The following is a 57,156-nucleotide window of genomic DNA, read 5'->3' on the forward strand; positions in this document are numbered from 1 at the left end:
GCGTGCGCCTGGCCGTCGGCACCGCCTGGCTGGTGATCGTTGCTGCCGAGATGCTGACCGGTGGCGTGGGCATTGGCTTTTGGGTCTGGGACGAGTGGAACAACCTCAATGTCAAGAACATCATCATTGCGATCTTTGTCATCGGCCTCGTGGGCCTACTGCTGGAATGGGCGCTGATCCGCCTGGCTTCGGCATTCACTTTTGAGGAGGTCAAGGCATGACGCCCAACACGCTCAACATCCCCGCCACGCCCCAGGGCAAGTACATCGAGATCCAGCAGGTGGCGCAAAGCTTCAAGACCGCCAAGGGCCTTTTTCAGGCGCTGCAGGGCATCAACCTGGAGATTGCCCAGGGCGAGTTTGTCAGCCTGATCGGCCACTCGGGCTGCGGCAAATCCACATTGCTGAACCTGATTGCCGGGCTCACCAGCCCCAGCGAAGGCACCTTGCTCTGCGCCAACCGCGAGATCAAGGGGCCGGGGCCGCAGCGCGCCGTCGTGTTCCAGAACCATTCGCTGCTGCCCTGGCTCACCTGCTGGGCCAATGTGCACCTGGCAGTCGAGCGGGTGTTTGGCGCGCGCGAGCACAAGGCCCAGCTCGCCGCCCGCACCGATGCCGCGCTGGCGCTGGTGGGCCTCACGCATGCTGCGCACAAGCGCCCCGGTGAGATCTCGGGCGGCATGAAGCAGCGCGTGGGCATTGCCCGGGCGCTGTCGATGGAGCCGCAGGTGCTGCTGATGGACGAGCCCTTTGGCGCCCTCGATGCCTTGACCCGTGCCAAGCTGCAGGACGAGCTGCTGGAGATCGTTGCGCGCACGCGCAGCACCGTGGTGATGGTGACCCATGATGTGGATGAAGCCGTGCTGCTGTCCGACAAGATTGTGATGATGACCAATGGGCCGGCTGCGACGATTGGCGAGGTGCTGACGGTACCGCTGGCCCGCCCGCGCAACCGGGTGGCGCTGGCCGAGGATGCGCAGTACCAGACCTGCCGCAAGGCGGTGATCGATTTTCTCTACACCCGCCAGGTGCATGTGGAGAAGGTGGCCTGATAAAGCCTACTTAGCTAGCAACAGGCGCTTCATAGGGAGCGCCTTTTTTGTGCACGCAAATGAGGCAGGGCGGCGCCAGTGTGGCACCGAGGCAGCACAAAAAATGTGCACAGGCGATGCGCGGCTGCGGGCGCGCTTCGACAGCCAACTTGGTATGGAACTTGCATAGCTCTTGGCGTGGCCATGGCGGCCACCGGGTGGTGGTGCACAGTGGCGCTACCGTCCAAAGACAAAGACGTCTAAGCGCGCATGCCTGGCATGCGGCGCCTAGACGTCTTTTTTTTGTGCTGCCCACGGGAAATGCTATGAAAAAAATCAAGTTGGTCATGGTTGGCAACGGTATGGCGGGTGTGCGTGCGCTCGAAGAGCTGCTTGCGCTGGCACCGGATCTGTACGAGATAACGGTATTTGGCGCAGAGCCCCACCCCAACTACAACCGCATCCTGCTGTCGCCGGTGCTGGCGGGCGAGCAGACCCTGGATGACATCGTGCTCAACGACTGGCGCTGGTACGAGACGCATGGCGTGCGCCTGCATGCCGGCTGCACGGTGCATGCGGTGGACCGCGCCCGCCGTGTGGTGCATGCCCGCAATGCCGATGGTGAGGCGGTGACGGCCGACTACGACCGGCTGATTCTGGCAACGGGCTCCAACCCCTTCATGCTGCCCATTGCGGGCAAGGAGCTGCAAGGCGTGCTGGCCTACCGCGATATTGCCGATACCCAGGCGATGATCGATGCGGCCCGGCACTGGCGCCATGCGGTGGTCATTGGCGGCGGCCTGCTGGGGCTGGAGGCGGCCAATGGCCTGATGAAGCGCGGCATGCAGGTGGCAGTGGTGCATGCCGGCGAGTGGCTGATGGAGCGGCAGTTGGATGACCAGGCCGGGCAGCTGCTGAAGAAATCGCTGATCGAGCGGGGTATGCAGTTTTTCATGCAGGCGCAGACGCAGGAGTTGCTGGGCAACGCCGAAGGCCGGGTGCGTGCGCTGCGCTTTGCCGATGGCCGCGAGATCGAGGCCGATCTGGTGGTGATGGCCGTCGGCATCCGCCCCAACACGGCGCTGGCCGAGGCCATGCACCTGCATGTGAACCGGGGCATTGTCGTCAGCGACACCATGCAGACCATCACCGACCCGCGCATCTATGCGGTGGGCGAGTGCGCCGCGCACCGGGGCATTGCCTATGGCCTGGTGGCGCCTTTGTTTGAGCAGGGCAAGGTGCTGGCCAACCACCTGGCCGAGATGGGCATTGGCCGCTACCAGGGCTCGCTCACCTCCACCAAGCTCAAGGTCACCGGCATTGATCTGTTCTCGGCCGGGGATTTCCAGGGTGGGGAGGGCACCGAGCAGATCGTGCTGAGCGACCCCTACTCGGGCGTCTACAAAAAGCTGGTGATCAAGGAAGACCGGCTGGTGGGCGCGTGCCTCTATGGCGACACGGTCGATGGCAGCTGGTACTTCAAGCTGCTGCGCGAAGGCCGCAGCGTGGCCGATATCCGCGACAAGCTGATGTTTGGCGAATCCAACCTGGGCGATGCCGGCCACCAGGGCCAGAACAAGGCTGCCGCACTGGCCGATGGCGACGAGGTCTGCGGCTGCAATGGCGTGAGCAAGGGCGCCATCTGCAAGGCCATCAAGGACAAGGGCCTGTTCACCCTGGATGACGTGCGCAAGCACACCAAGGCCAGTGCCAGCTGCGGCTCCTGCACCGGCCTGGTTGAGCAGATCATCATGTTTACCGTGGGTGGGGATTATTCGGCATCGCCCAAAACCAAACCCATGTGCGGCTGCAGCGACCACGGCCACCAGGCGGTGCGCGATGCGATCCGCGAGCAGCGGCTGCTGACGACCGACAGCGTCTTTCGCTTCATGGAATGGAAGACACCCAATGGCTGCGCCAGCTGCCGCCCGGCCATCAACTACTACCTGATCAGCACCTGGCCCAAGGAGGCGCGCGACGACCCGCAAAGCCGCTTCATCAACGAGCGCAGCCACGCCAATATCCAAAAGGATGGCACCTACAGCGTGATCCCGCGCATGTGGGGGGGCGAGACCACGGCCGCCGAGCTGCGCCGCATTGCCGATGTGGTGGACAAGTACCAGATCCCCACCGTGAAGGTGACCGGCGGCCAGCGCATCGACCTGCTGGGCGTGAAAAAGGAAGACCTGCAAGGCGTGTGGAACGACATAGGCATGCCCTGCGGCCATGCCTATGCCAAGGCGCTGCGCACCGTCAAGACCTGTGTGGGCAGCGAGTGGTGCCGCATGGGCACGCAGGACAGCACGCAGATGGGCAAGGACCTCGAACGTGCGATGTGGCGCATGTATGCGCCGCACAAGGTGAAGTTTGCCGTCAGCGGCTGCCCGCGCAACTGCGCCGAATCGGGCATCAAGGACGTGGGCATTATCGGCGTGGATTCGGGCTGGGAGATGTACATCGCCGGCAATGGCGGCATCAAGACCGAGGTGGCGCACTTTCTCACCAAGCTCAAGACTGCCGAGGAGGTGCTGGAGTACACCGGCGCCTTCATGCAGCTCTACCGGCTGGAGGGCTGGTACCTGGAGCGCACGGTGCACTACGTGAACCGCGTGGGGCTCGACCATGTCAAGCGCCGCATTCTGGACGATACAGCTGGCCGCCAGGCGCTCTGGGCCCAGCTGCAGCAGGCGCTCGACGGCGAGCCCGACCCCTGGTTCGAGACCGACAAGGCGAGCGTGGACCTGCGCCAGTTCCAGCCGCTGCCGGTGCTGCCCGCACTGCAGGCTGCGCCTGTGTTGGCGGCCCTTTCCGCACCCGCCACCACCACCGCCGGCGCATGATGCCGCGCTGCCAGGAGACCGACATGAATGAATGGATCACCATCTGCGCCATCGATGAGATTCCGGTGCTGGGCGCCCGCCGTGTGGCCCGCGCCCAGGGGCTGGATGTCGCCGTGTTCCGCACCGCCAGCGGCGAGGTGTTTGCGCTGCTCGACCGCTGCCCGCACAAGGGCGGGCCCTTGTCGCAAGGCCTGGTGTTTGGCAGCAGCGTGGCCTGCCCCTTGCACAACTGGACGATTGCGCTGGCCACCGGCGAGGCCGCAGCCCCCGATGAGGGCTGCACCCCGCGCTTTGCGGTGCGGCTGGAGGGCAGCGCGGTGCAGCTGCGCGCCGATGAGCTGGCCGGGCATGCGCTGGCGCAGACCCGTCCTGTAGCAGGGCCGGTGGGCCTGGGGCGCTGCGGTTCTTCTGCCTCCAGTTGCAGCCCGTCGCCATCCACCGTGGCCGCTTAAGGCCGCACACCGGAGCGAGCCGCCATGCCCGAGACCCGATCCACCTGCCCCTATTGCGGCGTGGGCTGCGGCGTGATCATCACGTCCGACGGCCAGCAGATCACCGCCGTGCGCGGCGACCCTGAACACCCCGCCAACCAGGGCAAGCTCTGCACCAAGGGCAGCAGCCTGCACCTGACGGCAGCGCCCGCGCTGGCGCGGCAAAGCCGCTTGCTGCAACCGATGCAGCGCCTGCAGCGCGGCGCCGCGCCCGAGGCCCGCAGCTGGGACACGGCGCTGGACAGCCTGGCCGCCCAGCTGCTGCAGATCCGCGCCGACCATGGCCCCGATGCGCTGGGTTTTTACCTGAGCGGCCAGCTGCTGACCGAGGACTACTACGTGTTCAACAAGCTGGTCAAGGGCTTGCTGGGCACGAACAACCTGGACACCAACTCGCGCCTGTGCATGAGCAGTGCGGTGGCCGGCTACAAGGCCACCCTGGGCGCGGATGCGCCACCGGCCTGCTACGAAGACATCGACCTGGCCGGCTGCCTGTTCATCAGCGGCAGCAATATGGCCTGGGCGCACCCGATCCTGTTCCGGCGCGTGGAAGAGGCCAAGGCGCGCCACCCCGAGCGCAAGATCATCGTCGTCGACCCGCGCCGCACCGAGACCGCCGAGCTGGCCGATCTGCATCTGGCTTTGCAGCCGGGCACCGATGTGATGCTCTGCCATGGCCTCTTGCACATCATGCTGGCCCAGGGTTGGGCCGATGCGGCCTTTATCGATGCGCATACCAGCGGCTTTGCGCAGCTGCAGGCCGTGGTGCGCGAAGCGACCCCGGAGCGGGTGGCCCAGGTCTGCGGCCTGGCGCTGGCCGACCTGTACCTGGCGGCCCAGTGGATCGCCTGGGGCGGGGCGGATGCGCCGGGCAGCCACAGCGAACGGCTGCCCACGCTCAGCCTGTACTGCCAGGGGCTCAACCAAAGCAGCAGCGGTACGGCCAACAATGCGGCGCTGATCAACCTGCACCTGGCCACCGGCCAGATTGGTAAGCCGGGCGCCGGCCCCTTGTCCTTGACCGGCCAGCCCAATGCGATGGGCGGGCGCGAGGTGGGCGGCCTGTCCAACCTGCTCAGCGCCCACCGCGACATGGCCAACCCGCAGCACCGGGCCGAGGTGGCCCAGCATTGGGGCATAGATGCCGTGCCGGCGCTGCCGGGCAAGTCAGCGCTGGAGATGTTCGAGGCGGCGGCCGATGGCCAGATCAAGGCCTTGTGGATTGCCTGCACCAACCCGGCGCAGAGCCTGCCCGAGCAGGCCATGGTGCGCCGCGCGCTGGAGCGGGCTGAGCTGGTGGTGGTGCAGGAGGCCTTTGCCCAGACCGAGACGACAGCCTATGCCGACTGGCTGCTGCCCGCCACCACCTGGGGCGAGAAGCTGGGCACGGTCACCAACAGCGAGCGCCGCATATCGCGGGTGCGCGCTGCCGTGGCCGCGCCCGGCCAGGCGCGCCATGACTGGCAGATCGGCGTGCAGCTGGCCCAGCGGCTCGAGCGCCATCTGCGGCCCGGCCGCCCCAGCCTGTTTGCCTATGACACGGTGCAGGCCGAGCGCGGCTGCGAAGCCATCTGGATGGAGCACCGCGACAGCACACGCGGGCGCGACCTGGACATCACGGGCCTGAGCTGGGCGCTGCTGGAGGCACAAGGCCCGCAGCAGTGGCCGCTGCCCAGCGGCGCCGCCCAAGGGCGGCAGCGCCTCTACAGCGATGGCCGGTTTGCGACCGACGATGGCCGCGCCCGCTTTGACGCCCAGGCCTGGAAGCCGGTGGCCGTGCCGCGCGATGCGCAGTTCCCCTTCAGCCTGAACACCAGCCGGCTGCGCGACCAGTGGCATGGCATGAGCCGCACCGGTCAGCTCGGCCGCCTGTTTGCCCAGGCGAGCGAACCCAGCGTGCAGGCCCACCCGCAGGACATGCGCCGGCTGCAGCTGCAGGACGGCGACCTGGTGCAGCTGCACAGCCGCTATGGCAGCCTGGTGCTGCCGGTGCAAGCCGATGCCGGTCTGCAGCCCGCGCAGCTGAACCTGCCAATGCACTGGGGCAGCATGCACCTGAGCGGCAGCACGGTCGACGGCCAGCGCCTGGCAGGCGTGAACGCGCTGACCACACCCGAGCGCTGCCCGCGCTCCAAGCAGCCCGAGCTCAAGCACGTGGCGGTGCAACTGGAAAAAGCCAGCCTGCCCTGGCAGTGCCTGGGCATGGCCTGGCTCGATGACCGCCAGGTGCTGGCCACGCGCCAGGCGCTGGCGGCCTTGCTGGGCGAGTTCGACTTTGCCAGCTGCGTGCTGTTTGGCCGGGCCGTGCCGCTCGATGGCGCTGCCGGCCAGGGGCGCAATGGCGTGCAGTTCCGCGCTGCCGCGCGCCAGGCGCCGCCGGCGGCCTTGCTGGTGCGTTTGCAGCAGCTGCTGCAGCTCGATGGGCCGCAGACCCTGCGCTATGCCGATGCCCAGCGCCAGTGCAGCCGCGCCATCGCCATGGGCGAGCAGGCGGGCGAGCCGGTGCTGCAGGCCTTCTTGCTCTGCGGCGATGCCAGTGCCGGCCAGTGGCTGGCGCCGGTGCTGCGCGACGAGCAACCCACGCGCAGCTTTGGCCGCCTGCTACTGTCCTCGGGCAGCCAGGCGCCTGCCGCGTTGCCCACCCGCGCACGCCAGGTCTGCGCCTGCATGAATGTGGACGAGGCTGCCATTGGCGAGGCCTTGGCCACGATGGATGGCGCGCCGGAGCAGCGCCTGCTGCAGCTCAAAAACACCTTGGGCTGCGGCACACGCTGCGGCTCCTGCATTCCCCAACTCAAGCAGCTGGTGCAGCGCGTGGCCCCGGCCGCGTTGGCCCCTTCTGCCTGATGCTTTTGAAAGGTCTTGCCATGCATGCCATTGCCACCACGCCCCTTGCCGCCGGCCGCTGCTACCTGGTGGGAGCCGGCCCCGGCGACCCGGAGCTGCTGACGCTGCGCGCCTGGCGCGCGATCCAGGCCGCCACCTTGCTGTTGGTCGACGACCTGGTCTCCGCCGACATCGTGGCGCTGGCCCCAGCCGCCACCCGCACCATCTATGTGGGCAAGCGCGGTGGCCGGGCCAGCACCTCGCAGGCCTTTATTGAAAAGCTGATGGTGATGGCCGCCCGCCAGGGTGAGACGGTGGTGCGCCTCAAAGGCGGCGACCCTTTCATCTTTGGCCGGGGCGGCGAGGAGGTCGCCCACCTGCAGGCCCAGGGCGTGCAGGTGGAAGTCATCAACGGCATCACCTCGGGCCTGGCCGCTGCCACCAGCCTGGGTGTGCCGCTGACCCACCGCGACTACGCCCATGGCGTGGTCTTTGTGACCGGCCATGCCAAGCCGGGTGGGGAGCCTCTGGATTGGCGCCAGTTGGGCGCTACGGCTGAGGCCTTGTCGCTCAGCCTGGTGGTGTACATGGGAGTGGCGGCGGCGCCTTTGATCGAAGCAGGCTTGCTGGCCGGTGGCCTGGCGCCGGATACGCCGGTGGCCTTGGTGCAGAACGCTAGTTTGCCGAGTCAGCGGTCGGTGTTGACGTCTTTGGCTTGCTTGGTGAGTTGTTTGCAGGGGAGTGGGTTGGGGAGTCCTTGCATGATGGTCATCGGGAAGGTGGCTGGGTTGGCGGATGCTAGTTTGTTGTGGCAAGGGCTGGTGGAGCCTTTGGAGCGACAGGCTTGATGGGTTTGCTTCTTTATTGGCGCTGTTTACTACTGGCGTAGGGCAGCTGGCCGGGTCTCGCCCCGGCGGGCGAGGTACTTTTCTTGCTCAGCCAAGAAAAGTACCCAAAAGAAGGCTGCCCCTGCTGACTGCGTCCCTTCGCTTCGCTGCGGGCAACCTGTGGTGCTCGGGTATGGGCTGCACCGCGAAACTCACTACGCGCCAGAGGCGCTCCGTTCAGACAGACGCGGTGAGTCAGTTCACGAAACAGTTGCACTCTGCGGTGCAACTGCCCAGCCCATACCCTGTGCTCCTCGGCGCATTCAGAAGGGGAGATTCGCAGACTCAGGCCATCGCTGCGCTCGGCCTGTTTGTGGGGCCGAGCGTAGCGATGGCCTACTGGTATTGGGCTGTTGGGGTGTTCGCATCCCCCTTTTGCATGCGCCTGGGGCGTGGTGTTTGTGGGGTGGCGCTGGCACCGAAGAGTGCCAGTGCATCGTGAACTAGCTTGCCGCGTCTGTCCGAACGGAGCGCTTTCAGCGCGTAGTGAGTTTCGCGGCACACCCCACAAACGCCACGACACAGGTTGCCCTTCGCAACGCGAAGGGTCGCAAGCAGCAGGGGCGACCTTCTTTTGGGTACTTTTCTTGGTCGCCAAGAAAAGTACCTCGCCCGCCGGGGCGAGACCCGGCCAGCTGCCCTACGCCAGTAGTAAAAACCGCAAATTAAGAAGCACTGCAGCGAACCTGCAGCCCTAAGTAATCAGCGCAGAGCAGCTACCGGTCACTTCACCGGAATAACCGTAGAAGCAGGCACCGCCACCGCCGTCACACTGTTCTGCGGTGAGCCCTCAATCACCTTATCGGAGTACGTCATGTACACCAAAGTATTGCGCGCCGCATCCACCATGCGCACCACCCGCAAACGCTTGAACAGCAGCGAGGTCCGCTCGCTGAACACCTCTTCCTGCTGCTTCAAAGGCTTGTCGATACTGATCGGCCCGGCCTGCACACAGGCAATCGAGGCTTCGGAGCGGTCTTCTGCCAGGCCCAGCGCGCCCTTGACACCGCCCGTGCGGGCGCGGGAGACATAGCAGGTGACGCCCTTGACCAAAGGGTCGTCATAGGCCTCGACAACGATCTTGTGGTCGGGGCCGATGAACTTGAACACCGTGTCCACCGAGCCGATGGTGTCCGGTTGGGCCCAGGCGGCGGTGGCGGCCAGGCAGCCTGCGGCGGCGAGGGTGCGGCGCCAGGAAGAGGTGGTCAGCATGGAGGGCGTCCGAAAAAGAGAGAGGGCTGCACCGGCGCGGTGGCCGGTGCATGCGGGGGCCGGATCAGGCCTGGGCGGCGGCTTGGGCCACGTGGCGCTGCAGGTGCTCCAGCGCTTCTTCGACCTGGTCGACCAGCACCAGGCAGAGGTCGCCCGGTTGCAGGCGTGCGAGCGCGTGGTCGATGGCGATGAACTCGCCGTGGATATCGGTCACGTAGCTGGTGCGGCTGGCGCCTTGCAGGCCTTGGCGCAGCAGCGCGATGACTTCGCCGTCGGCGCGGCCGCGTTGGGCGGCATCCTGGTAGAGGATGACGTCGTCGAAGGCTTCGCCCAGCATCTCGGTCTGCACGCGAATGTCTTCGTCCCGGCGGTCGCCAGCGCCGCTGATGACCACGCTGCGCTTGTTGCCAGGCATGGCTTCCACGGCCTGGATCAGCGCGCGGATGGCATCCGGGTTGTGGCCGTAGTCGGCAATGATCGTCGCACCGCGGTAGTCCATCACATTGAAGCGGCCAGGGGCGTTGTCGCTGTCGTTGACAAAGCCGGCCAGGCCACGGCGGATGGTCTGCCAGGGCAGGCCGGCGGCCCAGGCGGCGCCGATGGAGGCCATGACGTTCTCGACCTGGAAGGTGATCGCGCCATTGCGGGTGATCGGGATCTCGCGCAGCGGGATCGACTCGCGCCAGGAGCCTTCGGCGGCCACGATGCTGTCGCCATCGACATAGACCACGCGGCTGCCTTGGGCGCGGTGCGTGGCCATCACGGGGTGGTGGCGGTCAGCGGCGAAGAAGATCACCTTGCCGGGGCAGACATGGGCCATCGCGGCGACCAGCGGGTCGGCGGCGTTGAGCACCGCATAGCCGGTGGGGGCGACGTTCTGCACGATCACGCGCTTCAAGACACCCACATCTTCCTTGGTGGTGATGAAGTTCAGACCCAGGTGGTCGCCTTCACCCACGTTGGTGACCACGGCCACCTGGCAGCGGTCAAAACCCAGGCCCTCGCGCAGAATGCCGCCGCGTGCGCATTCGAGCACGGCGGCATCGGTCTCGGGGTGGGCCAGGGCGTTGCGCGCGCTGCGCGGGCCCGAGCAATCGCCGCTGTCGATCTGGCGGCCGTTGACGTAGACGCCATCGGTGTTGGTCATCGCGGTGCGCCAGCCGTGCGAGGTGAACAGATGGGCGATGACACGGGTGGTCGTGGTCTTGCCGTTGGTGCCGGTCACGGCAACGAGCGGAATGCGGCCGTCGTTGCCGGCGCTGAACATCTCGTCGACCATGGGCACGCCGACATGGCGGGGCTTGCCGAACGAGGGCGCCAGGTGCATGCGCAGGCCAGGGGCGGCGTTGACTTCGACAATGCCGCCACTTTGCTCTTCGAGCGGCTTGAGCATGGTCTCGCAGACCACGTCCACGCCGCAGATGTGCAGGCCAATGGTCTGCGCTGCTTCGATCGCGCGGGCGGCGATTTCGGGATGCACGTCATCGGTCACATCGGTGGCGCTGCCGCCGGTGGACAGGTTGGCATTGTTGCGCAGCACCACGCGCTGGCCCTGGCCGGGCACGCTGTCGGGGGTCATGCCTTCGCTGGCAATGCGGGCGATGGCGATGTCATCGAGGCGGATCTTGGTGAGCGCGGTGCCGTGGCCGGTGCCCCGGCGTGGGTCCTGGTTGACCAGGTTCACCAGCTCGCGGATGGTGTGCTGGCCGTCGCCCAGCACCTGGGGCGGCTCGCGGCGGGCAGCAGCGACCAGTTGGCCGCCCACCACGAGCAGGCGGAAGTCGTGGCCGGGCAAAAAGCGCTCGACCATGATCTCGTCGCCAAATTCGCTGGCGGTCTTGTAAGCGGCTTCCAGGCCTTCGCGGGTGGTGATGTTGACCACCACGCCCTTGCCCTGGTTGCCGTCCTGGGGCTTGACCACGACGGGCAGGCCCACTTCCAGCGCCACTTGCCAGGCCTCTTCCACATCGGCCACGGGGCGGCCCATGGGCACCGGCACGCCGGCGGCATGCAGCAGGCGCTTGGTCAGGTCCTTGTCCTGCGCAATGGATTCGGCCACGGCGCTGGTCGAGTCGATCTCGGCCGCCTGGAAGCGGCGGGCCTTGGAGCCCCAGCCCAGCTGCACCAGCGAGCCGCTGGTCAGACGGCGGAACGGGATGCCCCGGGCGACGGCGGCGTCCACAATCGCGCCGGTCGAGGGGCCGATGCGCTCGTCTTCATCCAACTCGCGCAGCGCCGCAATGGCGGCGTCGGCATCAAAGGGGCTGTCGTTCAAGGTGGCCTGGATCAGCGCTTCGGCCTTTTCCATCGCCAGCTTGCCCACCGCCTCTTCGGTGTATTCGACGACAACCTGGTAGGTGCCGGGCTCGGTGGTCACATGGGTGCGGCTGAAGGTGACTGGACAGCCGGCTTGTGCCTGCAGCGACAGCGCAGCGATTTCAAGCACATGGGCGAGCGACAGCGCCTGGTCGGCGCCATGGGGCTGCAGCGGGGCGATATTGGGGAAGCGCGCACGCAGTTTTTCTTCAAAACCGGGGATGGTGCTGTAGCGCTGTTCGCTGTCTTCACAGCGCACGATGGTCTCGATGGCGGTGCTGCGGGTCCAGAGGTTGGGGCCACGCAAGGCACGGGTGCGGGAGAGCTGCATAGTGTTTCTTTCAGATGGAGGGCCCGCTGAATCAGCGGGCCGTGCATGCTTGTCGTCGTGGAGAGCCGTGTCCGGCGTATCAGGCGTTGTACTCGAAGGTCTTGATACCGGCGCCGATCAGATCGGGGGTGATATCCAGCGCCCAGGCCGTGGCGATGGCGGCAAGCAGGGCCGAGGTGTCGGGCTTTTTGCCGCCCGGCAGGCTCAGCGCATCGAGGGTGCCCAGCACGCGCTCTTGCGCGCCGGTGGCCAGCACCACGTTGTTGCCCTTGATGAGAACGGCGCGGCCGCCTTCGTGCTGGGCTTCGGTGTTGGCGCGGTGGGCGGCCACAGCCTCGTTGTTCGCATCGGTGGTGTAGAGCACCACTTCGCCGTCGCAGAGCTCGGCCAGGTCGGCCACTTCGGGCAGGTCTGCGTTGAGCACGCCAGCGCCTTCGTCCAGCACCACATCGATCTGGGTGCGCATCACGCGGCGCATCTGGCCGGCTTCGAGCACATCGTGGTCGGGCAGGGCTTCGAAGCCCTGCATGTCGGTCACGACACCGACCAGGCAGCGGTCATAGGCCAGGCCTTCTTCCAGAATGGAGCGGGCTGTCGTCTGGATCACCGCCGCTTGCGCCAGGCGGTTGGTGAGCAGGCGGTGCGCACCGGCCCAGTTGGCGGTATTGGTCTTCTGGGTCTGGCGGTTGGACAGGAACATGCCCTCATCGCTGGCCACACCGGTGAGCTTGCCCGACAGCTGCAGCATCCAGCCTACGAGGCGCGCGATGAACGCATTGTTCTGCGTGCCGACAATGCCGACGATCGGGATGCGGCCTGCGCCGGCACCTTCTTCGCGCGGGAAGAGGTGGTCGGCAATGGCCATGCCGACCGGGCGCGGCGCGCCGCTGGTGGGCTTGAGGTGCATCAACAGGCCCGGGCCAGCGTTGACTTCGAGAATCGCGCCCTGGCCTTGCATCGGCTGGGAGACGTCCTTCAAGATCATGTCCATGCCGGCAATGTCCAGGCCGACGATCTTGGCGGCCAAAACGGCGTAGTAGGCGACGTCGGGGTGCACATCATCGAGGCAATCAATGGCCATGTTGCCATTGCGTTGCAGCAGCACGCCCTGGCCTTGCGGAATGACCGAATCGGGCGTGACATGCTGGCGGTTGAGTTCGAGCTTGACGGCGCCGGCCTCGAGCTTGATCCAGTCGAGCGGGTACTCCTGCTCGGGGCCCCGGCGGGGGTCTTCATTGAGCACAGCCACCAGCTCGCGCAAGGTGGCCTTGCCATTGCCGTAGACGCTGACGGTCTCGCCCTTGGTGGCCGCGACCACCTTGTCGCCCACCACCAGCAGGCGGTGCTCGACGCCATCGATGAACTTCTCGACGATGACATCCGAGCCTTCGGGCTGGGCCAGCGCAAACGCGGCCTTGATATCGGCCTCTTGCGACAGCTCCAAGGTCACGCCCCGGGCGTGGTTGCCGTCAGACGGCTTGACGGTGACGGGGAAGCCGATGTCCTGGGCGACTTCCCAGGCTTCTTCGGGGGTGGCCACGATCTGGCCTTCGGGCACCGGCACGCCGCAGGCGGTCAGCAGGCGCTTGGTGAAATCCTTGTCCTGGGCAATGCCTTCGGCAATCGCGCTGGTCTGGTCGGACTCGGCCGTCCAGATGCGGCGCTGCGCAGCGCCATAGCCCAGCTGCACCAGGTTGCCGTCATTGAGGCGGATATGGGGAATGCGGCGCTCGCTGGCGGCATCGACGATGCAGCCAGTCGAGGGGCCGAGGTAGCGGTCATTGATCGCCGTCTTGATCGCATGGACCGCCGGCTTGATGTCGTAGGGCTCGTCGTTGATCGCGGCCATCAGCAGCTGGTGGCCATGCTCCAGCGCGACGCGGGCCACGGCCTCTTCGGGGCAGCGGAACACCATGCGGTAGACGCCGCGCTTGGAGATCTCGCGCGTCTGGCCAAATTCGGCCGGCATGCCCGCCAGGTTCAGCAGCTCGATGATCACGTGCTCCATCACATGGCCCATCCAGGTGCCGCCTTCGAGGCGCTGGATAAAGCCGCCGCGTTCACCGACGCCGCAGGTGTGCTCGATCAGGTCGGGCAGCCAGGTGGTGAGGCGCTCGTTCAGCCCGGGGATCTTGTTCGAGGGATAGTCCTCCAGCTCTCCAAGGTCCAGCCAGACCTCCAATACGGGGCGGTAAGTCCAGACGCTGGGGCCGCGCAAAAACGTGGTGCGCAAGAGTTGGATGGTATTGAATTTCGCCATATCGATCAACGGATAAACATAAGTAACAATTCCGGGGGGAATCGCCGTAGATGGGAAAGCATTGTGCGCCCAAATGAGGCAGATTAATCGCTGTCAGCCTATTGGGCATGTCAGACGTTAAAGACAGATGAGGGCGGGGCGACCCATGCCGCCGTTCGCCACAATAATATGCGGTTGTTCACCGGACCACTGCCACCGCCCCGTGCGGAGAGAAAAAACGCCTTATGCAACATCTTCATTCCGCGGACGCGTCAGCATTCCTTGCGGGTCCGCTAGGAACCCAATTGCGAGCCAAGCTCAACACCCTGGAAAACGTGCTTGCCGTCACTCCCGTTGACCTGACCTCGGATTTGCGCTTCGGCAGCGGCCAGGTGGTGCTGACCTCGGAGCGCCTTCTGGCCTTTGATCCCGATGCCCAGCAGTGGAGTGAGTGGGTACTATCAACGGATTTGAGCCTGCGTTTTTTTGACCATGGCGGCGTGGGCAGCCTGGAGCTGCATGACAGCGCGCAGCGCCTGGGCCTGTGGCGCATCACCCTGAGCCACCAGACGGCGGTGCTGGGCCTGATGCAGCAGTTCGAGCGCCAACGTGAGCGTTTGCTGCGCAACGAGGCCTACCAGGTGGTCGAGGACGAGCGCTCGCTCTGCCCGGTCTGCGGCAGCGTGCTGCCCCCCGACAGCGAAGAATGCCCGGCCTGCGCCCGCCAGCAGAATGCACCGACCTCGAGCTGGGTGCTGCTGCGCCTGTGGCGCTTTGCCAAACCCTACAAAATGCAATTGTTGTTGGGTTTCGTCCTGACGCTCTGCACCACGGCCGCCCAGCTGGTGGCGCCGTACCTGACGATTCCGCTGATGGACAAGATCCTGATCCCGTTCCAGAACGGCGAGAAGATCGATGCCGGCCTGGTACGCTTCTACCTGGGCGCGCTGCTGGTCTCGGCGCTGATCGCCTGGCTGCTGGGCTGGGCGCGCACCTTTGTGCTGGCGCGCGTCTCCGAGCGCATCGGCGCCAACCTGCGCACCACCACCTACAACCACCTGCTCAAGCTGTCGCTCGATTTTTACGGCAGCAAGCGCACCGGTGACCTGATGGCCCGTATCGGTGCCGAAACCGACCGCATCAACCTGTTCCTCTCGCTCAACGCACTGGATTTTGCGACCGATGTGCTGATGATCGTGATGACCTCGGCGATCCTGTTCTCGATCAACCCCTGGCTGGCCCTGGTGACCCTGGTGCCGCTGCCCTTCATCGCCTGGATGATCCACACGGTGCGCGACAAGCTGCGCACCGGCTTCGAGAAGATCGACCGCGTCTGGTCCGAAGTGACCAATGTGCTGGCTGACACGATTCCCGGTATCCGCGTCGTCAAGGCCTTTGCCCAAGAGCAGCGCGAGGCTGACCGCTTTGCCGCTGCCAACCAGGTCAACCTCGAAGCCAATGACCGGGTCAACAAGACCTGGTCGCTGTTCACGCCCACGGTCACCTTGCTGACCGAAATCGGCCTGTTGATCGTCTGGGCCTTTGGTATCTACCTGGTGGCTGGCGGCTCGATCACTGTCGGTGTGCTGACCGCCTTTATCGCCTACATCGGCCGCTTCTACACGCGTCTCGATTCGATGAGCCGCATTGTGTCGGTCACGCAAAAGGCCGCCGCCGGCGCCAAGCGCATCTTTGACATCCTCGACCATGTGAGCAACGTGCCCGACCCGGTCAACCCGGTCAAGCTGGGCAAGGTGCAGGGCGCCATCACGATGGAGAACGTCGGTTTCCGCTATGGCAGCCGCACCGTCATCAAGGACCTGAACCTGCAGATCCGCCCCGGTGAGATGATTGGCCTGGTGGGCCACAGCGGCTCGGGCAAGAGCACCCTGGTCAACCTGATCAGCCGTTTCTACGACGTGACTGATGGCTCGATCCAGCTCGATGGCATCGATGTGCGCCGCATTGCGGTGTCCGACTACCGCAGCAATATCGGCCTGGTGCTGCAGGAGCCCTTCCTGTTCTTTGGCACCATTGCCGAGAACATTGCCTACGGCAAGCCCGATGCGACACGCGAAGAGATTGTGGCCGCTGCCCGCGCCGCCCATGCGCATGAGTTCATCCTGCGCCTGCCCCATGGCTATGACTCGCTGGTCGGCGAGCGCGGCCAGGGCCTGTCCGGCGGTGAGCGCCAGCGCATCTCGATTGCGCGCGCGCTGCTGATCGACCCACGCATCCTGATCCTGGACGAGGCGACCTCGGCCGTCGATACCGAGACTGAAAAGGAAATCCAGCGGGCGCTGGACAACCTGGTGCAAGGCCGCACGACGATTGCGATTGCCCACCGCCTCTCGACCCTGCGCAAGGCCGACCGCCTGGTGGTGATGGACCGCGGCGAGATTGTCGAAGTCGGATCGCATGATGCGCTGATGGCCCAGGAAGGCGCCTACTGGCGCTTGTACATGGCGCAGGCGCGCCGCGCCGAGGAAGATGCCGAAGCCGCTGGCGTGGTCACCGCGCGCGCTGCGGGCGTGACCTATGACATGCAGCCCCTGCCCAAGTCCCATGTGGACGGGTCCGATGACAACCGCTGATCAGCAGCCCAGGAAAGCCCTTTCATGACAACCATTTCCTCTCCGCTGGCGCTCAGCCGCAATCCCTTTGGCCGTCTGGTTCTGGACAAGGACGGCAGGCCCCACCAGGTCAACCCGGTGCGCGCCTTTCCGCTGTCGGCACCATCGCTGGGCATCTCCCTGGTCGGCGAAGACGGCAAGGAAGTGCTGTGGATCGCCGATATGGACGCGGTGGACCCGGCCGCCCGCGCACTGCTCGACGAAGACCTGGCCGCGCGCGAGTTCCAGCCGCTGATCGAGCGCATTGTCAGCGTCTCCACGTTCTCCGTCCCCAGCATCTGGACCCTGGAGACCGACCGGGGCCCCGTCCACATGACCTTGAAGGCCGAAGAGGACATCCGCAAGCTGCATGGCCGCCAGAACCTGCTGATCACCTCGGCCGATGGCGTGCACTACCGCCTGCCCGATACGAACCGCCTCGACAAGGCGTCGCGCAAGCTGCTGGAGCGCTTTTTGTAAGCTGCCCCTACCGCAAGCTGCAGTGCAGGGCCCGGAATTGCGGGCCCTTGTCTTTTTGCGGGCCTTGTCCCCCAGGTGCTGCTTTGCCTGGCATTTACAGGCATAATGCAATTCATTTGCAATAGTGGCCGTCGTCTGCGCGGCCCCCTGGTTTGATTGTCTGCCCGGCCTGTGTCTTCCCTGCGCGCTCTCCACCCTCTGTCTGTCTCGGCGCATGCGCCCAGGCCGCTGCGTGGCTGGGTGATGGCGCTGCTGTGCTGGCTGTGTTTTGCGCAGCTGTGCCTGCCGCTGCTGGGCAAGGTCCATGAAATCAGCCACCTCCATGCCCGCGCGCTGCAGACGGCTGCGCTCATGGCCACGGCACCGGCTGGCGAGCGCGACAGCAGCGATACCGTAGTCAGCCCCGGCCATGGCGGGCATGACCTGTTTGGCAAGCACTCCGAAGCCGACTGTCAGGGCTTCTCGCACATGGCCTTGGGTGCCGGCCTGCTCTGCGATGCGCTGCAGGCGCCCTTGCTCGCGGCGGCGCAGGAAGCGGCACCCACCGTGCTGGCCATCTTGCTGCGCCAAAGCCCGGCGCTGTTCTTTGCGCGTGGCCCTCCGTCTCTCACTCCCTCCTAGTTCCAGTGACACGGCCGTTGACCCCTGACCTTTGATGGTGCAGGGCAGCGCAGGCCGGTCTGTCTTGTTTTTTCCGCGCAATTGCCCGGCGTTATGGCGCCGGGCCGGTTCAGCCAGCAGTGCTGGGCTGCGCGCGCACATGCGCTGGATGCATGTGCTTTTCGAGGGGTAGACCATGGGTTTCCATGCACAACAGGCGCAGCCGCTGGTGGCGCGCACAGCAATTTTCAAGCCACAGGCGCGTGATCTGCGCCCGGTTGCAGCAGCGGTGATCGGCCTGCTGCTGAGCAGCGCCGCGCTGGCGCAGAACGCTGAAGACAGCACGCCGGCAACGACCACTGCGACCACCACCTTGCCCGAGGTGACGGTGTCGGCCAGCGGCACCAACCGCACGGTCGACGACATGACCACGCCGGTGACGGTGCTGCAAGGCGATGAGCTGGTGCAAAAGCGCGGTGCCAGTTTGGGCGAGACCCTGGCCAATGAGCCCGGCATTCAGGCCACGCACTTTGGTGCCGGTGCCAGCCGCCCGGTGATTCGCGGCATGGATGGTGCGCGGGTCAAGGTACTGAACGATGGCGCGGTGATCCAGGATGCCTCGACCATCAGCCCCGACCATGCGGTGGTGAGCGAGCCCATGCTGGCCACCCAGATCGAGGTGCTGCGCGGCCCCTCGGCGCTGATCTATGGCGCCGGCGCGATTGGCGGTGTGGTCAATGTGCTGGACAACAAGATCCCCACCAAGGTGCCGGAGAAGGGCTATGAAGGCCAGGTCGAAGTGCGTGCCGGCACGGGCGCCAACGACGCGGCGACGGCCCTGTCGCTGACGGCGGGCTCGGGCCCCTTTGCCCTGCATATGGAGGGCATGGCCCGCAATGCCGATGACTACCGCGTGGGCAGCGGCTGGGGCCTGGGCAACAAGGTGGACGGCAGCCGCGCGCGCAATGCCGGCGGCAGCATCGGGCTGTCCTGGATCGGCGACAGCGGCTATGTGGGCCTGGCCTACACCCGCACCCAGGCGCGCTACGGCCTGCCCGGCCACAACCACAGCTTTGAAGGCTGCCACACCCACGGCCTGCACCTGCACTGCGGCGGCCATGATGGCCATGACCATGGGGATGACGACCATGACCACGACCATGAGGAAGAAGGCGTGCCGGTGGTGGACATGCACAGCGAGCGCTATGACCTGCGCTCCGAGTGGCGCCAGCCGTTTGCCGGTGTGTCGGCCATTCGTGTGCGCGGCGGCGTGACGCGCTACCACCACGACGAGATCGAGGGCGGCGAGATCTCCACCAGCTTCAAGAACCGCGCGCATGACATGCGTGTCGATGTGCTGCATGAGCCGATTGCCGGCTGGACCGGTCTGGTCGGCTTTGAGGCCGCGCAGCGCCGCTTCAGCGCCACCGGTGAGGAAGCCTATGTGCAGCCGACCCGCACGCAAAGCCAAGGCGTCTACCTGCTCGAAGAGCGCCGCTTTGGCGACTTTGGCGTCGAGGCCGCACTGCGCCACGACTGGCAAAGCGTTTATGCCAATGACGACGGCCTGGTGCGCAAGCACAAGGGCAATTCGCTGTCGCTGGGCGGCAGCTGGCGCTTTATGCCGGGCTACCGCCTGAGCGCCCATGTCACCTCGGCCAGCCGCTTGCCCACGGCCGAAGAGCTGTATGCGCGCGGCCTGCACATGGCCACCTCGACCTATGAGCTGGGCAACCCCGATCTGCGCAAGGAGCGCTCGGGCAATATCGACATCGGCATTGCGCGCACTGCGGGCGACACGACCTACTCGGTCAATGTTTACCGCAACCGGGTGAACAACTACATCTATGGCCGCACCGTCGATGAGCACGACGGCCTGCAGCTGCTGCAGTATGCGCAGCAGACCGCCACCTTCACCGGTCTGGAAGGCCAGATCCAGCACCGCATCAATGCGAACTGGACGGTGGGCGCCACCGGTGACCTGGTGCATGCCAAGCTCGAAGACGGCAGCAAGATCCCGCGTCTGGCTCCTGCCCGCGTGGGCCTGCGCGTGGCCGGAAAATGGGCCAACTGGAGGAGCGAAGCGCAGTGGCAGCTGGTCAAACGCCAGAACAAGGTCGCGGACTATGAAAGCGAGACCCCGGGCTACGGCATGCTGAACTGGCGCGTGAGCTACCACCAGACCTCCAGCGATGGCACGCCATGGCAGGTCTACCTGAAGCTGGACAACCTGACCAACAAGCTGGCCTACGTGCACACCTCGTTCATCAAGAACGCGGCGCCGCTGCAGGGCCGTGCAGTCTCGCTGGGCTTTATCAAGCAGTTCTAAGCAGCTGGCTGTAGAAGCATGAACGCCAAAGCCGCTGTCTCCACCAGGAGCCAGCGGCTTTTTTGCGTTTGTGTTTTGCTTGGGCGGAGGCGATCAGAGGTTGGAGATGCCGCTGCTGACATGGCCGGCCGGCACATGGGCCGCCGCGCTGGTCACATGGCCGGTCTGGTCGTCAAAGAAGAAATCAGGCTCGAACTCACGCAGAAACTCGCCCTTAGCCAGGCCACCCAAGAACATGGTTTCATCGACGCCGATGTTCCAGTCCATCAGGGTGCGGATCGCGCGCTCATGCGCGGGGGCGCTGCGGGCGGTGACCAGGGCGGTGCGGATGCGCATCTGGCTTTGCGTGTCTTGCTGCAGCCGGTGGAGCGCCGCCAGCAGCGGCTTGAAGGGGCCATCGGGCAGCGGCCGGGTGGCATGCTCGATCTCATGGCGCTGGAACGCATCCAGCCCCTGGGCCTGGAAGACGCGCTCGGCCTCATCGGAGAACAGCACCGCATCGCCGTCAAAGGCAATGCGCACTTCATCGGGGTGGCTGTCCTGCGCCTGGGCCGATTCGGTCAGCACACGCGCGGCCGGAAAGCCCAGCTGCAGCGCCTGCTGCACATCGGTGGCATTGGCCGACAGGAACAAATGCGCGCCCAGCGGCTTGAGGTAGCGAAAAGGGTCGCGCCCCTGGGTGAACACCCCGCGCTGGATGGAGTGAAGCCCATGGGCCTTGCAGCTGCGGAACACCCGCATGCCGCTGACCGGGTCATTGCGCGAGAGCAGCACCACCTCCACCTTCTGCACCGTGCCACTGTTGAACGCCAGCAGCTTGCGCACCAAGGAGAACGCCACGCCCGGTGGCGCGGGGATATCGAGCCGCTGCAGCTGCAGCTGGGCATAGGCCTGGTCCTTGTCCTGCTCGAAAACCCGGTTTTCTTCTTCAAAGTTGAACAGCGCCCGCGAGGAGATCGCGACCACCAGCTTGTTTTCGAGAGTGGCAGCCATGGCCGTCCTTGTTGCTGAACTGAGGGCCAATATAGCGCAGTGGCTGCGCTGTTCTTGACTTAATACCAAGCCTGGGAGAACTGCGAGATCACGCGCCCCAAATGCTGCTGCATCGCCTGGCGCGCCTGCGCGGGCTGGCGCTCGGCAATCGCGGCAAAGATGGCCTGGTGGTCCTTGAGGCTGGCTTCGCGCAGCTGCTCGGAGTGGAAATGCTGCTCGATCTTGTCCCAGCGCGGGTCCTGGCGGGCGTTGTCCCACATCGCTTCCACCATGTGCTGGAGCACGCGGTTGCCGGTGGCCTCGGCAATGGCGAGGTGAAAACGCCGGTCGGCCGCGTCATAGGCGTCCTTGTCGGCCAGCTGCAGGCGCATGGCGGCGAGGGCGTCGAGCATGCGGTCCAGGTCGGCATCGCGCCGCTCGCTGGCAGCGGCGGCAGCTATCTCGGCCTCGACCAGCACGCGGGCGCGCAGGGTCTCGAGCGGGCCGGGGCCGGTGGGCACATCAAAGGCGGGCAGGCGGCTGGGGCCATTGGCACCCGTTGGCTGCAGGTAGATGCCCGAGCCCAGGCGCACCTCGACCAGGCCCTGCACCTCCAGCGCAATGATGGCCTCGCGCACGGCAGTGCGGCTGACGCCAAACATATCGGCCAGCGTGCGCTCCGACGGCAGGCGCTGGTCGGCCGCCGCGCTGTCTGTGGCGGTTTCTTCCAGGATTTTTCTGGCGAGGTCCTGGTAGGACCTGACACCGGCGGTGCGGCTGTCGTCGTCAACCGGAGGGACCAGCTTGTTGGGCATCTTGCGCGTATTCCGTTCATCGGCCGCTCCGCCAAAACCGGAAGGCCAGCAGCAGTGTAAGCCGCCCTCTGGCCCAAATGCGGCAAATACCGGACATAGTGGTAAACCATCAATCTAAATGGTCTAGCCAGTTTGTAGAATTGGTCTAACCAGATTTTTGATTGCAGCAAAAGGTTTTCCATGAAGATGTCGTTTCGTTGGTTTGGCAGCGCGGACCCGGTCTCGCTCGCCTATATCCGCCAGATCCCCGGGGTCACGCATATCGTCTCGGCGATCTATGACGAGCCGGTTGGCGCCGTCTGGCCGCTGGCCAAGATCGAGGCGCTCAAGCAGCAGATTGAAGACGCGGGCCTGGCTTTTGAGCTGGTGGAATCGGTGCCGGTGCACGAGGACATCAAGCTCGGCCGCGACAGCCGCGACCAGCTGATCGCCAACTACCAGCAAACCCTGCGCCATCTGGCTGCCGCCGGTGTGCAGGTGGTGTGCTACAACTTCATGCCGGTGTTTGACTGGACCCGCACCGAGCTGGCCAAGCAGCTGCCCGATGGCTCTACCTGCCTGGCCTTTGACAGCCGCCAGGCCGACAGCATCGATGCGGAAAAAGGCATCTCGCTGCCCGGCTGGGACAGCAGTTACCGCAGCGATGAGCTGCAAGGCCTGCTGCAGGCCTACCGCCAGGTCGATGCCGAGCAGCTCTGGCAGAACCTGGCCTATTTTCTGCAGGCGGTCATCCCGGTGGCCGAGGAATGCGGCATCAAGATGGCCATCCACCCCGATGACCCGCCGCGCCCGATCTTTGGCCTGCCGCGCATCGTGAAGAACCGCGACGACCTCGCCCGCATCGTCGACCTGATCGACAGCCCCGCCAATGGCCTGACCCTGTGCTCGGGCTCGCTGGGCGCCGGCCCGCAGAACAATGTCGAGGCGCTGGTGCGCGAGTTTGGCGGGCGCGGCCGCATCCACTTTGCGCATATCCGCAATGTCAAGGTATCGCCCGAGGGCGACTTTGAAGAAACCGCCCACCTCTCGACCTGTGGCTCGCTCGATATCGCGGCCATCGTCAAGGCCTACCACGATGTGGGCTTTGCAGGCTATGTGCGCCCGGACCACGGCCGCATGATCTGGGGCGAAACCGGCAAGCCCGGCTATGGCCTCTACGACCGGGCACTGGGCGCCGTCTACATCAATGGGCTGTGGGAGGCGGTGGACAAGTTCTCGCCCGAGCAGCAAGACAGCGCAGCGCCTGCTGCCCTCTGATTTCAAACCAAGGAGACATAACAATGACGACCAAGACAACACAGCACGCCATGCTGCGTCGCAAACTGACCCTGGGTCTGGCGCTGGGCGCCAGCTTGATCGGCGCGGGCGCCCCGGCGCTGGCGCAGACCGCCTACCCGACCAAGCCGGTCACCCTGATGGTGGGCTTCCCGCCAGGTGGTCAGACCGATTTTGCCGCCCGCGTGCTCAGCAACAGCCTGGCGGCCAATCTGGGCCAGGGCGTGGTCATCGAGAACAAGGCCGGCGTCAATGGCAACCTGGGCTCGGCCGACATCATGCGTTCGGCCCCCGATGGCTACCGCATGCTGGTGGGCAATGGCTCGATGACCGTAACCCCGCATGTGTTCCCGACCCTGGGCATTGTGGACCCGACCAAGTTTGTGCCCGTGGGCATCCTGCTGCAGTCGCCACTGGTGCTGGTGGTGCCCACCTCGTCACCGGTCAAGGACTTTGCGCAGTTTGCCGCCCTCGTCAAGGAGCGCGCCAAGGCCGGCAAGGGCGTGGACTATGGCACCCCGGGTGCCGGTTCGCTGGTGCATGTGACCACCGAGCTGATGCGCGAGCGCCTGGGCAGCCCGGCGATGAACCATGTGCCCTACAAGGGCAGTGGCCCTGCCGTGATCGACCTGATGGCCGGCCGCATCGAGGCCATGTTTGATGCGACCTCGGTGTTTGATCCCTATATCAAGTCCGGCAAGGTGCGCCCCATCCTGGTCACCAGCAGCAGCCGCGTGGCCTCGCTCCCCGATGTGCCGACCCCCGCCGAAGTGGGCCTGAAGGATTTCGAGATCATCTCCTTCATCGGCATGTATGGCCCGCCCGGCACCCGCCCTGAGGTGGTGCAAAAGCTCAATGCAGCCATCAACACGGTGCTGAAGGAACCAGCGGTGATCCGCAGCTTTCAGGAGCGCGGTGACCAGCCTGGCGGCGGCACGCCTGAGCAGCTCGATGCGATGACGCGCGCGCAGTACAAGCTCTGGGGCGATGTGGTCAAGGCCAACAAGATCCACGCGGAGTGAAATTGGGCCCCGCTGGCCTGACCGGGCCAAGCGGGGTCAGTCTGGTTGTTTAGCGCACAAACTGGTTGAGCTGGATGATGGGCATCAACACCGCCATCACGATGATGCCGACAATGATGCCCATGCCGACGATCAGCAGCGGCTCCAGGATGGTGGCCAGGCGCATCGCGCGGCGTTTCACATCACCGGCCAGCTGGTTGGCCACGCGCTGCAGCATTTGCGGCAGCTCGCCGGTCTGCTCGCCCAGGCGGGCAAACATCGACAGCAGCGCGGGGAAGCGCTTTTTCTGCGCCAAGGCCGAGGCGAGCGGCGCGCCCTCGCGCACCTGGTCCAGCGCATCGATGGCGTCCTGGCGCATCGCCTGGTTGGAGACGGTCTGCGCAGCGGCCTGCAGCGCCTTCAAGATGGGCACGCCGGCATTGCTGAGCATGGCCAGGGTCGAGGCAAAACGGGCGGCATTGTAGTTGCGCGAGAGCTTGCCGACGACCGGCAGCTGCAGCCAGCCGGCATCAAAGCGCTGGCGAAAGGCGGGCTGGCGCAGCGACAGGCGCAGCAGCACGGTGCCGGCAATGGCCAAGCCCGCGCCCAGCCACCACCAGTGGCGGATCAGGTCGCTAAAGCCCAGCATGATGCGGGTGAGCAGCGGCAGCGCATGCTTGGTACCCGAGAACACCTCGGCCACCTGGGGCACCACATAGCTCATCAGCACCATCACCACGACAAAGGCAAAGCAGGTGACGATGGCCGGGTAGAGCGAGGCACCGATGAGGCTGTTCTTGAGCTGGTCGCGCTCTTCCAAATCATCGGCAAGCCGCGAGAGCACCTGGTCGAGGTGGCCGCTGTGCTCGCCCGCATCGATCACGGCGCGGTAGATCTGCGAAAAATCACGGGGGTAGAGGGCCAGCGACTTGGCAAAGGTGGAGCCGCCATTGACTTCGGCGCGCAGGCTGGCGACCAGCTGGCGCTGGGGCTCGCTGTCGATCTCTTCCATCAGCGCGGTCAGCGCTCGCTCCAGCTGCAGGCCCGAGCTGATGAGGCCGGCGAGCTGGCGCGTCCAGACCGCCAGGCTCGTGGCATTGAAGACCGCGCGCCGGCTGCGCACGGTGCTGGCGCCGTTGTCGTCGACATCGCCCAGCGGCTCGACCGCCAAGGGCACCATGGCCTGGGCACGCAGCAGGCTGCGCGCGGCCTTGGCGCTGTCGGCTTCGATCATGCCCTTGCGGGTCTGGCCCTGGGCGTCTAGAACTTCGTACGAAAAAGCGGGCATGGGGCAGGTGGATAAAACAAGGTGGCTCCATGGCCACCCCGGGCTATTGTGCCTGATCCCCATGGCATGCAGATGGCAGCGGCCCGATCAGGCAGCGGCTGCAGCGGGCATCTCGACGGGGCCGTCGAGCGCATCGGCGCGCTGGGCAGCGGGGCGCTGCAGCAGCGGCAGCGCGTAGTCCTGGAATTCGGGCAGGCTGGGCAGGGTGCCTTCGTGCATGCTCCAGCCGATATAGCTGGCCAGGTACAGGTCGGCCGCCGTGAAATGGTCGCCGCAGGCAAAGCGCTTGCCGCTCACCGCCAGTTGCAGGCTGCGCAGCACATCGTCAAAACGGCCATAGCCGGCCGACAGTGCCTGGCGTTCGGTCTGGTTCTTCAGCCAGCCTTCGGCCTTGGCGGTGGACACCGCCTCGACCGGCCCAGCCACCAGGAACAGCCAGCGGTAGTAGCTGCCGCGCTCGGGGCTGCCCAGCGCCGGTGCCAGCTTTTTCTCGGGGTAAAGATCGGCCAGGTAGGCCAGGATCGCGCCGGTCTCGCTCACCACCGTGTCGCCATGCTGCAGTGCCGGTACCTTGCCCATGGGGTTGAGCGCCAGGTAGTCGGGAGACTTCATCGTGCCGCCAAACTCCAGCCGCACCGGCTCGTAGACGGCATCGCACTCTTCGAGCATCCAGCGCACCATGCGGGCGCGGGACTGGGGGTGGTAGAAAAAGCGCAGCGGGGCGTTGTGGGGGGTCATGTCTTGGTCCTTCGGGTGACTGGCAAAATCGCCATGCCCCTAGGTTAGGCAGGGAGGCTGACAGAAACTGTCAGCAGCTGGCATCAAGCCGCAGATCAGCGCCTAGGTCCAGCCGTCCAGCGTATAGCCGGTCTCTGCCAACCACTGCTGGATCAAGCTATGGCGGCTTTGCGGATAGCGCTCCTGCAGCTCCTGCATGGCATGCACCCGGTCGGCGCGAAAGTGGCGAAAGCCCTGGCGCAGCTCGCACCAGGCCGACACGACGCGGCTGCGGTCGAAATAGGCCATCGCAAAGGGCCAGACCAGGCGCTCGGTCAGGCGGCCGTGCTGGTCCTCATAGTGCAGCACCACCTTGTGCTCGGCACGGATCGCGCGGCGCAGCCCGGTCTGCCAGTGCTCGGGCGGGGGGCTGGGCTGCATGTTGGGGACCATCAGGCCGCTGGTGTCGACTGCGATGCGCAGCTCCAGCGGCAAGGCGCTGCGGATGCGGTCCATCGCAGCGCTGGCGGCACTGGCCAACTGCGGGTCGGCCTGCAGGCTGGCCCAGCGCGCGCCCAGCAGCAAGGCTTCGAGCTCATCGGCATTGAACATCAAGGGCGGCAGCAAAAAGCCAGGCCGCATCTCAAAGCCAATGCCCGGATCGCCCTCGATGGCCGCGCCTTGCTCGCGCAGGCTGGCGATATCGCGGTAGACGGTGCGCAGGCTCACCTCCAGGGTCTGGGCCAGCGCCGGGCCGGTTTGGGGCTGGCGGGCGCGGCGCAGCAGATCGAGCAGGCGGAGCAGACGGGCAGGGCGGGACATCGCGCAAGCATAGCCGGTCTGCCAGGCCTGCCATAGACTCAGGCTGGCGCTTTTTGCCCGATCTCGAAATTGGCCTGGATCTCCAGCGCCCGCACCAGGCCGGAGTGGTCCCAGCCCGCGCCGCCATGGGCCACGCAGCTGTTGAACAGCTGCTGCGCCTGGGCGGTGTTGGGGAGGGACACGCCCAGCTGGCGCGCGCTGGCCAGCGCCAGGTTCAGGTCCTTTTGGTGCAGCGCGATGCGAAAACCGGGATCAAATGTGCGATGGATCATGCGCTCGGCATGCACTTCGAGAATCTTGGACGAGGCAAAGCCGCCCAGCAGCGCCTGGCGCACCCGCGCTGGGTCGGCACCGGCGCGCGATGCAAACAGCAGGGCCTCGGCCACCGCCTCGATATTCAAGGCGACGATGATCTGGTTGGCCACCTTGGCGGTCTGGCCGTCGCCATGGCCGCCGACCAGGGTGATGTTCTTGCCCAGCGTCTCGAACAGCGGCTTGACCCGCTCAAAGGCCGCCTCAGGCCCGCCCACCATGATGGACAGCGTCGCATTCTTGGCACCCACTTCGCCGCCCGATACCGGCGCATCCAGGTACTGCGCGCCCAGCGCGCTGATGCGTTTGGCAAAGTCCTTGGTAGCGACCGGCGAGATCGACGACATATCGACCACGATCTTGCCGCTGCTGCCCTTGAGGCCGGCGGCCAGGCCATCGGGCGCAAACAGCACCTGCTCGACGTCGGAGGTGTCAGGCACCATCAAAAAGATGATATCGGCCCGCTCGGCCACGCCGCGCACCGATGTGCATTGGGTGGCGCTGCTCTCTGCGATGGGGGCCGGCACCTTGCCGCGCGTGTTGATGAACAGCTGGTGGCCGGCGGCAATCAGGTGGCTGCACATGGGTGCGCCCATGATGCCCAGGCCGATAAAGCCCAGTTTGAGTGGCGTTGCATGCATGCAGAAATCTCCTTGGTTTTTATGGAAAGAGGTGGGGGTCTCGGGCCGCGATCAAGCGGTCGCCGTCGCGCGCTTTTGGCCCGCCACGGTCTGCAGCCAGTGCAGGCCTGCCTCGGTGCCCTGCGCGGGCCTGTACTCGCAGCCCACCCAGCCGCTGTAGCCGATGCGGTCCAGGTGCGCGAACAGGAAGGGGTAGTGGATCTCGCCCGTGCCCGGCTCGTGGCGGCCCGGGTTGTCGGCCAGCTGCACATGGCCGATGCGCGCCAGGTGCTTGTGCAAGGTGGCGGCCAGCTCGCCTTCCGTGCGCTGGGCATGGTAGATGTCGTACTGCACCAAGGCATTGGCGGCGCCCACGTCATCCAGAATGGCCAGCGCCTGGTCGGTGCGGTTCAGGTAAAAGCCGGGAATATCAAAGGTATTGATGGGCTCAACCAGCAGGCGCAGCTTGGCCAGCTTCAGCGCCGCTGCGGCAAAGCGCAGGTTGTCCACCAGGGTGCGGCGCAGGGTGGCAGCATCCACATCGGCGGGCGCTTTGCCGGCCAGGCAGTTGAGCTGGGGCACGCCCAGTGCATGCGCATAGGTGACGGCCTGGGCAACGCCGGCGCGGAACTCGTCCACCCGCCGGGGATCGCAGGCAATGCCACGCTCGCCGGCCTCCCAGTCGCCCGCAGGCAGGTTGTGCAACACAATCTGCAGGCCCGTGGCATCGAGCCGCTGCTGGATTTCTTCAACGGTATGGGCATAGGGAAACAGAAACTCCACGGCCTCAAAACCGGCCTGGGCGGCGCGCTCAAAGCGGTCGAGAAACGGTACTTCGGTAAACAGCATGCTGAGGTTGGCAGCAAAACGGGGCATGGCAAAACTCCGGTTAAAAAACGAGGGGTGCATCAATCCAGCAGTGCAAGGGCGCTGGGCGCATCGGCCTTGCCGCTGGCCAGGTCTTCGAACTCGATGACGTTGTCGATCTCGGTGCCCATCGCGATATTGGTCACGCGCTCCAAGATGCATTCGATGACCACCGGCGTGCGGTGCTCGGCCATCCAGGCCTCGGCTTGCTGCATTGCGGGGGCGAATTCTTCGGGGCGGTGTACGCGGATGGCCTTGCAGCCCAGGCCTTCGACAACCTTTACATGGTCCACGCCATAGCCACGTGCGGCCTCGTCCTCGGCCATGTTGATGTTGTCGAACGCAAGCTGCACGCAGTAATCGATGCTGAAGCTGCGCTGCGCCTGGCGGATCAGGCCCAGGTAGCTGTTGTTGACCAGCACATGGATATAGGGCAGCTTGAACTGCGCGCCCACGGCCAGCTCCTCGATCATGAACTGGAAGTCGTAGTCGCCCGACAACGCGACGATCTTGCGCTGCGGATCGGCCACGCGCACGCCCAGCGCGGCCGGTGTCGTCCAGCCCAAGGGGCCGGCTTGGCCGCAGTTGATCCAGTTGCGCGGCTTGTAGACATGCAGAAACTGCGCCCCGGCAATCTGCGACAGGCCGATGGTGGAGACATAGGTGGTGTCGCGGTCCAAGTTCTGGTTCATGCACTGGTAGACGCGCTGGGGCTTCATCGGCACGTTGTCGAAGTGGGTCTTGCGCAGGTAGTCGATGCTGTTCTTGCGGCCCTGGCAGTCTGCTACCCAGGCGCTGCGGTCACGCAGCTTGCCAGCGGCCTTCCAGTCCTTGGCCACGGCGACGAACTGCTGCAGCGCGGCCTTGGCATCCGAGACGATGCCGAAATCGGGCGCAAACACGCGGCCGATCTGCGTGGGCTCGATATCGACATGGATGAATTGGCGGCCCCGGGTGTAGACATCGACCGAGCCGGTATGGCGGTTGGCCCAGCGGTTGCCGATGCCCAGCACAAAGTCCGATGCCAGCATGCTGGCGTTGCCATAGCGGTGGCTGGTTTGCAGACCGCACATGCCGGCCATCAAGGGGTGGTCATCGGGGATGCTGCCCCAGCCCATCAAGGTGGGGATCACCGGCAGATCAAGGGTCTCGGCCAGCTCGACCAGCAGCTCTGCTGCATCGGCATTGATGACGCCGCCGCCGCTGACGATCAGGGGGCGCTCGGCGGCATTGAGCATGGCGATGGCCTTTTCGGCCTGCTTGCGCGTGGCGGCAGGTTTGTAGACCGGCAAGGGCTCGTAGGTGTCGATGTCGAACTCGATCTCGGCCAGCTGCACATCGATGGGCAGGTCAATCAGCACCGGGCCGGGGCGGCCCGAGCGCATCAGATGGAAGGCCTGTTGGAAGGCGCCGGGCACCTGGGCGGGCTCCAGTACGGTGGCGGCCCACTTGGTCACGGTCTTGGCGATGGAGGCAATGTCCACGGCCTGGAAGTCTTCCTTGTGCAGGCGCGCGCGTGGCGCCTGGCCGGTGATGCACAGGATCGGGATCGAGTCGGCGCTGGCCGAGTACAGGCCGGTGATCATGTCGGTGCCGGCCGGCCCGCTGGTGCCGATGCAGACCCCTATATTGCCCGCCACGGCGCGGGTATAACCCTCGGCCATGTGGCTGGCGCCTTCGACATGGCGGGCCAGGATATGGCCGATGCCGCCATGCGCCTTCATCGCTGCGTACAGCGGGTTGATGGCGGCGCCAGGAACGCCGAATGCGACGCTCACACCTTCTTTTTCCAGCACGCGGACTGCGGCTTCGATCGCTTTCATTTTGGCCATGGGGTCTCCTTTACAGCTGGGATCGACTGTAGGGAAGGCAGGCGTTTGCAGGAAGGCGCAGGCGGACCATAAAATTTATTCCACCCAGGAATGGACGGCAGTGCATTGCATGCCGCATCATCGGGCGCAGAGGCGCTACGAATCTGTTCCAAGAAGCGCCCAGCATGTGACGTGCGGCATGCGATGCCGCAGCAATCCCAGGAGACACAACCATGGACCGACTCGATGCCATGCACATGTTTGTGCGCGTGGTGGAAACGGGCAGCTTCACCAAGGTGGCACAGGAGTTTTCCTCGACCCAGCCCACGGTGACCAAGCAGGTGGCAGCGATGGAGGCGCGGCTCAAGGTGCGCCTGCTCAACCGCAATACGCGGGGCGTGAGCCTGACCGAGGCGGGCGCGCTGTACTACGAAAAATGCAAGCGCATCGTGAGCGACGTGGCCGATGCCGACAATATGGTGCAGGTGCGGCAGACGCAGGTGCAGGGCCAGTTGCGCATTGGCAGCTCGGTCGCGTTTGGGCGGCGTGTGCTGATTCCGCTGGCGATGGAGTTCATGCAACACAACCCGCAGGTGCAGGTGGACCTGAGCTTTGAAGACCGCTACACCGACCTGGTGGCCCAGGGCATTGATGTGGCGCTGCGCCTGGGCAAGCTGGCCGATTCATCGCTGGGCGCGCGCATGCTGGGCGTCAATCCCTGGGTGCTGGTGGCCTCGCCCGCCTACTTGCGCAAGCAGGGCACGCCGCGCCGGCCATCGGATTTAAAAGAGCACTCGGCGCTGATCTACAGCAGCGTGCAGGGCAACGATGTCTGGCGGCTGCGCAATGCCAGCGGCGAGTCCGTCTCCGTGCCGGTCACGGGGCGGCTGCGCTCCAACAACCTCTCGGCCTTGCTGGCCGCTGCGCGCTCGCACATGGGCGTGGCCGCGCTGCCGCGCTATGTGGCGCATGAGTCGCTGAAGGCGGGCCGCGTGGTCGAGGTACTCAAGACCTGCCGCCTGCCCGAGCAGGAGATCCACGCCGTCTACCCCTCGCCGCGCCTGGTGCCGCAAAAGGTGCAGTCCTTTATCGCGTTCTTGCAGGGCAGCTTTGATGCCGCCTGGTGGGAGAACCTGGCCCAGGGCGGCTAGGCGCCGAGGGTCTGGCAAGCCTGGCAGCCCGCATCACAGGATCAGAATGGCGCGGAAATCGTTGACGTTGGTGTGCGTGGGCCCGGTCACCACCAGGTCGCCCAGCGCCTCGAAAAAGCCATAGGCATCGTTGCGGTCCAGGTGGTCGCTCAGGCGCAGCTGCAGCGCAGCGGCGCGCTGCAGCGTATCGGGTGCCAAGCGCGCGCCGGCATTGTCCTCCACACCATCGATGCCATCGGTATCGGCCGCCAGCGCCCAGATACCGCCCTGGCCTTGCAGGGCCTGCGCCAGGCCCATGCAGAACTCGCCAGCGCGCCCGCCGCGCCCCTTGGCGGCGCCCGGCTGGCGCGGGCGAATGGTGACGGTGGTCTCGCCCCCGGAGAGGATGACGCAGGGTTTGGCAAAGGGGCTGCCATGGCGGGCCACGGCGCGTGCCAGCGCCGCATGCATTTTGCCGATCTCACGCGATTCGCCCTCGATCTCGTCGGACAGCACATGGGCGGTGATACCGGCGGCGACGGCGGCATCGGCCGCCGCATCCAGCGATTGCTGGGGCGTGGCGATCAGGTGCACTTCATGGCCGGCAAAGCGCGGATCGCCGGGCTTGGGGGTTTCCAGCGAGCCATCCTCCAGCGCAGCGCGCAGGCGCTCGGGCAGCGCGATCTGGTAGCGGTTCAGAATCGCCAGTGCCTCGGCGCAGGTCGAGGCATCGGGCACCGTGGGGCCGCTGGCGATGACCGAGGGGTCGTCGCCGGGCACATCGCTGATGGTCAAGGTCACCACCTTGGCGGGGTAGCAGGCAGCGGCCAGGCGCCCGCCCTTGATGCGCGAGAGGTGCTTGCGCACGCAGTTCATCTCGCCAATGGCGGCACCGCTCTCCAGCAGCGCCTGGTTGATGCGCTGCTTGTCCTGCAGGTCCATGCCGTCGGCTGGCAGGGTCAGCAGGGCCGAGCCGCCGCCCGAGATCAGGCAGAGCACCAGGTCGTCGGCGGTCAGGCCCTGGGTCAGCGCCAGCATGCGTTCGGCGGCCGCCAGGCCGGCGGCATCGGGCACGGGGTGGGCGGCTTCGACCACCTCCAGGCGCTGGGCCAGCCCAGCGGGCCGGGGCGGAATATGCCCATAGCGGGTGACGACCAGGCCCGACAGCGGCGCGTCCTGCGGCCAGAGGGCTTCGAGCGCCTGCGCCATCGAGCCGCCTGCCTTGCCGGCTCCCAGCACCACGGTGCGGCCTTTGGGCGGCGGGGGCAGGTACTGCGCCATGCTGTGCAGCGGTTGCGCGCGCTGCACCGCGCGCTGGTACAGGTCCAGAAGAAACTGCTGGGGATCGCGCCGGGGATCGGCCAGCGCTGGTAGTGGGGTGTGGCTCATGCGGTAGGTCTCCGCTGGCCATTATGAAAGCAGGCGGCAGGCACAGGTGGAATAGACGTTATTCCTGGCCAGGGGATATACAGCAGTGCGATAACGCCGCGCACGGCCGCCGCGAGTCAGCCCGGTGGCGTGCGGTTGCCCCAGTCGGTGTAGAACACGCCCGCCGCATCCTTGCGGATATAGACATAGGCCGGGCCGGCATGGGTATCGCCATGGGCATGGGCCTTGTCGGGAATGCGCCAGTAGTAGACGATGCCATCCAACTCGGCAAACTGGCCGACGTACTGCAGATCCTCGGCACGCAGCGGGTCGGCGCTGGCGAGCGACTGGCCCAGCTCCATGCGCACATAGCGGGGCACGGAGCGCTCCTGCGCGTCCGACAAGCAGGTGCTGCCCAGCCAGGGAGCGCTTTCCTGCACCTCGGCCTCGTTCTGCAATTGCTCCTGCTTGGTACGGTATTCGCGGCGGAACTCGGGCGTTTGCATATGCGCGGCCAAGGCCGGGTCTTCGCTGCGGACGCTGGGCTGGGGCTGCGCGGCTGCGGCAGGCGGGGCCACGGCCGGTGCGGCCTCCTGGGCCTGGGGCGTGGGAGCTGGGGGATCGTCGGGGGGCTGCTGCATGCAGCCGGCCAGCAAGCTGCAGGCCGTCAGCGCCGCTGGCAGGGTGGTTCTATAGGAGACAGACATGGCGCAAGCATAGCCTGGGTGGGACGGGATCGGCGTCGCTTTTGCTGAAAAAAGGGCGCCGATCGGGGAGTAAAGGCCGTGTTTAGGCTGCGTAGCCGGCCCGCAGAGCTTGCGCAGCAATATCGAGCGAGCGCAGACGCAAATCGCCATCATAGATATCGCAGACGAGCATCAGCTCGTCGGCGCCGGTGTGCTGGGCCAGCACCTTCAGGCGCTGCTGCACACGCTCGGGGCCGCCGATGGAGGCCACCGCCAAAAAGCCTTCGATCGCCTGGCGCTCGGCCATGTTCAGGCCCTCCATAAAGCCGTCGACCGGTGGCGGCAGCAGACCGCGCTTGCCCGTCACAATGCCCAGCACGCGCTGGTAGGTGCTGCTGGCGAGGAACTCGGCCTCGCTGTCGGTAGGCGCTGCAATCACTGGCGCGCCGACGATCACATAGGGCTTGTCCAGCGTGGCCGAGGGCTTGAACAGGTCGCGGTACAGCTGCACCGCCTGCTGCAGCATGCGCGGCGCAAAGTGCGAGGCAAAGGCATAGGGCAGGCCCAGGTGCGCGGCCAGCTGGGCCGAGAACAGGCTCGAGCCCAGCAACCACAGCGGCACATTGGTGCCAGCGCCCGGCGTGGCCACCAGCTTTTGCCCGGGTTGGGCGGGGCCCAGCAGGCGCTGCAGCTCCATCACATCGCGGGGAAAGTCTTCTTCGGTCTCGACCCGGTCACGGCGCAGGGCCCGCATCGTCATGCCATCGGTGCCGGGCGCGCGGCCCAGGCCCAGGTCGATACGGCCCGGGTAGAGCTCGGCCAGGGTGCCAAAGGCCTCGGCCACCACCAGCGGTGCATGGTTGGGCAGCATGATGCCGCCCGAGCCCACACGGATGTGTTGGGTCGCCCCCGCCACATGGCCAATCAGCACGGCCGTGGACGAGCTGGCAATGCCCGGCATATTGTGGTGTTCGGCCATCCAGTAGCGCGTAAAGCCGAGCGACTCGACATGCTGCGCGGTACGCACGGCCAGTTGCAAAGCCTGGGCAACGGTGCCGCCTTCGCGCACAGCCACCAAGTCCAACATCGAAAGCGCGGGGGGTGTTTTTGTCTCAGTCATGCAGACATTCTTGCCTAGGCAAATATCCTTTGCTGACTGTGGTTATGGGTCAAATGTGGAGGCCGGAGCCTGGTTTTTGGCAGACCGCCGCCGTGCGCAAGGCGCTTGAATTCAGCGCTGCCGAATCGCCCGCGCGCAGCTGATGCCCACCAGAATCCCCCAGAGCAGCACCAGCAGCGCGGTCGCCAGGTAGCGCTCGCCTTGCTGCATCGCAAACCAGGAAATTACCAGCGCCATCAGGCCGGCGATGCGCATCAGCCGGCGCAGCTGCGCGGTGGACATGCGCGGCTGAAAATGGCGCAGCGCTGCCAGGCTGGCGATGGCCAGCACGGTGAGCCAGAGAAACAACATGCCGCCGTAGGGCGCGACGAGGGTATTGAGCGATTCCAACATGGGGCGATTGTGTCAAATCGCCAATACCCGTTGGCGCGGGCGGCGCCTACGGGATATTCGGACAATCGCGGTTAATCGCGGGTGACGCGCACGACTTCTTCTGCGCTGGTGATGCCTTCGCGCACCAGGCGCTCGCCATCCTCGCGCATCAGGTGCATGCCGGCCGCCATGGCCTGGTTGCGGATCTCGGACTCGGGCGCCTGGGCGTGGATCTGGGCGCGGATGGCCTCGTCCACCACCAGCAGTTCGAAGATGCCGGTACGGCCCCGGTAGCCGCTGGGGTCGCTGTCGTCAATGCGGCGCACCAGGCGCTGGGCCAGCACGCCCAGCAGCGAGGAGGACAGCAGGAAGGGCTCGACGCCCATGTCGGTGAGGCGGGTGATGGCGCTGGTCGCATCGTTGGTGTGCAAGGTGGCCAGCACCAGGTGACCGGTGAGCGAGGCCTGGATCGCGATCTGTGCGGTCTCGAAGTCGCGGATTTCACCAATCATGATGATGTCCGGGTCCTGGCGCAGGATGGCGCGCAAGGCCTTGGCAAAGGTCAGGTCGATCTTGGGGTTGACCTGGGTCTGGCCGATGCCCGAGAGCTCGTACTCGATCGGGTCTTCCACCGTCATGATGTTGCCCTGGCTGGCATCGAGCCCGCTCAGCGCCGCATACAAGGTGGTGGTCTTGCCCGAACCGGTGGGGCCGGTCACCAGCACAATGCCGTGCGGCTGGGCCACCAGTTTTTCAAAGCGCCGCAGGGTCTCGCCCTGCATGCCGACCGAGCCCAGGCTGAGCTTGGATTCGCTCTTGTCGAGCAGACGCAGCACGGCGCGCTCGCCATGGGCGCTGGGCAGGGTGGAGACGCGCACATCGATGGCGCGGGTGCCCAGGCGCAGGCTGATGCGGCCGTCCTGGGGCAGGCGTTTTTCCGAGATGTCCAGATCGGCCATGATTTTGAGGCGCGAGATCAGCGCCGCATGCAAGGCGCGGTGGGGTTGCACCACTTCGCGCAGCGAGCCATCGATGCGAAAGCGCACGCTGGAATGGCGCTCATAGGGCTCGATGTGGATGTCCGAGGCACCGTCGCGCGCCGCCTGGGTGAGCAGGGCGTTGAGCATGCGGATGATGGGCGCGTCACCGGCCGACTCGAGCAAGTCCTCGACGGCGGGGATGTCTTGCATCATGCGCGAGAGGTCGGTGCCTTCTTCCACCTCGCTGATCACGGTGGCGGCATTCGATTCGCTGTGCGAGTAGGCAGCGCTGATGCGCTGGGCCAGCTCGGCATCGCCCAGCTGGGCCAGGTGCTGCACGGGGTACTTGCGCAGCACCTCGGACAGCGCCGAGCCCTGGGGCTGGGCGCCGTGCCACAGCAGGTGCTGGCCGGCATCTTCTTCGAGCAGCAACTGGCTGCTGCGCGCAAAGGCATAGGGCAGGGGGTGGCGCATGGCTTCGGGTCTCTGTGGGCGCTATCAGGGCTCGAAGCGCATGCCTTGCGGCGTCACGGTCAGGGGGCGCGATTCGATCACCGGCGTCTCGGACGCACCCAGCGGCAGGCCGGAGGTCTGCTGGGCCAGCGGCGTGATGATCGACGACTCATTGATCGGCACGCGGGTGCTTTGTTCGGGCTGGGCGGCAATCTGCGCGCCGCGCATCAGCTCGTAGCGGTCCATGCTGACCTGCTGGGTGGCGGCGGCATCGCGCATCACCACGGGGCGCAGGAAGACCATCAGGTTGGTCTTCTTGCGCGAGCGGGTGTCGCTGCGGAACAGCGCGCCAATGCCGGGGATATCGCCCAGGTAAGGCACCTTCTGCACCGAACCGGAGTACTGGTCCTGCAGCAGGCCGCCAATGACGATGACCGAGCCATCGTCCACCAGCACGGTCGATTCGATCGAGCGCTTGTTGGTGGTGGGGCCGTTGGCATTGGTGGTCGTGCCGGCGAGCACGTCAGACGTCTCCTGGTAGATCGTCAGCTTGACGGTGCCATTGGCATTGATCTGCGGGCGCACGCGCAGGGTCAGGCCCACGTCCTTGCGCTCCACCGTGGTGAAGGGGTTGACGGTGCTGCTTCCGGTGCTGTTGGCGTAGGAGCCGGTGACAAAGGGCACATTCTGGCCGACCAGGATCTGCGCTTCCTGGTTGTCCAGGGTCAGCAGGTTGGGGGTGGCCAGCACATTGCCGTCGGCGTTGGACTGCAGCAGGTTGGCCAGCGCGCCCAGCACATATTCGCCGTTGTGCTTGAAGGCGATGCCGGCGTTCATGCCGGCGCTGGGCAGGGTGCTGTAGGTGTTGTTGGCAATGCCGGCGGCCAGGTTGAACAGGTTGGCACCGCCCACGGTGAAGTTGTTGCCGATGACGCCGACGACATTGTTGCCCTGGCCCAGCAGGCTTTGCCACTGCACGCCAAACTGCGCGGCCTTCTCGGCGCTGACTTCGACGATCAGGCTCTCGACCAGCACCTGGGCGCGGCGGCTGTCGAGCTGGTCGATGACCGAGCGGATCTGGCGGTACAGCGGCTCGGGCGCCGTGATGATCAGCGAGTTGGTGGCCGTGTCGGCCTGGATGATGCCGCCGGTGGCGCTGCCGCTCTCCCCCGAGGTGCCCAGCGAGGTGCCGGTGCCCAGGCGCGCGCCCGAGCCCAGGCCGCCCGCACTGCTGCTGCTGGCACTGTTGCCCAGGGTGCCGCTGGTGCTGCCGCCCAGCGAGGTGCTGCCGCTGCGCGTGTTTGTGCTCAGGCCCCCGCTGCTGCCGCTGCTCGACAGGTTGGTGGCGGGGCTGGCGCTGTTGCCGTCCTGGCCGGCGAGCGCCGCGCGCAAGGTGGTGGCCAGCGCGGTGGCATCGGCATTGCGCAGGTAGACCACATGGATGTTGCCCGAGGCATTGCCGCCACGGCTGGGGCTGTCGAGCTTGCCGATCAGCATCTTGGCCTGCGACAGGCGTGCCGGGTTGGCCGCGCGCAGCAAGATGCTGTTGGTGCGCGGGTCGGCCAGCACCGAGGTGCGGTAGGCATTGTCGGTCTGCGCGGCGCCGGGGGCTGCACCGGCAGTGGCGCTGCCACTGGCAGACACGGTCTGGCCGCCTTCCAGCAGGCGCTGCAGCATGGGCACGATGTCGGTGGCCACGGCGTGTTCGAGCTGCACCACTTCGACATCGCTGGCGTTGGCCACATCCATCGACGCGATGATGCGCGAGAGGCGTTGCAGGTTGTCGGCGTAGTCGGTGATGACCAGGGAGTTGTTGCCCGGGTTCACATTGATGGTGTTGTTGGGGCTGATCAGCGGACGCAGCACCGGCACCAGGTTGTTGGCGCTCTCGAAGTTGAGCTTGAAGATCTGGGTGACGATCTGGCCGCCACCGGGCACCTGGCCGCCCGCGCCGCCCTGGGTGATGCGCACCGTGCCGCCTTGCAGCTTGGCATCGGCCTCGGGCACCACCTTGTACAGGCCTGCGGCCTCGACCACGGTGTAGTTCTGCAGGCGCAGCGCTGCCAAGAACTGCTCGAACGCGGCCTGGGGCGAGACGGGCCGGTCGGTCACCAGGTTCATCGTGCCCTTGATGCGCGGATCGACCACCACGCTCTTGCCGGTGATGGTGGCCATGGTGCGCGCGATGGACTCGATGTCGGCATTGGCGAAGTTCAGCGTCACCGGCTCGCCGGGGCGAATGCTGGCCGTGCCGGTGTTGATGGCTGTCTGCGCCAGCGCCGCGCCGTTGCCGCCCATTAGAAGGACGCTCGCTGCGATGGAGTGCAGCGCAAATCGATAAATGGGAGAGTGGTATTGCATCATATGTTCAGCCAACCGAGAGCAGCACGCGGCTTCCGCTGCGCTGCCCAATCATAGTCAATAGATTCGCAAGAGCCGCCTCGCGCCCTTCGGCAGCCCAGGCTTCTCCCTGAAAACGCAGGCGCTGGCCCACCCATTGGCCCTGGCCTTTGAGCTGGAGCGCGCCGTCCAAGGTGGACAGCTGCAAGCTGGTGCTGTCACCGCCTTGCAGTTGCAGGCGGTAGCTGCCCAGCGGCTGTATCGTGGACAGGCGCGAGGTCACCGCCATCACATCAAGATCGGCGCCGCCCTCAACCTGCAGACGCCCGGCGTTGAGTGCCAGCGACAGGTCATGGGTCTTGAGCAGCAGCTGGCCTTGGGGCTGGATGGTGTTCCAGGGCGTTCCCAGGCCCACCAGCAGCGATGCCGGCCAGCGGCTTTCATGGGCGCCCAGCTGCACCTTGGCACCGCCCCAGTGGGGCTGGATGCGGATGGGCATCGGCGCGGCCATGCAGCAGCTGGCATTCCAGCGCATGTTGAGGCCGCGCAGGCTGGGGCGCAGTGCCCAGTCCACCCGGCCGGGCAGGGCCATCTGGTCGCGGCTGGCCTGGCCGCCGGTAAATACCCACTGGGCCGAACCGTTCCAGACCGTGCCACGCGGCTCGCGCAGCTGCAGCTGGCCCTGGCTGGCCCAGGCCAGGCCTTGCGCCAGCCAGTGTGCTGGCGCAAACAGCAGCAAGGCAGCCAGGCCGCCCGTGCAGGCGCCCACGGCGGCCCAGCGCCAGGGCGCACGGGCGCTACCGTGGGGCGAAGAGGGGTTCAAGCGCTGCCGGGCCATCTTTGTGTGCCGCCTACTGGGCCGGCAACTGCAAGACGATATTGCCCGACCAAGTGGGCGCGGCAGCCGGGCCTGCGCCCTTGGCTGGCTCATCGCGGGTCAGGCGCAACTCGGTGGCAATCGCATGCGCATTGGCGCGCACCTGGCCCAGCCAGCGCTGGGTGGAGGCGGCTGAGGCGCGGCTCAAGGTGACGGTCACGCGCTCGCCGAGCACGGCCAGTTTGGCGCTGGTGCCCAGCTGCTGCGTGAGCGAGGCTTCGAGCTGCTGGCGCGCCTGCGTAGTGGTGACCGTGGTGGCCGATTGCAGCTGGCGCGCCTCGGCCTGCAAGGCCTGCATGCGGGCGAGCTGCTGGTCGAGCTGGGCATGCGCGGCGGGCGCGCTGCGCCAAGTCTGCAGCACCGGCGCAATCGCCAGCCACCACAAGAGCGCAATCAGCACCAGGCCAGCGGCCAGGCTGACGCCCCGGCGCTCGCGCGCATCCAGCGCGCGCCAGCGTTGGCGCAGCAGCTGGGCTGCCGAAGAGGTGGCTGCTGCCGATGCCGACGGTCGGGAGGAATTTTTCTTCATGGCTGGGCCTGCGCGCGGATGACCCACTGGTCGTTTTGCATCTGGGCCTGCAGGCCCTGGGCTTGCAGTTTCTGGCTGAAGGCATCAAAGCCATCGGTGGGCAGGCCGCGCAGGCGCAGCTCGCTGCCACTGTATTCGACCGTGCTGGGCACCGTGCCTGCGGGCAGGCTGGACAGCGCCTGGCCGGCGGCGGCCAGCAGTGGTTCGGCGTCCGATGGCGACAAGCCACCCGAGGCCTGGCGCAGGTTGGCGACTTCACGCGCCATCTGCACGGGCGCATCGACGACCACCTGCACCTTGGGGAAGGCCTGCGTCAAGCTGCTGCGCACCAGCGCGGCCTTGGCCTGCAGTTGCTGGCGCTCTTGCCAGGCCCAGATATTGGCGCCCACCAGGCTGAGCACGACCAGGGCCAGCACGGCCCAGCGCGCCGGGCGCCAGGCGGGGGCATGGAGCACATCATTGAGGCCACTGCCCAGGCGCCGCTGCAGGCGGTTGCGACCGCTGTTGGCAAACTCGAGCTGGGCCAGGTCCCAGTCGCTGCGTGCGGCATCGCGCATGGTCTGTGCCAGGCTGTAGAGCTGTACCGGGCGTTGCAGCCAGTGTTCGGCGGTGCTGACCACGGCGGGTTCTGCATGGACGATGCTGTCGGGTCCGAGCGGGGGCAGCAGCGCTGCGCTCTCGCGCGAGACGGGCAGCACCAGCACCGCATCGGCGCTGTCGGTGCCAAACACCACGGCCTGCGCCAGCTCGGGGCTGCCGGTGATGAGGATCTGCGCACCATCGGGCGAAGGCTCGCCCGGCGCATGGCTGGGCACCACACGGGCCACCGCGCGGCCTGCGGCTTCGAGCACCTGCAGGTGGTCCCGCAGCCACTGGCGCGGGCAGCAGGCGATCCAGATCGGTTCGCCCTGGCCGGCGGCGCGGGTGTCGGGTTGCAAGGCAAAGTGCAGTTGCGCCGGGTCGTCGAGCAGGCGCTCTTCCAAAAGGCCTTCGAGCACCGCACGCAGCCGGGGCGAGCCGGGGCCGACGCCCTGGGGCAGGCTGACCCGTTGCCACGACAGCATGGCCGCAGGCACCACGGCCACCACCTCACCAGCGCGGCCGGGTTGGGGCAGCAGGCCGGCGGTGGTGCTGCCTTGCTGGCCGATGGTCACGCCATCGGGCGACAGGGCATAGCTGTAGCTCCAGGCCGAGCTGGGCCCTGTATCTGGCCCCGAGGCCAGCGGCAGTGAAATCAGTAATGTACTCATGAGCGTGTTGTGCGCTGCATTGTAGAGGGCCCGGCTTCACCAAACTGCAATACGTTTGTCATCATGTTCCTGTTAGCGCGCCGCCACCGGGTTGCCGCTGCCATCGCCCATCAGGCTGGTGGCCAGCGCGGCACCGCGCTCGCGCACCACGGTCGTTACATTCAGCCCCTGGCGGTAGACCAGGGATTTCTCCTGCACCACCAGGTCGTCAAAGCGCAGCCGCGCCCAGACTTCGAAATACACCGATTTGACATCGAGCAGCGCGTTGGCATTGGTGAGCGCGGTGTTGCTGCTAAAGCGCTGCTGCAGCTCGGCGCTGCTCTCGAAAGCCTTGTTCAGCCGCAGCTGGGCGATTTGCTGGGCGGTTGCAAAATCCATGCCCTCGACAGCGGCCCAGATCACGGTGGCCGAGGCGGTGTTGACGTTGACCTTGCTCTCCTGGGGCAGCAGCACCACATAAGGCTCCAGCTGGGTCAGGGTGGACGGCGACAGGCCCCACCAGGCCAGCTCCTTGTAGGTGCGCGGCAGCAACGGCGCATTGGCGGCCTTGCCCTCGGTGCGCAGCGCGGCCAGTGCTTGTTGGCTGAGGACGGTCAGCTCGGCACCGGGCAGGCCCAGGCGCTCGAACAGGCGCTGGAACTGGCGCAGCGCGACGGTATTGATCTGGCCGTTGGACACCAGATTGCGGATGTTGAGCCGCGCCTGGGCATCGACAATCGCGCCGGACAAAAAGGCCTGGGCCGCGTCGATGCTGCTGTCGTCGGCATTGCTCTGGTTGTTGGAGGCCTGCAAGAAGGTGGATAGGCGCGCTTCGGCCAGCGGCACCGACCAGGGCTCGGACAGCGAATCGGGGCCGCCCACGCGCGCATCCTGGCGCAGCACCTGGCGCGAAAAATCCAGTCCGCCCAGCAGCAGCCAGGCAGCCTGCACGCGGGTGCGCTCGGCGCCTTCCACCTCCAGATTGCGCCACTGCTGCCAGACAGCGCCGGCGGCAATCGTGGCCACCAGGGTGACGGTGAGCATGGCCGCCAGCAGCGCTGCGCCGCGCTGGCCGCTGCGGGCTAGGTGCAGCCGCTTCATGATTTGTTCCCCGACACGATGGGGTTGACCCAGTCGTTGGTGATGACCCCGGAGAGCGCACCGGGCGCGGGCAGCTCCAGGCGCAGGCGGATGCCGTCGGGCAGCGCCACCGTGGTGGGGTTGTTGGCATCGGTCTGGGGATTGGCACCCTGGCTGGACAGCGGATTGCTCCAGCTGTTGCCCCGGAAATACAGCAGCTGCCAGCCGCTGACGGGCATCAGCACCGTTTGCTGCGGGCCGCCGTCGGAGTTGTTGGTCAGCGCGCTGTTGGTGACCGCATGGGCGGCCATGTCCCAGGCCTGCTGCCACTGCTGCAGATCGCGTACCGGCGAGGACTGCCAGCGCACCCAGTAGTCGCGGTTGCCCAGGCGGCGCTGGGCCCAGCTGACGACGCGCAGGCCTTGTTCGTTGATGTCACTGCTGCGGCGCGTGAGCCGCAGCACACGGCCATCCCAGTCGATGGGCGTGGTGGCTGCGACGCGCTCGATGCCATTGAGGTCGGTGTTCCACTGCGACAGTGCCGCCTGCACCACCATGACCTCTTCGCTGTAATCGCGGGCCTGCTGCTGGGCGCGCACCATACCGTCGATACCGCGCCAGCTGGCGATGGTCATCACCGCCAGGATGGAGATGGCGATCAGCAGCTCGATCAAGGTAAAGCCCTGGCTGCGTGGCTGGCTAGAACGGGGGCGCTGCATCAGTACCTCCCCACGATGGTGCTCAGGCGCAGCAAAGGCGCGCCGCCGGAGAACACATGGGCATCGATGCGGCGGAAATCCGGGTTGGGCGTGGCAAACACGCCCACGCGCACATCGAACATGCGGCCGGCTTGCTCGCAGGCCACGCTGGTTGTGCCCAGGCCTGGCAGCTGTTGCGAGAGGCGCGCGGCGATCAGCTGGTTTTCGGCGCAGATCTGCGCGAGCATCACATCGCTTTGCCGCCCTGCGGTCTGGGTCAGCGCGTTCATGGCCTTGCCGCCGGCGAGCAAGGCGATGGCGACAATGGCGAGCGCAACCAGCACCTCGATCAGGGTGAAGCCGGAATGGGGCGAGGACTTGCTGGGCACGCGGGGCTGGTCGGGAAAAGGTTCAGGGGGCCTGTAGTTCAAAGGGGCGCACACCGTCGGTGGACACGGCAATGCTGCCCGCATTTCGGCTGGGGTAGGCCAGCAGCACCGTCTGCGGGCCGATCAGTGCCTCGGGCCCCAGGATGATATCGCCACTGCTGCGCACCGCCACCGGCGGGTGCAGCCAGGCGCCCTGGCGGGTGCCGCCTTGCAGGCCTTCGATGACAAAGCCCTGGCTGTCGGCCCGCCAGCGCACCGGCTGGCCGCTGGCGCGGGACTGGGCCCGTGCGGCTTCGAGCTGCGCGGCCAGACGCTGGCCTTCACGCTGGAGCTGGTCCTGGCTGTTGTCGCCCATCGCAAACACCACGCCGGCGCTGGCCAGCGCCATCAAGCTGATGACGACCAGCAGCTCCATCAAGGTAAAGCCGCGCTGGCGGCGCGGCTGGAAGGGGTGTGAAAGAGGCATGGGCGCAGGGCATGGGGCCGGAGAGCGGGGCAGCGGGAAAAGGCAGAAAGCAGCGATCAGGCGGGCTTATTGCCGCTTATTGCCAGCTGCCGATGTCGGCATTGTTGCCTTCACCGCCGGCCTGGCCATCGGCACCAAAGCTCATCACATCGACTTCGCCTTTGACGCCAGGGTTCAGGTACTGGTAGGGGTGGCCCCAGGGGTCATTGGGCAGCTTTTCCAGATAGGGCTTCCAGTTCATCGGCGCGGGGCCGCTGCTGGGGCGGTTGATCAGCGCGGCCAGGCCTTGCTCGGCGGTGGGGTAGCGCTGGTTGTCCAGGCGGTAGCGCTTGAGCGCGCCGCTGATGTTGGTGATATCGGTGCGCGCGGCGGTCACGCGCGCCTCGTCGGCAGCGCCAATCACATTGGGCACGATCAGCGCGGCCAGCACGCCGATGATGACCAGCACCACCATCAGCTCGATCAGGGTAAAGCCGCGCTGGATATTGGCTTGGATGCGGCGTGCAGCCGACTGCGGGCGGAAGGAAAACATCATGCTCTCAGGTCAAAGGGGGTCAAAGTGGTGAAACTGACATCTGGCTGCATCATAATCTGCGAATGGTGACACTATCACGCAACCCCTGGTCTCCTCGGCTGGCGGCCGGCCTTTTGTGGGCTGGCGCTGCGGCATTGGCGGTGTTCTGGGGACTCAAGCTGTCGGCGCCGCGCCAGGTGCTCTCGGCCCCGCAGGCCGGTGGCCCCGCCCAGGTACAGGTCGATGGCGCTGCGATGGCGCGGCTCTTTGGGGTGCAGGATGGCGCGCCCGTTGCAGCCCCGGCTGCCCCCACCCGCTGGCGCCTGCTGGGCGTGATGGTGGGCAAGGACAGTGGTGGCGGCGCGGCCGTCATCGCCGTGGATGACCAGCCTGCCAAGGTGTTCCGCGTGGGCACGGTCGTGGCCGATGGCCTGGTGCTGCAGGCCTTGCGCAGCGATGCGCCCCGTGCCGTGAGCCTGGGCACTGGTGTTGATGGCCCTGCCGCTGTGACGATCAACCTGCCGGCCTTGCGCCCAGTGGATGCGGTGGCTGCGCCGATCCCGGCCTCTGTGCCGAATGCGCCCAATGCCCAGAATTCCACAAATGCCGTGGCTGCGGCACCGCAAGCTGCTTCCGTACCAGCGCCTATGCCGCCCACCGCGCCCAATGTGGACCGCAGCACCGGCTCCCTGCGCGACTGATGGGGCGCCGGCACTTTACGTAAAAGTTTGTTGGGAGCGGCCTGGCGCGGCTCTCACACCTCGCCGAACAGCGGCAATCGGAGCCATTCCCCATACGCGAGCTTGACTGACGGCCAGTCCTTGGCCAGCGGCAGCCTTTGGCCGCGTGTCAGCAGCCAATGCGTGCATTGCGCCACACCTGCGTGGCTGATCCACAGCACGGGCTGGCCGGTTTCCAGCGCCTGCTGGCGCGCCGCATCCAGCGCACGCGTAACGCGCGCCATCATCGTGGCCAGTGATTCGCCACCGCCTGGTGCATAGGCCATAAAGTCTGCTGTCCAGGCCTGCATCTCTTCGCGGGCGATGCCGTCCCAGCGCTGGCCTTCCCAGGCGCCAAAGTCCATTTCTGCCAGATCGTCGCAGGCGCGCAGCGCGAATGCCGGTGCCTGCGCCTGCAAGGCCGTGGCCAGCTGGCTGCAGCGCTGCAGTGGCGAATGCCAGACCGTTCCGGCCGGCAGTGCCTCGGCGGCCCAGGCGTTTTGCAGGGCCAGTGCGGCGGCGGCGGTGGCCTTGTCATCGGCGGCCATGTTGGTGCGGCCGTAGCAGATGCCCGGCGCCACCAGGGGCTGGGCATGGCGCTGCAGCCACAGCGCCGTCATGCCAGCGCCTTGGCCAGCAAGCTGCCGGCAGGGCCCAGCGACAGCGCGGCACCCAGGTAGAACGCGATCTCGCTGACCTGCTCGGCAGCGCCCAGGCCATCACCGGTAAAGCCTTGCAGGCGGCGCTGCAGCCACTGGCGCATCCACAGCGCGGCGGCGGCGCTAAGCACCAGGGCCAGCAGCAGAACCACCCAGCCTTGGGCGAGGCCCAGCAGCAGGGCAGCGGGCAAGGACCAGGCTACGCAGCAGGCCAGGCCTTGGCGGCTGATAAAGGCCGCCAAAGGCTTGCTTTTGGACGAGGCGCTGTCCCCCACATGGGGCAGGCTGCGCACGACAAACATCGGCCAGAGGCGGGCGATCACATGGGCTGTGACCAAGGTTGCCATCGCCAGCGCCAGGCTGTGGCTGGCCAGCAGCGCGACAAGAGCGGTCTTGCTGAGTACGGCCAGCACCATCGCCATCGCGCCATAGGCGCCGATGCGCGAGTCCTTCATGATCTCCAGTGCGCGCTGGCGCTCGTGGCTCCCGCCCAGGCCATCGACCACATCGCTCAAGCCATCCTCATGGAAGCAGCCGGTGAGCAGCACGGTGGCCATGGTGCTGAGCACGGCGGCGACCAGCGGGCTGTAGCTATTGCCAGACGGCAGCAGCAAGCTGCCAGCGGCCAGCACCCCGGCGGCCACCAGGCCCACGATCCAGCCCACGCCGGGGAAGTGGCCGGCGCTGGCGCGCAGCATCTCGGGGCTGTAGCCCACCCAGTCGCCCAGCTTGCCAGTGACCGGAATGCGGGTGAAAAACTGCACCGCGAGCAGAAAATGGCGCAAGGCTTGCATGCTGCGGCTGGGCCCGTTTGGCGTTAGGCCTGCAGGAACAGCTTGTAGGCCGGGTTCTGGGTCTCTTCGATCCAGGGGTAGCCCAGGTTGTTCAAGAACTGCTCAAAGCTGTGCGAGTCTTCCTGCGGCACCTGCATGCCCACAAGGATGCGGCCGTAGTCCGCGCCCTGGTTGCGGTAGTGGAACAGCGAAATGTTCCAGTTGGGCGCCATCAGGCTCAGGAACTTGAACAGCGCGCCGGGCCGCTCAGGGAAGACAAAGCGCAGCAGGCGCTCGTCCTGCGCGAGCTGCGAGCGCCCGCCCACCATGTGGCGCACATGCTCCTTGGCCAACTCGTCAAAGGTCAAATCCAGCGCTTCAAAGCCGTTCTTCTGGAAGTTGCGGCAGATTTTTTCCGACTCGCCCTTGCTGTTGGTCGAGATGCCGACAAAGACATGGGCGCGCCGGTCATCGCTGATGCGGTAGTTGAACTCGGTCACGCTGCGTGCGCCGCCGGGCAGGTTGCCGATGACTTCGCAAAAACGCTTGAAGCTGCCGCGCTCCTCGGGGATGGTCACGGCAAACAGCGCTTCCTTTTCCTCGCCCACATCGGCCCGCTCGGCGACAAAGCGCAGGCGGTCGAAGTTCATGTTGGCGCCGCTCAGGATGGCGGCATAGGTCTCGCCCTTGGTCTTGTTCTTGGCCACATACTGCTTGATGCCGGCCACGGCCAGCGCGCCCGAGGGCTCGACGATGGAGCGGGTGTCGACAAAGATGTCCTTGATCGCGGCGCAGACGGCATCGGTGTCGACGGTGATGTATTCATCGACCAGGCCATGCGCGACGCGGAAGGTCTCCTCGCCCACCAGCTTGACCGCGGTGCCATCGGCAAACAGGCCCACATCGTTCAGTGCCACGCGCTTGCCTTCGCGGGCCGACTGGATCATCGCGTCCGAGTCGTTCATCTGCACGCCGATGACCTTGATCTCGGGCCGCACCGCCTTGATGTAGTTGGCGACACCTGCGATCAGCCCGCCGCCACCAATCGCGACAAAGACCGCGTTCAGTGGCGAGGAGCCGATTTTCTGCACCTGGCGCATGATCTCCATCGCAATCGTGCCCTGGCCGGCGATCACGTCCGGGTCATCGAAGGGGTGGACAAAGGTGAGGTTCTGTTCCTTTTGCAGCTTGAGCGAGTGCTCGTAGGCATCGCTGAAGCTCTCGCCGGCCAGCACCACCTCGCCGCCCAGGCCCTTGACGGCATCGACCTTGAGCTGCGGCGTGGTGGTGGGCATCACGATCACGGCGCGGGTGCCCATGCGGCTGGCCGACAGCGCGACGCCCTGGGCATGGTTGCCTGCCGATGCACAGATCACGCCGGCCTTGAGCTGCTCGGCCGTCAGGTGGGCCATCTTGTTATAGGCGCCGCGCAGCTTGAAGCTGAACACCGGCTGCTGGTCTTCGCGCTTGAGCAGCACCTTGTTGTGCAGGCGGCGGCTGAGGTTCTTGGCCGAGTCCAGGCTGGATTCAATGGCCACGTCATAGACACGCGCAGTGAGGATTTTCTTCAGGTAATCGGCCGGCGTCAGCGCGGCAGCAGTCTTGGAGGGCATAGGGATGCACGCTAGAGAAAGGAGGCAACGAGAAGGTAGCGCATGCGGATGGCGCGCCTGGTTGATGCGCCAGCCAGCAGGGCATGCGCGGGTGGCGGCATGGGCGGGGTGGCGAGCATCAGGTGATCGAGAGACCGATGCACTATAACCGCTGGCATTCACTGGAGCGGATCGGCGGTGGAATTGCGCCGGCGCAGGGCAGAAAAAAAGCCCCTGATGTGAATCAGGGGCTTGAAACCACCATTTGAGAGGTGGAGGAGACAACTTGCAAGCTACATCCAGCAGTTGGGGCTTTCGCCTGGCTGTGGAGCAGCAGATGAGTCCAAGTATAGCGATGTTTCTGCTGCGTTGCAGCAAAATAATGTGCGCAACCATTTTTTTTGCCAATGCTGTTGATAGACAGCAACAAATAGCAGGGGTCAGGGCAGATCTGCCACACTGTGGCGTCTGATTTTTGGAGAGTTGCAATGGAATGCACGGTAACGTGGACGGGTGCGAGCGGCGCCCGCTCGGGAATGGGCTTTGTCGCAGAAACGGGCAGCGGCCATGTGGTGGCCATGGATGGCGCGCCCGACGCGGCCAATCCGGCCAACGGCGGCCAGAACCTCGCCGCCCGCCCGATGGAGCTGCTGCTGGCTGGCACCGGCGGCTGCACCGCCTATGACGTGGTGCTGATCCTCAAGCGTGGCCGCCACGATGTGAAAAACTGCACCGTGGCCCTGAAGGCAGAACGCGCCGACACCGAGCCCAAGGTCTTCACCAAGATCCATATGCAGTTCACCGTCACCGGCAAGGGCATCCCCGCAGCGGCGGTGGAGCGCGCGATCGCGATGAGCCATGAGAAATACTGCTCGGCCAGCATCATGCTGGGCAAAACAGCCGAGATCACCACGGGGTTTGATCTTGTGGAGGCCTGAGCACGGGCGTTGATATCCCGCAATGCCCGGATGGCCGCTGGACGGGATGTCAGCCTGTCTTGTGGTCCGATGCAAAAAAGGCGACAATTGACGCCTTATATGAATCAATCTTTGATTGCCTTGCTGCTGCCGGAGTACCGGCGACGTGCCCTGGGGCTGTTGCTGCTGCACCCTGATACGCAGCTGCACGGGCGAGAAATTGCCAGGCGCACGGGGCTGCCGGCGGGCACCATCACCCGAGAACTTGGCAAGCTCACTTCGGTGGGCTTGTTGCAGCGAGAAAAACGGGGCAACCAACAGCTGTACCGCGCAGACAAGCGCTGCCCCATTTTTACAGAGCTGGCCAGTATCTTGCGCAAGACATCTGGCGTGGCCGATGTGTTGGCTGCCGCCCTGGCGCCTGTTGCAGACAAGATCGATGTGGCCTTTATCTATGGTTCTGTGGCGCGCGGGCAAGAGACTGCGGGCAGCGATATTGACCTGATGCTGGTCGGTCAACTAGGATTTGACGAGGCGGTACAGTTGCTGTGGCCGCTGCAGGCGGAGCTGGGCCGGGAGATCAATCCGCAGGTACTGGGCCAGCAAGAGTTCGCAGCGCGCGCCCAGGATGCGTTCATGCGCGATGTACTGTCCAAGCCCAAGATCTTTGTGGTGGGGGGTGACGTTGAGCTTGCAAAACTTGGTCGGCATCAGTCTTGAGACCGTGGAGCCCCATGCGCAGCAAGTGCGGTCTTTGCTGGCTGCGGCTGACCGCAATATTGCCGATGCACACATTGCCGGCTTAAGTGAAGAAAACCAGTTTGATGCCGCCTACAAGGCCATCATGCAGTTGGCCATGCTGGGCCTGATGGCCCATGGCTACCGCACACTGACCAGCAAGCCGGGCCACCACCAGACCGCCATCCAGACGCTGGCACTTACCGTGCAGTGGCCCAGTGAGAAGATCTGGCCGCTGGACGCCTTGCGCAAGCAGCGCAATTTGACGGACTACTCTGGAGACCTGGTCTCCCAGGCGGCGGTAGACAGCTGCCGGAACAATGCCATGGCCTTGCGGGCCCATGTGCATGGCTGGCTGCAGGCGCAGCGGCCTGACTGGTTGGCTTAAGAATGCTTTCTGGCCGCCTCAGAGGCGGCCTTTGCATGGGGTCCCCGTCCGGCCCTGTCTCTCTATCTATATATGGTGTGCCGTCACGGTCATCACCTTGGAGGCGATCTTCATCAGCATCCGGGCGGGAAGTGGTACCGGCAGCGCGCCGGCATCCACCGCTGCGGCGGCATGGCGCTCCTCGTCGGCTTTCATCTGGCTGACGACGGCCCGTGAGGGCGCATCATGCGCTGGCAGCAGCTCCAGGTGGGACTGCAGGTGCAGGGACACCTGGTTTTCCGTCTCTTCGACAAAACCCAGGCTGGCGCGGTCGCTCACCTTGGCGGCCACGGTGCCGATCACAAAAGCGCCGGCAAACCACAGCGGATTGAGCAGGCTGGGGCGTTCGCCCAGGTCCTGCAGGCGCTGGTGGGTCCAGGCCAGGTGGTCCATCTCTTCCTGGGCGGCTTCGAGCAGGTGTTCGCGCAGATGCTCGTCGCGGGTGACCATGGCCTGGGCGGTGTAGAGCGCCTGCGCGCAGACTTCGCCCACATGGTTGACCCGCATATAAGAAGCGGAGAGCTTCTTCTCCTCCGGGCTGAGGTCCGCCTCGTCCATGCCCGCAGCGGGCGAGGGGTTGGCCGCACGGGGCGTTGCAAACAGGGTGCGCAGCGCAGTATCTGCTGCGCAAAGGAGTCGTTCTTGCATAGGCTGCCATGCTAACCAGTAGAATACACCCCGCTGCAAACATGGCGAATCTCCTCTGGAGCGGCTTGTTTTGCAGCAAATTTTTGTCGAAAAATAGGACGGCGGCTGACATTCGTTAAACGTTGCACTCAAGCAACGATTTGCAGCGAATAGGTCCTCAAGTGGGGGAATTTGTTTGCGCAACCGCCTGCGGTCTGTTGAAATAGAGAGAACTTCCACACTAGGAGGTTGGCGCGGGAGCAGGTAGAAGTTGTGCAGAACCGTGAGGCTGACATCAACCCCCCCGTACCAGCGCCGTCTGTTAAACCTTGGAGTAACTCGCAATGAAAAAATCTCTTGTTGCCTTGGCAGTGCTGGCCGCTTCCGGCGCCGCAATGGCTCAATCTTCCGTGACCCTGTTCGGTATCGTTGATGCTGGCGTGACCTACGCTAAGACCAGCGGTGGCGAAAGCAACTACGGTCTGACCAACTCCGGTAACGCCACCAGCCGTCTGGGCTTCCGCGGCGTGGAAGATCTGGGTGGCGGTCTGAAGGCTGGTTTCTGGCTGGAAGGCGCAATCCAGAACGACAGCGGTACCGCTTCCGGCGGCGGCGCTGCAGGTCCTGGCTTCGAGTTCAAGCGTCGTTCCACCGTGTCCCTGATGGGCAACTTCGGTGAAGTGCGTCTGGGTCGTGAACTGACCGCAGCTTACAACACCGTGTCTGGCTACGACGTGTTCGGCCAAGTCGGTATCGGCCAAAACTTCAGCTTCGGCAACGGCACCTACGGCTTCGGCGACCCAGTTCGCGTGGGCAACATGGTTTCGTACTACACGCCTAACATGTCCGGCTTCACCGCTGGCGTGAACTACGGCTTCGGCGAAACCGCTGGCGACAGCTCCGCTAAGCGTTACATCGGCGTGTCCGCTGGTTACAACAACGGCCCTCTGAGCGCCGGCATTGCTTACGACCAGCAAAACGATCCTACCGCCAGCTTCGAAAAGGCTCAAGGTCTGGGTCTGGGCGCTGCTTACAACTTCGGCGCTTTCAAGCTGTCGGGTCTGATCCGTCAAGTGCAAAGCACCCCAGTGGGTGGTGGCAGCAAGGCTAAGTTCCAGTCCGCTGGTCTGGGCGCAACGGCTGCTGTCGGCGCTGCTGGCGAAGCACGTCTGGCTTACAACTACTACGACAACAAGGAAATCGAAGGCAAGGCTCACCAGCTGTCGCTGGGCTATGTCCACAACCTGTCGAAGCGCACCGCTCTGTACGGCACCTACGCTTTCCTGAAGAACCAGAAGAGCGAAACCATGAGCCTGTCGGCTAACGGCCTGGGCATCGACCCAGCTGGCGCTGGCAAGAACCAAAACGCTATCACCGTTGGTGTGCGTCACGCTTTCTAATGAATGGCTAGGATTTCCTAGCTACTCAACCTGAAAAGCAAAAAGCCCGTCGAAAGACGGGCTTTTTTTTATGCCTGCTCGCAGCACCTATGCCCGGGCTGCTCGGCCCTGTTCCGGGCAGATGGCCGCTGTCGCGGCGACCGCCGTCGCAGTGACCGCTGCAGTGGTCTGCTCGCTCGGTCAGCATGTTCAATACCCCATGCGGAGACGCCAAACCGTTGGAAGCACCAGGGCTGTTGCTCTTTCATCGCTGAGCGGCAGGTGAGCAACTGCGCTGGCTTGTGGCAGGCTTGATACATACCGCATGCTGTATCGGCGCTGGTAGCCGCCAAGATGCTGCTGTATCGCTTTTTTGACATGTGGGAATAGAAGGGCAGGCGTGGTCTGGCAGGCAGGGCGTTTTCATAATTAGCAGATGAAGCCGTGTTTTGCCCGACAAAACACCTGCTATTGCCGGTCACCTAACAGAAATAAACAGGACTCGGGAATATCCCCGCCTTGGGGGAAGCACCATGCGGAAGATCGATTCCTTGCGGCATAGTGAAGCACTACTATTCTGCGAGGACTTATGAAACAGCCTTCTCTTGCTCTGGTTGCGATAGCGGTAGCCGCCGTTTTGTCAGCTGGCGTGGCCCAGGCCAAGCCCTTCAAGTGGGCCAGCCAGGCCGACGTTGCCAGCTGGGATATCCATGCGCAAAACAATGGCCTGCACAACGCCATTCATCCCTATGTCTACGAGACCCTGGTCACCTACAACAGCAAGACCTTTGCGGTCGAGCCGCTGCTGGCCACCTCGTGGAAGGAAGTGACTCCCAAGCAGATGCGCTTTGCATTGCGCCAGGGCGTGAAGTTCCAGGATGGCTCGAGCTTCACCGCCGATGATGCGGTGTTCTCGATCACGCGTGCGATGGCCAAGACCTCGAACTACGGCCCCTTTGTGCAGGGCATCGAGAAGGTCGTCAAGGTTGATGACGGCACCATCGATATCTTCATGGTGGACCCCAATCCCGTGCTGCTGCGCCAGATGACCGAGCTGCGCATGATGAGCAAGGCCTGGTCGGAGAAGAACAAGTCCACCGAGCCGATGGACATCAAGAAGTCCGACGAGAATTTTGCCCACCGCAATGCAATGGGCACCGGCCCATTCATTCTGGAGTCCTGGCAGCCCGATGTGCGCATGGTGCTCAAGAAGAACCCCAACTGGTGGGGCCAGATGCCGGGCAATGTGACATCGATCACCTACACCCCGATCAAATCGGCGCCGACCCGCATGGCGGCGCTGCTGTCCGGTGAAGTGGACATGGTGCTCGACCCTACGCCGCAAGACCTGAACCGCCTGCGCGCCAGCCCGGACTTGAAGATCCTCGAAGGCCTGGAAAACCGCACGATTTTCTTTGGCATGGACCAGTTCCGCGACGAGCTGCCCGGCTCCAGCGTCAAGGGCAAGAACCCGCTCAAGGACCAGAAGGTGCGCCAGGCGCTCTACCAGTCCATCGACATCCAGGCGATCACCAAGACCATTCTGCGCGGCCTGGGCAAGCCGACCGGCACCCTGGTGGCGCCCCAGGTCAATGGCTGGACCGAGACCGTGGGCCAGCGCCTTCCCTATGACCAGGAGGCGGCCAAGAAGCTGCTCGCGCAAGCGGGCTACCCCGATGGCTTCGAGGTCGACTTTGCCTGCCCCAACAACCGCTATATCAGCGATGAGGCCATCTGCCAGGCGGTCACCGCGATGTGGGCCAAGATTGGGGTCAAGGCCAAGCTGCGCACCTTGCCGATGGTTACCTACTTCCCGATGATCCAGCGCAATGAAGCGAGCATCTACATGCTCGGCTGGGGCGTGCCCACCTTCGATTCGCTCTACAGCCTGCAGTCACTGGTGCGCACCGTCGGCAAGGGCGGCGACGGAAACTACAATGTCGGCCGCTACAGCAACGAGCGCATGGACTACCTGGTCGACCGCGTCAAAACCGAAACCGACCAGCCCGTGCGCACCCGCATGCTGACCGAGGGCTTGCAGCTGTCCAACGACACGGTCTCGCACCTGCCGCTGTACGACCAGGTGATCCCTTGGGCGATGAAGAAGAACATCGACCTGGTGCACCGCGCAGACAACCGGGTGGACATCAAACTGGTGACGGTCCGTTAGCCAACGGTGAGCAGTTTGCAGGCCTGCTGCCCGGTGCGGCAGCCGGCCATTTCATAAAAAGCGAAAGAAGAATAGGCAGACAACACGGGTGCCAGGGGCGCTTTGCAGAACCCTCGTCAACGGGGTTTTGCAGGGGGTCCCTAGGGCACCTTCCCTCTGTTTGTCACGATGAGAGTCAGCCATGTTTGCATTCATATTGCGCCGATTGATACAGGCGGTGATCGTGATGATCGCCGTGGCGTTCATTTCCTTCATGTTGTTCCAGTATGTGGGTGACCCGGTCACCTTCTTGCTGGGCCAGGATGCCACCCCGCAGCAGATTGCCGAGTTGCGCAGTGCGCTGGGGCTGGACAAACCGTTTTTCGTGCAGTTCTGGCACTTTTTGCTCAATGCTGCCCAGGGCGAATTCGGCATCAGCCTGCGCCAGGGCGCCAAGGTCTCGTCCTTGATTGCCGAGCGCTTCCCGGCGACCTTTGAGCTGGCCATGGTGGCCGCGTTGCTGGCCCTGGTCATTGGCGTGCCGATGGGCGTGTATGCCGCGCTGCGGCGCGGCAGCTTCATGAGCCAGGTGTTCATGACCCTGTCGCTGCTGGGCGTGTCCCTGCCCACCTTCCTGATCGGTATCTTGCTGATCCTGATCTTCTCGGTGCACCTGGGCTGGTTCCCGAGCTTTGGCCGTGGCACGACGATGCAGCTGGGCTTTTGGAGCACCGGCCTGCTGAGCGCCAAGGGCTGGCACCACATCATCCTGCCGGCCATTACCTTGGCCGTGTTCCAGCTCACCTTGATCATGCGCTTGGTGCGCGCCGAGATGCTGGAGGTGCTGCGCACCGACTACATCAAGTTTGCCAAGGCCCGGGGCCTGAGCAACCGCACGATCTACTTTGGCCATGCCCTCAAGAACACGCTGGTGCCGGTGATGACCATCACCGGTCTGCAGCTGGGCGGCCTGATTGCCTTTGCCATCATCACCGAGACCGTGTTCCAGTGGCCGGGCATGGGCCTGCTGTTCATCCAGGCGGTGACCTTTGCCGATATCCCGGTCATGGCCGCCTACCTGTGCCTGATTGCGCTGATTTTTGTGGTGATCAACCTCGTGGTCGATCTGTTGTATTTCGCTGTCGACCCGCGCCTGCGCGTCGAAAAATCGGGAGGGCACTGAGATGCCACGTCTGCCTTATAGCGCGAGCTCGCGCGCCTTTTCTCACCTGGCCCAGATCCATCCGGAGCTGACGGCCTTCCGCCGTGACCTGCATGCCAATCCGGAGCTGGGTTTTGAAGAAAAATACACCGCGGCTCGCGTCAGCGAGGCCTTGCGCCTGTGTGGTGTCGATGAGATCCACCAGGGCATTGGCAAGACCGGCGTGGTCGGCGTGATCCGTGGCCACAAGCACGGCAGCGGCCGCATGATCGGTCTGCGCGCCGACATGGATGCGCTTCCGATCACCGAGCAGGGCAACTGCAGCTGGCGCTCTGGCAAGCAGGGGCTGATGCATGCCTGCGGCCATGACGGCCACACCGCCATGCTGGTGGGCGCGGCGCGCTACCTGGCCGAGACCCGCAATTTTGACGGCACCGCCGTGCTGATCTTCCAGCCCGGCGAGGAAGGCTATGCCGGCGCGCGCGAGATGATCCAAGACGGCCTGTTCGAGCGCTTCCCGGTCGATTCGGTCTATGCGATGCACAACTGGCCCGCGATGCGCCAGGGCATGATCGGCATCAACCCCGGCGCGATGATGGCTGCGGCCGACCGCATCCAGATCAATATCACGGGCAAGGGCGGCCACGGCGCCCATCCTTACCAGACCAATGATGTGGTGCTGGCCTCGGCCCACCTGATCACGGCGATCCAGTCCATCGTCTCGCGCAATGTGCGTGCCATCGACTCGGCCGTCATCAGCATCTGCGCGCTGCAGTCGGGGGACCTGGCTGCGTTCAGCGTCACGCCGGGCTCGTCGACCTTGGTGGGCACGGTGCGCACCTTCAACCCCGATGTGCAGAACATGGTCGAGCGCCGCCTGGGCGAGCTGTGCCAGGCGCTGGGCCTGGCCTTTGGCGTGAATGCGCAGCTGCAGTACGAGCGCTCCTACCCGGCGACGATCAACACCGCCGAAGAAGCGGTGTTTGCCGGCGATGTCGCCTCTGACCTGGTGGGCGAAGCCCTGGTGGTGCGCAACATGGACCCGAGCATGGGCGCTGAGGATTTCTCCTTCATGCTGCAGCAAAAGCCC

Annotated in this window: 50 protein-coding genes (2 of these 50 running past the window's edge); 21 read left to right on the plus strand and 29 right to left on the minus strand. The window is 65.5% G+C overall.

Annotation, left to right across the window (positions count from 1 at the left end):
* From ntrB to cobA, 6 genes are all read left to right on the plus strand, one after another.
* Positions 1–221, plus strand: the 3' end of a protein-coding gene (ntrB, locus tag WH367_RS03245; RefSeq protein ID WP_339534588.1) for a nitrate ABC transporter permease. Its footprint begins 661 nt before the window's first position; only the last 221 of its 882 coding nucleotides appear in the window; its start codon lies off the left edge, out of view; its stop codon occupies positions 219–221.
* Complete coding sequence (locus WH367_RS03250; RefSeq protein WP_339534206.1) at positions 218–1,051, plus strand: ABC transporter ATP-binding protein; 834 nt, start codon at positions 218–220, stop codon at positions 1,049–1,051. The genes ntrB and WH367_RS03250 overlap by 4 nt, the downstream gene beginning before the upstream one ends.
* A 305-nt stretch (positions 1,052–1,356) precedes the next feature.
* Positions 1,357–3,870, plus strand: coding sequence for a nitrite reductase large subunit NirB (nirB, locus tag WH367_RS03255; protein ID WP_339534207.1), 2,514 nt, complete (start codon positions 1,357–1,359; stop codon positions 3,868–3,870).
* Between the two features lie 23 nt (positions 3,871–3,893).
* Positions 3,894–4,322: a nitrite reductase small subunit NirD gene (gene nirD, locus WH367_RS03260; protein WP_339534209.1), complete on the plus strand. Its 429-nt coding sequence runs from the start codon at positions 3,894–3,896 to the stop codon at positions 4,320–4,322.
* Between the two features lie 24 nt (positions 4,323–4,346).
* Positions 4,347–7,208 (plus strand): nitrate reductase, encoded by a 2,862-nt coding sequence (locus WH367_RS03265; protein ID WP_339534211.1) that lies wholly within the window; start codon positions 4,347–4,349, stop codon positions 7,206–7,208.
* Positions 7,209–7,228: 20 nt separating this feature from the next.
* Positions 7,229–8,035 carry a uroporphyrinogen-III C-methyltransferase gene (gene cobA, locus WH367_RS03270; RefSeq protein ID WP_339534213.1) on the plus strand — a complete coding sequence of 269 codons (807 nt, stop codon included), beginning with the start codon at positions 7,229–7,231 and terminating at the stop codon, positions 8,033–8,035.
* A gap of 762 nt (positions 8,036–8,797) precedes the next feature.
* Here the strand turns inward: cobA and WH367_RS03275 are convergent.
* The 3 genes from WH367_RS03275 to WH367_RS03285 form a co-directional block, all read right to left on the minus strand.
* Positions 8,798–9,286: a CreA family protein gene (locus WH367_RS03275; RefSeq protein ID WP_339534214.1), complete on the minus strand. Its 489-nt coding sequence runs from the start codon at positions 9,284–9,286 to the stop codon at positions 8,798–8,800.
* A gap of 64 nt (positions 9,287–9,350) precedes the next feature.
* Positions 9,351–11,933: a cyanophycin synthetase gene (gene cphA, locus WH367_RS03280; RefSeq protein WP_339534216.1), complete on the minus strand. Its 2,583-nt coding sequence runs from the start codon at positions 11,931–11,933 to the stop codon at positions 9,351–9,353.
* 79 nt (positions 11,934–12,012) lie between these two features.
* Complete coding sequence (locus tag WH367_RS03285; RefSeq protein ID WP_339534218.1) at positions 12,013–14,193, minus strand: cyanophycin synthetase; 2,181 nt, start codon at positions 14,191–14,193, stop codon at positions 12,013–12,015.
* Positions 14,194–14,417: 224 nt separating this feature from the next.
* Between WH367_RS03285 and WH367_RS03290 the strand changes: the two genes are divergently transcribed.
* From WH367_RS03290 to WH367_RS03305, 4 genes are all read left to right on the plus strand, one after another.
* On the plus strand, positions 14,418–16,766 hold the full coding sequence (locus WH367_RS03290) for a cyanophycin metabolism-associated ABC transporter (protein ID WP_339534219.1): 2,349 nt from the start codon (positions 14,418–14,420) through the stop codon (positions 16,764–16,766).
* Between the two features lie 24 nt (positions 16,767–16,790).
* On the plus strand, positions 16,791–17,264 hold the full coding sequence (locus tag WH367_RS03295) for a cyanophycin metabolism-associated DUF1854 family protein (protein ID WP_312988878.1): 474 nt from the start codon (positions 16,791–16,793) through the stop codon (positions 17,262–17,264).
* Positions 17,265–17,435: 171 nt separating this feature from the next.
* The gene (locus WH367_RS03300; RefSeq protein WP_339534221.1) at positions 17,436–17,885 is read left to right on the plus strand and encodes a hypothetical protein; all 450 of its coding nucleotides are present in this window, start codon (positions 17,436–17,438) and stop codon (positions 17,883–17,885) included.
* A gap of 175 nt (positions 17,886–18,060) precedes the next feature.
* Positions 18,061–20,193: a TonB-dependent receptor domain-containing protein gene (locus WH367_RS03305; protein WP_339534223.1), complete on the plus strand. Its 2,133-nt coding sequence runs from the start codon at positions 18,061–18,063 to the stop codon at positions 20,191–20,193.
* A 93-nt stretch (positions 20,194–20,286) separates the two neighbouring features.
* On the opposite strand, the gene WH367_RS03310 is transcribed toward WH367_RS03305, so the two are convergent.
* Positions 20,287–21,186, minus strand: coding sequence for a 5'-nucleotidase (locus WH367_RS03310; protein WP_133857682.1), 900 nt, complete (start codon positions 21,184–21,186; stop codon positions 20,287–20,289).
* A gap of 59 nt (positions 21,187–21,245) precedes the next feature.
* On the minus strand, positions 21,246–21,980 hold the full coding sequence (locus WH367_RS03315; protein WP_339534226.1) for a FadR/GntR family transcriptional regulator: 735 nt from the start codon (positions 21,978–21,980) through the stop codon (positions 21,246–21,248).
* 180 nt (positions 21,981–22,160) lie between these two features.
* Here WH367_RS03315 and uxuA point away from each other — a divergent pair, with 180 nt between their 5' ends.
* Together uxuA and WH367_RS03325 are read left to right on the plus strand one after the other, a co-directional pair.
* Positions 22,161–23,237, plus strand: coding sequence for a mannonate dehydratase (gene uxuA, locus WH367_RS03320; RefSeq protein WP_312988873.1), 1,077 nt, complete (start codon positions 22,161–22,163; stop codon positions 23,235–23,237).
* A gap of 23 nt (positions 23,238–23,260) precedes the next feature.
* Positions 23,261–24,277, plus strand: coding sequence for a Bug family tripartite tricarboxylate transporter substrate binding protein (locus tag WH367_RS03325; protein WP_339534227.1), 1,017 nt, complete (start codon positions 23,261–23,263; stop codon positions 24,275–24,277).
* A gap of 49 nt (positions 24,278–24,326) precedes the next feature.
* On the opposite strand, the gene gspF is transcribed toward WH367_RS03325, so the two are convergent.
* From gspF to gcl, 6 genes are all read right to left on the minus strand, one after another.
* Positions 24,327–25,544, minus strand: a complete 1,218-nt coding sequence (gene gspF, locus WH367_RS03330) for a type II secretion system inner membrane protein GspF (protein ID WP_339534229.1) — start codon at positions 25,542–25,544, stop codon at positions 24,327–24,329.
* A gap of 87 nt (positions 25,545–25,631) precedes the next feature.
* Positions 25,632–26,282 carry a glutathione S-transferase family protein gene (locus tag WH367_RS03335; RefSeq protein WP_339534231.1) on the minus strand — a complete coding sequence of 217 codons (651 nt, stop codon included), beginning with the start codon at positions 26,280–26,282 and terminating at the stop codon, positions 25,632–25,634.
* 102 nt (positions 26,283–26,384) lie between these two features.
* On the minus strand, positions 26,385–27,083 hold the full coding sequence (locus WH367_RS03340; RefSeq protein ID WP_339534233.1) for a helix-turn-helix transcriptional regulator: 699 nt from the start codon (positions 27,081–27,083) through the stop codon (positions 26,385–26,387).
* Positions 27,084–27,121: 38 nt separating this feature from the next.
* Positions 27,122–28,036, minus strand: coding sequence for a 2-hydroxy-3-oxopropionate reductase (locus WH367_RS03345; protein WP_339534235.1), 915 nt, complete (start codon positions 28,034–28,036; stop codon positions 27,122–27,124).
* Positions 28,037–28,087: 51 nt separating this feature from the next.
* Positions 28,088–28,891, minus strand: a complete 804-nt coding sequence (gene hyi / locus WH367_RS03350; RefSeq protein ID WP_339534237.1) for a hydroxypyruvate isomerase — start codon at positions 28,889–28,891, stop codon at positions 28,088–28,090.
* A 32-nt stretch (positions 28,892–28,923) separates the two neighbouring features.
* Positions 28,924–30,714 carry a glyoxylate carboligase gene (gene gcl / locus WH367_RS03355; protein WP_339534239.1) on the minus strand — a complete coding sequence of 597 codons (1,791 nt, stop codon included), beginning with the start codon at positions 30,712–30,714 and terminating at the stop codon, positions 28,924–28,926.
* 212 nt (positions 30,715–30,926) lie between these two features.
* Between gcl and WH367_RS03360 the strand changes: the two genes are divergently transcribed.
* The gene (locus tag WH367_RS03360) at positions 30,927–31,844 is read left to right on the plus strand and encodes a LysR family transcriptional regulator (protein WP_339534240.1); all 918 of its coding nucleotides are present in this window, start codon (positions 30,927–30,929) and stop codon (positions 31,842–31,844) included.
* 33 nt (positions 31,845–31,877) lie between these two features.
* On the opposite strand, the gene WH367_RS03365 is transcribed toward WH367_RS03360, so the two are convergent.
* From WH367_RS03365 to gspG, 14 genes are all read right to left on the minus strand, one after another.
* On the minus strand, positions 31,878–33,212 hold the full coding sequence (locus tag WH367_RS03365) for a glycerate kinase type-2 family protein (RefSeq protein ID WP_339534242.1): 1,335 nt from the start codon (positions 33,210–33,212) through the stop codon (positions 31,878–31,880).
* Positions 33,213–33,328: 116 nt separating this feature from the next.
* Positions 33,329–33,898: a hypothetical protein gene (locus WH367_RS03370; RefSeq protein ID WP_339534244.1), complete on the minus strand. Its 570-nt coding sequence runs from the start codon at positions 33,896–33,898 to the stop codon at positions 33,329–33,331.
* Between the two features lie 82 nt (positions 33,899–33,980).
* Positions 33,981–34,997 carry an LLM class flavin-dependent oxidoreductase gene (locus tag WH367_RS03375; RefSeq protein WP_339534246.1) on the minus strand — a complete coding sequence of 339 codons (1,017 nt, stop codon included), beginning with the start codon at positions 34,995–34,997 and terminating at the stop codon, positions 33,981–33,983.
* A 111-nt stretch (positions 34,998–35,108) separates the two neighbouring features.
* Positions 35,109–35,390, minus strand: a complete 282-nt coding sequence (locus WH367_RS03380) for a hypothetical protein (protein ID WP_021025524.1) — start codon at positions 35,388–35,390, stop codon at positions 35,109–35,111.
* Between the two features lie 71 nt (positions 35,391–35,461).
* On the minus strand, positions 35,462–36,823 hold the full coding sequence (locus WH367_RS03385) for a GspE/PulE family protein (protein ID WP_339534248.1): 1,362 nt from the start codon (positions 36,821–36,823) through the stop codon (positions 35,462–35,464).
* Between the two features lie 24 nt (positions 36,824–36,847).
* Positions 36,848–39,163 (minus strand): type II secretion system secretin GspD, encoded by a 2,316-nt coding sequence (gspD, locus tag WH367_RS03390; protein ID WP_339534250.1) that lies wholly within the window; start codon positions 39,161–39,163, stop codon positions 36,848–36,850.
* 7 nt (positions 39,164–39,170) lie between these two features.
* A complete protein-coding gene (gene gspN, locus WH367_RS03395; protein ID WP_445228061.1) occupies positions 39,171–39,980 on the minus strand; it encodes a type II secretion system protein N in 810 nt (269 codons plus the stop codon).
* A 13-nt stretch (positions 39,981–39,993) separates the two neighbouring features.
* Positions 39,994–40,548, minus strand: a complete 555-nt coding sequence (gspM, locus tag WH367_RS03400) for a type II secretion system protein GspM (RefSeq protein ID WP_339534252.1) — start codon at positions 40,546–40,548, stop codon at positions 39,994–39,996.
* A complete protein-coding gene (gene gspL / locus WH367_RS03405) occupies positions 40,545–41,798 on the minus strand; it encodes a type II secretion system protein GspL (protein WP_339534253.1) in 1,254 nt (417 codons plus the stop codon). Before gspL ends, gspM begins: the two co-directional genes overlap by 4 nt.
* A 72-nt stretch (positions 41,799–41,870) precedes the next feature.
* Complete coding sequence (gene gspK, locus WH367_RS03410; protein ID WP_339534255.1) at positions 41,871–42,878, minus strand: type II secretion system minor pseudopilin GspK; 1,008 nt, start codon at positions 42,876–42,878, stop codon at positions 41,871–41,873.
* A complete protein-coding gene (locus WH367_RS03415) occupies positions 42,875–43,576 on the minus strand; it encodes a prepilin-type N-terminal cleavage/methylation domain-containing protein (RefSeq protein ID WP_339534257.1) in 702 nt (233 codons plus the stop codon). The genes gspK and WH367_RS03415 overlap by 4 nt, the downstream gene beginning before the upstream one ends.
* Positions 43,576–43,944 carry a type II secretion system minor pseudopilin GspI gene (gene gspI / locus WH367_RS03420; protein WP_021025731.1) on the minus strand — a complete coding sequence of 123 codons (369 nt, stop codon included), beginning with the start codon at positions 43,942–43,944 and terminating at the stop codon, positions 43,576–43,578. Before gspI ends, WH367_RS03415 begins: the two co-directional genes overlap by 1 nt.
* A 22-nt stretch (positions 43,945–43,966) precedes the next feature.
* Positions 43,967–44,410 (minus strand): pilus assembly FimT family protein, encoded by a 444-nt coding sequence (locus WH367_RS03425; RefSeq protein WP_339534259.1) that lies wholly within the window; start codon positions 44,408–44,410, stop codon positions 43,967–43,969.
* Positions 44,411–44,486: 76 nt separating this feature from the next.
* Positions 44,487–44,945 (minus strand): type II secretion system major pseudopilin GspG, encoded by a 459-nt coding sequence (gspG, locus tag WH367_RS03430; RefSeq protein ID WP_021025733.1) that lies wholly within the window; start codon positions 44,943–44,945, stop codon positions 44,487–44,489.
* Between the two features lie 62 nt (positions 44,946–45,007).
* On the opposite strand from gspG, the gene WH367_RS03435 reads away from it, so the two are divergent.
* Complete coding sequence (locus WH367_RS03435) at positions 45,008–45,625, plus strand: type II secretion system protein N (RefSeq protein WP_339534260.1); 618 nt, start codon at positions 45,008–45,010, stop codon at positions 45,623–45,625.
* A 53-nt stretch (positions 45,626–45,678) separates the two neighbouring features.
* Here the strand turns inward: WH367_RS03435 and WH367_RS03440 are convergent, their stop codons facing one another.
* The 3 genes from WH367_RS03440 to ilvA are packed head-to-tail and all read right to left on the minus strand — an operon-like array spanning position 45,679 to position 48,688.
* A complete protein-coding gene (locus WH367_RS03440; RefSeq protein WP_339534261.1) occupies positions 45,679–46,263 on the minus strand; it encodes a histidine phosphatase family protein in 585 nt (194 codons plus the stop codon).
* Complete coding sequence (gene cobS, locus WH367_RS03445) at positions 46,260–47,096, minus strand: adenosylcobinamide-GDP ribazoletransferase (RefSeq protein ID WP_339534263.1); 837 nt, start codon at positions 47,094–47,096, stop codon at positions 46,260–46,262. Before cobS ends, WH367_RS03440 begins: the two co-directional genes overlap by 4 nt.
* A 23-nt stretch (positions 47,097–47,119) precedes the next feature.
* Positions 47,120–48,688: a threonine ammonia-lyase, biosynthetic gene (gene ilvA / locus WH367_RS03450; RefSeq protein ID WP_021025736.1), complete on the minus strand. Its 1,569-nt coding sequence runs from the start codon at positions 48,686–48,688 to the stop codon at positions 47,120–47,122.
* Positions 48,689–49,155: 467 nt separating this feature from the next.
* On the opposite strand from ilvA, the gene WH367_RS03455 reads away from it, so the two are divergent.
* The 3 genes from WH367_RS03455 to WH367_RS03465 all read left to right on the plus strand — a co-directional run bounded on the left by WH367_RS03455 (position 49,156) and on the right by WH367_RS03465 (position 50,710).
* A complete protein-coding gene (locus WH367_RS03455) occupies positions 49,156–49,605 on the plus strand; it encodes an OsmC family protein (protein WP_021025737.1) in 450 nt (149 codons plus the stop codon).
* A 99-nt stretch (positions 49,606–49,704) separates the two neighbouring features.
* On the plus strand, positions 49,705–50,304 hold the full coding sequence (locus tag WH367_RS03460; protein WP_339534265.1) for a nucleotidyltransferase domain-containing protein: 600 nt from the start codon (positions 49,705–49,707) through the stop codon (positions 50,302–50,304).
* Positions 50,276–50,710 carry a DNA-binding protein gene (locus tag WH367_RS03465; RefSeq protein ID WP_339534266.1) on the plus strand — a complete coding sequence of 145 codons (435 nt, stop codon included), beginning with the start codon at positions 50,276–50,278 and terminating at the stop codon, positions 50,708–50,710. Before WH367_RS03460 ends, WH367_RS03465 begins: the two co-directional genes overlap by 29 nt.
* Before the next feature lie 66 nt (positions 50,711–50,776).
* Here WH367_RS03465 and coq7 read toward each other — a convergent pair whose 3' ends face one another.
* Positions 50,777–51,397 (minus strand): 2-polyprenyl-3-methyl-6-methoxy-1,4-benzoquinone monooxygenase, encoded by a 621-nt coding sequence (gene coq7, locus WH367_RS03470; protein WP_021025740.1) that lies wholly within the window; start codon positions 51,395–51,397, stop codon positions 50,777–50,779.
* 323 nt (positions 51,398–51,720) lie between these two features.
* Between coq7 and WH367_RS03475 the strand changes: the two genes are divergently transcribed.
* The 4 genes from WH367_RS03475 to WH367_RS03490 all read left to right on the plus strand — a co-directional run.
* Complete coding sequence (locus tag WH367_RS03475; RefSeq protein WP_021025741.1) at positions 51,721–52,776, plus strand: porin; 1,056 nt, start codon at positions 51,721–51,723, stop codon at positions 52,774–52,776.
* Positions 52,777–53,344: 568 nt separating this feature from the next.
* A complete protein-coding gene (locus WH367_RS03480) occupies positions 53,345–54,925 on the plus strand; it encodes an ABC transporter substrate-binding protein (protein WP_312988503.1) in 1,581 nt (526 codons plus the stop codon).
* A gap of 181 nt (positions 54,926–55,106) precedes the next feature.
* Positions 55,107–56,087 carry an ABC transporter permease gene (locus WH367_RS03485; protein ID WP_116924570.1) on the plus strand — a complete coding sequence of 327 codons (981 nt, stop codon included), beginning with the start codon at positions 55,107–55,109 and terminating at the stop codon, positions 56,085–56,087.
* A gap of 1 nt (position 56,088) precedes the next feature.
* Positions 56,089–57,156, plus strand: partial view of a M20 aminoacylase family protein gene (locus WH367_RS03490; RefSeq protein WP_021025744.1) — the 5' portion only. Its footprint extends 150 nt past the window's final position; the window shows 1,068 of its 1,218 coding nt (coding positions 1–1,068); its start codon is at positions 56,089–56,091; its stop codon lies beyond the right edge, outside the window.

The organism is Comamonas sp. MYb21 (assembly GCF_037479395.1).
GTDB lineage: Bacteria > Pseudomonadota > Gammaproteobacteria > Burkholderiales > Burkholderiaceae_C > Comamonas.

Coding starts and splice junctions, on each gene's coding strand:
- WH367_RS03250 (WP_339534206.1), top strand. CDS start 218: ATGACGCCCAACACGCTCAACATCCCCGCCACGCCCCAGGGCAAGTAC.
- nirB (WP_339534207.1), top strand. CDS start 1,357: ATGAAAAAAATCAAGTTGGTCATGGTTGGCAACGGTATGGCGGGTGTG.
- nirD (WP_339534209.1), top strand. CDS start 3,894: ATGAATGAATGGATCACCATCTGCGCCATCGATGAGATTCCGGTGCTG.
- WH367_RS03265 (WP_339534211.1), top strand. CDS start 4,347: ATGCCCGAGACCCGATCCACCTGCCCCTATTGCGGCGTGGGCTGCGGC.
- cobA (WP_339534213.1), top strand. CDS start 7,229: ATGCATGCCATTGCCACCACGCCCCTTGCCGCCGGCCGCTGCTACCTG.
- WH367_RS03275 (WP_339534214.1), bottom strand. CDS start 9,286: ATGCTGACCACCTCTTCCTGGCGCCGCACCCTCGCCGCCGCAGGCTGC.
- cphA (WP_339534216.1), bottom strand. CDS start 11,933: ATGCAGCTCTCCCGCACCCGTGCCTTGCGTGGCCCCAACCTCTGGACC.
- WH367_RS03285 (WP_339534218.1), bottom strand. CDS start 14,193: ATGGCGAAATTCAATACCATCCAACTCTTGCGCACCACGTTTTTGCGC.
- WH367_RS03290 (WP_339534219.1), top strand. CDS start 14,418: ATGCAACATCTTCATTCCGCGGACGCGTCAGCATTCCTTGCGGGTCCG.
- WH367_RS03295 (WP_312988878.1), top strand. CDS start 16,791: ATGACAACCATTTCCTCTCCGCTGGCGCTCAGCCGCAATCCCTTTGGC.
- WH367_RS03305 (WP_339534223.1), top strand. CDS start 18,061: ATGGGTTTCCATGCACAACAGGCGCAGCCGCTGGTGGCGCGCACAGCA.
- WH367_RS03310 (WP_133857682.1), bottom strand. CDS start 21,186: ATGGCTGCCACTCTCGAAAACAAGCTGGTGGTCGCGATCTCCTCGCGG.
- WH367_RS03315 (WP_339534226.1), bottom strand. CDS start 21,980: ATGCCCAACAAGCTGGTCCCTCCGGTTGACGACGACAGCCGCACCGCC.
- uxuA (WP_312988873.1), top strand. CDS start 22,161: ATGAAGATGTCGTTTCGTTGGTTTGGCAGCGCGGACCCGGTCTCGCTC.
- WH367_RS03325 (WP_339534227.1), top strand. CDS start 23,261: ATGACGACCAAGACAACACAGCACGCCATGCTGCGTCGCAAACTGACC.
- gspF (WP_339534229.1), bottom strand. CDS start 25,544: ATGCCCGCTTTTTCGTACGAAGTTCTAGACGCCCAGGGCCAGACCCGC.
- WH367_RS03335 (WP_339534231.1), bottom strand. CDS start 26,282: ATGACCCCCCACAACGCCCCGCTGCGCTTTTTCTACCACCCCCAGTCC.
- WH367_RS03340 (WP_339534233.1), bottom strand. CDS start 27,083: ATGTCCCGCCCTGCCCGTCTGCTCCGCCTGCTCGATCTGCTGCGCCGC.
- WH367_RS03345 (WP_339534235.1), bottom strand. CDS start 28,036: ATGCATGCAACGCCACTCAAACTGGGCTTTATCGGCCTGGGCATCATG.
- hyi (WP_339534237.1), bottom strand. CDS start 28,891: ATGCCCCGTTTTGCTGCCAACCTCAGCATGCTGTTTACCGAAGTACCG.
- gcl (WP_339534239.1), bottom strand. CDS start 30,714: ATGGCCAAAATGAAAGCGATCGAAGCCGCAGTCCGCGTGCTGGAAAAA.
- WH367_RS03360 (WP_339534240.1), top strand. CDS start 30,927: ATGGACCGACTCGATGCCATGCACATGTTTGTGCGCGTGGTGGAAACG.
- WH367_RS03365 (WP_339534242.1), bottom strand. CDS start 33,212: ATGAGCCACACCCCACTACCAGCGCTGGCCGATCCCCGGCGCGATCCC.
- WH367_RS03370 (WP_339534244.1), bottom strand. CDS start 33,898: ATGTCTGTCTCCTATAGAACCACCCTGCCAGCGGCGCTGACGGCCTGC.
- WH367_RS03375 (WP_339534246.1), bottom strand. CDS start 34,997: ATGACTGAGACAAAAACACCCCCCGCGCTTTCGATGTTGGACTTGGTG.
- WH367_RS03380 (WP_021025524.1), bottom strand. CDS start 35,390: ATGTTGGAATCGCTCAATACCCTCGTCGCGCCCTACGGCGGCATGTTG.
- WH367_RS03385 (WP_339534248.1), bottom strand. CDS start 36,823: ATGCGCCACCCCCTGCCCTATGCCTTTGCGCGCAGCAGCCAGTTGCTG.
- gspD (WP_339534250.1), bottom strand. CDS start 39,163: ATGCAATACCACTCTCCCATTTATCGATTTGCGCTGCACTCCATCGCA.
- gspN (WP_445228061.1), bottom strand. CDS start 39,980: ATGGCCCGGCAGCGCTTGAACCCCTCTTCGCCCCACGGTAGCGCCCGT.
- gspM (WP_339534252.1), bottom strand. CDS start 40,548: ATGAAGAAAAATTCCTCCCGACCGTCGGCATCGGCAGCAGCCACCTCT.
- gspL (WP_339534253.1), bottom strand. CDS start 41,798: ATGAGTACATTACTGATTTCACTGCCGCTGGCCTCGGGGCCAGATACA.
- gspK (WP_339534255.1), bottom strand. CDS start 42,878: ATGAAGCGGCTGCACCTAGCCCGCAGCGGCCAGCGCGGCGCAGCGCTG.
- WH367_RS03415 (WP_339534257.1), bottom strand. CDS start 43,576: ATGCAGCGCCCCCGTTCTAGCCAGCCACGCAGCCAGGGCTTTACCTTG.
- WH367_RS03425 (WP_339534259.1), bottom strand. CDS start 44,410: ATGCCTCTTTCACACCCCTTCCAGCCGCGCCGCCAGCGCGGCTTTACC.
- gspG (WP_021025733.1), bottom strand. CDS start 44,945: ATGATGTTTTCCTTCCGCCCGCAGTCGGCTGCACGCCGCATCCAAGCC.
- WH367_RS03435 (WP_339534260.1), top strand. CDS start 45,008: ATGGTGACACTATCACGCAACCCCTGGTCTCCTCGGCTGGCGGCCGGC.
- WH367_RS03440 (WP_339534261.1), bottom strand. CDS start 46,263: ATGACGGCGCTGTGGCTGCAGCGCCATGCCCAGCCCCTGGTGGCGCCG.
- cobS (WP_339534263.1), bottom strand. CDS start 47,096: ATGCAAGCCTTGCGCCATTTTCTGCTCGCGGTGCAGTTTTTCACCCGC.
- ilvA (WP_021025736.1), bottom strand. CDS start 48,688: ATGCCCTCCAAGACTGCTGCCGCGCTGACGCCGGCCGATTACCTGAAG.
- WH367_RS03455 (WP_021025737.1), top strand. CDS start 49,156: ATGGAATGCACGGTAACGTGGACGGGTGCGAGCGGCGCCCGCTCGGGA.
- WH367_RS03460 (WP_339534265.1), top strand. CDS start 49,705: ATGAATCAATCTTTGATTGCCTTGCTGCTGCCGGAGTACCGGCGACGT.
- coq7 (WP_021025740.1), bottom strand. CDS start 51,397: ATGCAAGAACGACTCCTTTGCGCAGCAGATACTGCGCTGCGCACCCTG.
- WH367_RS03475 (WP_021025741.1), top strand. CDS start 51,721: ATGAAAAAATCTCTTGTTGCCTTGGCAGTGCTGGCCGCTTCCGGCGCC.
- WH367_RS03480 (WP_312988503.1), top strand. CDS start 53,345: ATGAAACAGCCTTCTCTTGCTCTGGTTGCGATAGCGGTAGCCGCCGTT.
- WH367_RS03485 (WP_116924570.1), top strand. CDS start 55,107: ATGTTTGCATTCATATTGCGCCGATTGATACAGGCGGTGATCGTGATG.